At 71.6% G+C, this 57,499-nt stretch carries 52 protein-coding genes, 1 tRNA gene and 1 other RNA gene (1 of these 54 cut by a window edge); 18 read left to right on the top strand and 36 right to left on the bottom strand.

The features are described 5' to 3' along the window. The 6 genes from ACIBMZ_RS20515 to ACIBMZ_RS20490 all read right to left on the bottom strand — a co-directional run. Positions 1 to 435, bottom strand: the 5' portion of a protein-coding gene (locus tag ACIBMZ_RS20515; RefSeq protein ID WP_396696042.1) for a tyrosine-type recombinase/integrase. The gene continues 717 nt to the left of window position 1, outside the view; the window shows 435 of its 1,152 coding nt (coding positions 1–435); its start codon is at positions 433 to 435; the stop codon falls past the left edge of the window. A 33-nt stretch (positions 436 to 468) separates the two neighbouring features. Further along, complete coding sequence (locus tag ACIBMZ_RS20510) at positions 469 to 930, bottom strand: hypothetical protein (RefSeq protein ID WP_396696040.1); 462 nt, start codon at positions 928 to 930, stop codon at positions 469 to 471. Positions 931 to 1,072: 142 nt separating this feature from the next. Next, positions 1,073 to 2,653: a ParB/RepB/Spo0J family partition protein gene (locus tag ACIBMZ_RS20505; RefSeq protein ID WP_396696038.1), complete on the bottom strand. Its 1,581-nt coding sequence runs from the start codon at positions 2,651 to 2,653 to the stop codon at positions 1,073 to 1,075. Between the two features lie 243 nt (positions 2,654 to 2,896). After that, on the bottom strand, positions 2,897 to 3,259 hold the full coding sequence (locus ACIBMZ_RS20500; RefSeq protein ID WP_396696036.1) for a hypothetical protein: 363 nt from the start codon (positions 3,257 to 3,259) through the stop codon (positions 2,897 to 2,899). After that, entirely contained in the window at positions 3,256 to 3,585 is a 330-nt protein-coding gene (locus tag ACIBMZ_RS20495; RefSeq protein ID WP_396696034.1) for a hypothetical protein, read from the bottom strand. The genes ACIBMZ_RS20500 and ACIBMZ_RS20495 overlap by 4 nt, the downstream gene beginning before the upstream one ends. Positions 3,586 to 3,807: 222 nt before the next feature. Beyond that, positions 3,808 to 4,263, bottom strand: coding sequence for a hypothetical protein (locus tag ACIBMZ_RS20490; protein WP_396696032.1), 456 nt, complete (start codon positions 4,261 to 4,263; stop codon positions 3,808 to 3,810). 801 nt (positions 4,264 to 5,064) lie between these two features. Between ACIBMZ_RS20490 and ACIBMZ_RS20485 the strand changes: the two genes are divergently transcribed. Further along, positions 5,065 to 5,388: a hypothetical protein gene (locus tag ACIBMZ_RS20485; protein ID WP_396696030.1), complete on the top strand. Its 324-nt coding sequence runs from the start codon at positions 5,065 to 5,067 to the stop codon at positions 5,386 to 5,388. Positions 5,389 to 5,564: 176 nt separating this feature from the next. Beyond that, positions 5,565 to 6,836 carry a relaxase/mobilization nuclease domain-containing protein gene (locus tag ACIBMZ_RS20480; protein WP_396696028.1) on the top strand — a complete coding sequence of 424 codons (1,272 nt, stop codon included), beginning with the start codon at positions 5,565 to 5,567 and terminating at the stop codon, positions 6,834 to 6,836. Between the two features lie 87 nt (positions 6,837 to 6,923). On the opposite strand, the gene ACIBMZ_RS20475 is transcribed toward ACIBMZ_RS20480, so the two are convergent. From ACIBMZ_RS20475 to ACIBMZ_RS20465, 3 genes are all read right to left on the bottom strand, one after another. Next, positions 6,924 to 8,063, bottom strand: coding sequence for a tyrosine-type recombinase/integrase (locus ACIBMZ_RS20475; RefSeq protein ID WP_396696026.1), 1,140 nt, complete (start codon positions 8,061 to 8,063; stop codon positions 6,924 to 6,926). 645 nt (positions 8,064 to 8,708) lie between these two features. After that, positions 8,709 to 8,781, bottom strand: a tRNA-Ala gene (locus ACIBMZ_RS20470). A 102-nt stretch (positions 8,782 to 8,883) separates the two neighbouring features. Then, positions 8,884 to 9,474 (bottom strand): YqgE/AlgH family protein, encoded by a 591-nt coding sequence (locus tag ACIBMZ_RS20465; RefSeq protein ID WP_131053527.1) that lies wholly within the window; start codon positions 9,472 to 9,474, stop codon positions 8,884 to 8,886. A gap of 271 nt (positions 9,475 to 9,745) precedes the next feature. On the opposite strand from ACIBMZ_RS20465, the gene mdlC reads away from it, so the two are divergent. Continuing rightward, the gene (gene mdlC, locus ACIBMZ_RS20460) at positions 9,746 to 11,341 is read left to right on the top strand and encodes a benzoylformate decarboxylase (protein ID WP_396696023.1); all 1,596 of its coding nucleotides are present in this window, start codon (positions 9,746 to 9,748) and stop codon (positions 11,339 to 11,341) included. Between the two features lie 75 nt (positions 11,342 to 11,416). On the opposite strand, the gene ACIBMZ_RS20455 is transcribed toward mdlC, so the two are convergent. The 8 genes from ACIBMZ_RS20455 to pruA form a co-directional block, all read right to left on the bottom strand. After that, positions 11,417 to 12,385: a hypothetical protein gene (locus tag ACIBMZ_RS20455; RefSeq protein ID WP_396696022.1), complete on the bottom strand. Its 969-nt coding sequence runs from the start codon at positions 12,383 to 12,385 to the stop codon at positions 11,417 to 11,419. A 94-nt stretch (positions 12,386 to 12,479) separates the two neighbouring features. Next, positions 12,480 to 12,855, bottom strand: a transfer-messenger RNA (tmRNA) gene (gene ssrA, locus ACIBMZ_RS20450). Between the two features lie 108 nt (positions 12,856 to 12,963). Continuing rightward, complete coding sequence (smpB, locus tag ACIBMZ_RS20445; protein WP_396696020.1) at positions 12,964 to 13,443, bottom strand: SsrA-binding protein SmpB; 480 nt, start codon at positions 13,441 to 13,443, stop codon at positions 12,964 to 12,966. 131 nt (positions 13,444 to 13,574) lie between these two features. Continuing rightward, positions 13,575 to 14,450 (bottom strand): permease-like cell division protein FtsX, encoded by an 876-nt coding sequence (gene ftsX, locus ACIBMZ_RS20440; protein ID WP_396696018.1) that lies wholly within the window; start codon positions 14,448 to 14,450, stop codon positions 13,575 to 13,577. A gap of 68 nt (positions 14,451 to 14,518) precedes the next feature. Then, the gene (gene ftsE / locus ACIBMZ_RS20435) at positions 14,519 to 15,199 is read right to left on the bottom strand and encodes a cell division ATP-binding protein FtsE (protein WP_117229384.1); all 681 of its coding nucleotides are present in this window, start codon (positions 15,197 to 15,199) and stop codon (positions 14,519 to 14,521) included. Between the two features lie 118 nt (positions 15,200 to 15,317). After that, complete coding sequence (gene prfB / locus ACIBMZ_RS20430) at positions 15,318 to 16,439, bottom strand: peptide chain release factor 2 (protein ID WP_396696016.1); 1,122 nt, start codon at positions 16,437 to 16,439, stop codon at positions 15,318 to 15,320. 175 nt (positions 16,440 to 16,614) lie between these two features. Further along, a complete protein-coding gene (locus tag ACIBMZ_RS20425; RefSeq protein ID WP_396696014.1) occupies positions 16,615 to 17,130 on the bottom strand; it encodes a PadR family transcriptional regulator in 516 nt (171 codons plus the stop codon). 205 nt (positions 17,131 to 17,335) lie between these two features. Continuing rightward, positions 17,336 to 18,964 (bottom strand): L-glutamate gamma-semialdehyde dehydrogenase, encoded by a 1,629-nt coding sequence (pruA, locus tag ACIBMZ_RS20420; RefSeq protein ID WP_396696012.1) that lies wholly within the window; start codon positions 18,962 to 18,964, stop codon positions 17,336 to 17,338. Between the two features lie 331 nt (positions 18,965 to 19,295). Here pruA and ACIBMZ_RS20415 point away from each other — a divergent pair, with 331 nt between their 5' ends. Beyond that, on the top strand, positions 19,296 to 20,333 hold the full coding sequence (locus ACIBMZ_RS20415; protein WP_396696010.1) for a hypothetical protein: 1,038 nt from the start codon (positions 19,296 to 19,298) through the stop codon (positions 20,331 to 20,333). Between the two features lie 13 nt (positions 20,334 to 20,346). Here the strand turns inward: ACIBMZ_RS20415 and ACIBMZ_RS20410 are convergent, their stop codons facing one another. Further along, complete coding sequence (locus tag ACIBMZ_RS20410; protein ID WP_396696008.1) at positions 20,347 to 20,865, bottom strand: DUF6912 family protein; 519 nt, start codon at positions 20,863 to 20,865, stop codon at positions 20,347 to 20,349. Positions 20,866 to 21,064: 199 nt separating this feature from the next. Between ACIBMZ_RS20410 and ACIBMZ_RS20405 the strand changes: the two genes are divergently transcribed. Continuing rightward, positions 21,065 to 21,292: a helix-turn-helix domain-containing protein gene (locus ACIBMZ_RS20405; protein ID WP_396696006.1), complete on the top strand. Its 228-nt coding sequence runs from the start codon at positions 21,065 to 21,067 to the stop codon at positions 21,290 to 21,292. Positions 21,293 to 21,413: 121 nt separating this feature from the next. Continuing rightward, positions 21,414 to 22,049 (top strand): Rv3235 family protein, encoded by a 636-nt coding sequence (locus ACIBMZ_RS20400; protein WP_396696004.1) that lies wholly within the window; start codon positions 21,414 to 21,416, stop codon positions 22,047 to 22,049. A gap of 241 nt (positions 22,050 to 22,290) precedes the next feature. On the opposite strand, the gene secA is transcribed toward ACIBMZ_RS20400, so the two are convergent. Next, positions 22,291 to 25,218 carry a preprotein translocase subunit SecA gene (gene secA, locus ACIBMZ_RS20395; protein WP_396696002.1) on the bottom strand — a complete coding sequence of 976 codons (2,928 nt, stop codon included), beginning with the start codon at positions 25,216 to 25,218 and terminating at the stop codon, positions 22,291 to 22,293. A gap of 170 nt (positions 25,219 to 25,388) precedes the next feature. Here secA and ACIBMZ_RS20390 point away from each other — a divergent pair, with 170 nt between their 5' ends. After that, positions 25,389 to 26,537 carry a GNAT family N-acetyltransferase gene (locus tag ACIBMZ_RS20390; RefSeq protein WP_396696000.1) on the top strand — a complete coding sequence of 383 codons (1,149 nt, stop codon included), beginning with the start codon at positions 25,389 to 25,391 and terminating at the stop codon, positions 26,535 to 26,537. Further along, positions 26,534 to 27,643 carry a GNAT family N-acetyltransferase gene (locus ACIBMZ_RS20385; RefSeq protein ID WP_396695998.1) on the top strand — a complete coding sequence of 370 codons (1,110 nt, stop codon included), beginning with the start codon at positions 26,534 to 26,536 and terminating at the stop codon, positions 27,641 to 27,643. Before ACIBMZ_RS20390 ends, ACIBMZ_RS20385 begins: the two co-directional genes overlap by 4 nt. 73 nt (positions 27,644 to 27,716) lie before the next feature. On the opposite strand, the gene hpf is transcribed toward ACIBMZ_RS20385, so the two are convergent. The 5 genes from hpf to mtrA all read right to left on the bottom strand — a co-directional run bounded on the left by hpf (position 27,717) and on the right by mtrA (position 33,580). Then, positions 27,717 to 28,346, bottom strand: a complete 630-nt coding sequence (gene hpf / locus ACIBMZ_RS20380; protein WP_396695996.1) for a ribosome hibernation-promoting factor, HPF/YfiA family — start codon at positions 28,344 to 28,346, stop codon at positions 27,717 to 27,719. Between the two features lie 250 nt (positions 28,347 to 28,596). Beyond that, positions 28,597 to 29,295, bottom strand: a complete 699-nt coding sequence (locus ACIBMZ_RS20375; RefSeq protein WP_396695994.1) for a ComF family protein — start codon at positions 29,293 to 29,295, stop codon at positions 28,597 to 28,599. A gap of 8 nt (positions 29,296 to 29,303) precedes the next feature. Beyond that, on the bottom strand, positions 29,304 to 31,100 hold the full coding sequence (locus tag ACIBMZ_RS20370; protein WP_396695992.1) for an LpqB family beta-propeller domain-containing protein: 1,797 nt from the start codon (positions 31,098 to 31,100) through the stop codon (positions 29,304 to 29,306). Continuing rightward, the gene (gene mtrB, locus ACIBMZ_RS20365; protein WP_396695990.1) at positions 31,097 to 32,878 is read right to left on the bottom strand and encodes an MtrAB system histidine kinase MtrB; all 1,782 of its coding nucleotides are present in this window, start codon (positions 32,876 to 32,878) and stop codon (positions 31,097 to 31,099) included. The genes ACIBMZ_RS20370 and mtrB overlap by 4 nt, the downstream gene beginning before the upstream one ends. Before the next feature lie 12 nt (positions 32,879 to 32,890). Continuing rightward, entirely contained in the window at positions 32,891 to 33,580 is a 690-nt protein-coding gene (mtrA, locus tag ACIBMZ_RS20360) for an MtrAB system response regulator MtrA (RefSeq protein ID WP_111245291.1), read from the bottom strand. Positions 33,581 to 33,789: 209 nt separating this feature from the next. On the opposite strand from mtrA, the gene ACIBMZ_RS20355 reads away from it, so the two are divergent. From ACIBMZ_RS20355 to ACIBMZ_RS20335, 5 genes are read left to right on the top strand one after another with little or no spacing between them, the layout of a single operon-like run. Then, on the top strand, positions 33,790 to 34,635 hold the full coding sequence (locus ACIBMZ_RS20355) for a hypothetical protein (RefSeq protein ID WP_396695978.1): 846 nt from the start codon (positions 33,790 to 33,792) through the stop codon (positions 34,633 to 34,635). Beyond that, entirely contained in the window at positions 34,632 to 35,213 is a 582-nt protein-coding gene (locus ACIBMZ_RS20350) for a DUF4129 domain-containing protein (protein WP_396695976.1), read from the top strand. The genes ACIBMZ_RS20355 and ACIBMZ_RS20350 overlap by 4 nt, the downstream gene beginning before the upstream one ends. Beyond that, positions 35,210 to 36,577, top strand: a complete 1,368-nt coding sequence (locus ACIBMZ_RS20345; RefSeq protein WP_396695974.1) for a DUF4350 domain-containing protein — start codon at positions 35,210 to 35,212, stop codon at positions 36,575 to 36,577. Before ACIBMZ_RS20350 ends, ACIBMZ_RS20345 begins: the two co-directional genes overlap by 4 nt. Continuing rightward, positions 36,574 to 37,563: an AAA family ATPase gene (locus tag ACIBMZ_RS20340; RefSeq protein WP_396695972.1), complete on the top strand. Its 990-nt coding sequence runs from the start codon at positions 36,574 to 36,576 to the stop codon at positions 37,561 to 37,563. Before ACIBMZ_RS20345 ends, ACIBMZ_RS20340 begins: the two co-directional genes overlap by 4 nt. Further along, positions 37,560 to 38,870 carry a DUF58 domain-containing protein gene (locus tag ACIBMZ_RS20335; RefSeq protein ID WP_396695970.1) on the top strand — a complete coding sequence of 437 codons (1,311 nt, stop codon included), beginning with the start codon at positions 37,560 to 37,562 and terminating at the stop codon, positions 38,868 to 38,870. The genes ACIBMZ_RS20340 and ACIBMZ_RS20335 overlap by 4 nt, the downstream gene beginning before the upstream one ends. Before the next feature lie 23 nt (positions 38,871 to 38,893). On the opposite strand, the gene ACIBMZ_RS20330 is transcribed toward ACIBMZ_RS20335, so the two are convergent. Next, positions 38,894 to 39,862: a stage II sporulation protein M gene (locus ACIBMZ_RS20330; protein ID WP_396695968.1), complete on the bottom strand. Its 969-nt coding sequence runs from the start codon at positions 39,860 to 39,862 to the stop codon at positions 38,894 to 38,896. A 41-nt stretch (positions 39,863 to 39,903) separates the two neighbouring features. Between ACIBMZ_RS20330 and ACIBMZ_RS20325 the strand changes: the two genes are divergently transcribed. Next, a complete protein-coding gene (locus tag ACIBMZ_RS20325; RefSeq protein ID WP_396695966.1) occupies positions 39,904 to 40,980 on the top strand; it encodes an RDD family protein in 1,077 nt (358 codons plus the stop codon). Further along, positions 40,980 to 41,138 (top strand): hypothetical protein, encoded by a 159-nt coding sequence (locus tag ACIBMZ_RS20320; RefSeq protein ID WP_396695964.1) that lies wholly within the window; start codon positions 40,980 to 40,982, stop codon positions 41,136 to 41,138. The genes ACIBMZ_RS20325 and ACIBMZ_RS20320 overlap by 1 nt, the downstream gene beginning before the upstream one ends. A gap of 78 nt (positions 41,139 to 41,216) precedes the next feature. Here the strand turns inward: ACIBMZ_RS20320 and ahcY are convergent, their stop codons facing one another. The 7 genes from ahcY to ACIBMZ_RS20285 all read right to left on the bottom strand — a co-directional run bounded on the left by ahcY (position 41,217) and on the right by ACIBMZ_RS20285 (position 48,928). After that, positions 41,217 to 42,716 (bottom strand): adenosylhomocysteinase, encoded by a 1,500-nt coding sequence (gene ahcY, locus ACIBMZ_RS20315; RefSeq protein WP_396695962.1) that lies wholly within the window; start codon positions 42,714 to 42,716, stop codon positions 41,217 to 41,219. Between the two features lie 293 nt (positions 42,717 to 43,009). Next, entirely contained in the window at positions 43,010 to 44,173 is a 1,164-nt protein-coding gene (gene manA / locus ACIBMZ_RS20310; protein ID WP_396695960.1) for a mannose-6-phosphate isomerase, class I, read from the bottom strand. A gap of 3 nt (positions 44,174 to 44,176) precedes the next feature. Next, positions 44,177 to 45,130, bottom strand: a complete 954-nt coding sequence (locus ACIBMZ_RS20305) for a cation diffusion facilitator family transporter (protein WP_396695958.1) — start codon at positions 45,128 to 45,130, stop codon at positions 44,177 to 44,179. Between the two features lie 79 nt (positions 45,131 to 45,209). Then, a complete protein-coding gene (locus ACIBMZ_RS20300; protein WP_396695956.1) occupies positions 45,210 to 46,406 on the bottom strand; it encodes an SIS domain-containing protein in 1,197 nt (398 codons plus the stop codon). Beyond that, positions 46,403 to 46,585 (bottom strand): Trm112 family protein, encoded by a 183-nt coding sequence (locus tag ACIBMZ_RS20295; RefSeq protein ID WP_396695954.1) that lies wholly within the window; start codon positions 46,583 to 46,585, stop codon positions 46,403 to 46,405. Before ACIBMZ_RS20295 ends, ACIBMZ_RS20300 begins: the two co-directional genes overlap by 4 nt. Positions 46,586 to 46,647: 62 nt before the next feature. Continuing rightward, positions 46,648 to 48,027: a phosphomannomutase/phosphoglucomutase gene (locus ACIBMZ_RS20290; protein WP_396695952.1), complete on the bottom strand. Its 1,380-nt coding sequence runs from the start codon at positions 48,025 to 48,027 to the stop codon at positions 46,648 to 46,650. A 70-nt stretch (positions 48,028 to 48,097) separates the two neighbouring features. Continuing rightward, positions 48,098 to 48,928 carry a hypothetical protein gene (locus ACIBMZ_RS20285; protein ID WP_396695950.1) on the bottom strand — a complete coding sequence of 277 codons (831 nt, stop codon included), beginning with the start codon at positions 48,926 to 48,928 and terminating at the stop codon, positions 48,098 to 48,100. Between the two features lie 222 nt (positions 48,929 to 49,150). Between ACIBMZ_RS20285 and ACIBMZ_RS20280 the strand changes: the two genes are divergently transcribed. Further along, on the top strand, positions 49,151 to 50,380 hold the full coding sequence (locus tag ACIBMZ_RS20280) for an SUKH-3 domain-containing protein (protein ID WP_396695949.1): 1,230 nt from the start codon (positions 49,151 to 49,153) through the stop codon (positions 50,378 to 50,380). Positions 50,381 to 50,387: 7 nt separating this feature from the next. On the opposite strand, the gene ACIBMZ_RS20275 is transcribed toward ACIBMZ_RS20280, so the two are convergent. After that, positions 50,388 to 51,827, bottom strand: a complete 1,440-nt coding sequence (locus ACIBMZ_RS20275; RefSeq protein ID WP_396695948.1) for an aldehyde dehydrogenase family protein — start codon at positions 51,825 to 51,827, stop codon at positions 50,388 to 50,390. Between the two features lie 141 nt (positions 51,828 to 51,968). On the opposite strand from ACIBMZ_RS20275, the gene ACIBMZ_RS20270 reads away from it, so the two are divergent. Continuing rightward, positions 51,969 to 53,405, top strand: a complete 1,437-nt coding sequence (locus ACIBMZ_RS20270) for a gamma-aminobutyraldehyde dehydrogenase (protein WP_396695946.1) — start codon at positions 51,969 to 51,971, stop codon at positions 53,403 to 53,405. A gap of 34 nt (positions 53,406 to 53,439) precedes the next feature. Continuing rightward, a complete protein-coding gene (gene gabT / locus ACIBMZ_RS20265; protein ID WP_396696256.1) occupies positions 53,440 to 54,711 on the top strand; it encodes a 4-aminobutyrate--2-oxoglutarate transaminase in 1,272 nt (423 codons plus the stop codon). Between the two features lie 58 nt (positions 54,712 to 54,769). Here the strand turns inward: gabT and ACIBMZ_RS20260 are convergent, their stop codons facing one another. From ACIBMZ_RS20260 to ACIBMZ_RS20250, 3 genes are all read right to left on the bottom strand, one after another. Further along, a complete protein-coding gene (locus tag ACIBMZ_RS20260; protein WP_396695944.1) occupies positions 54,770 to 55,450 on the bottom strand; it encodes a hypothetical protein in 681 nt (226 codons plus the stop codon). 120 nt (positions 55,451 to 55,570) lie between these two features. Next, on the bottom strand, positions 55,571 to 56,206 hold the full coding sequence (locus tag ACIBMZ_RS20255; protein ID WP_396695942.1) for a M15 family metallopeptidase: 636 nt from the start codon (positions 56,204 to 56,206) through the stop codon (positions 55,571 to 55,573). Further along, complete coding sequence (locus tag ACIBMZ_RS20250; protein ID WP_396695939.1) at positions 56,203 to 57,330, bottom strand: D-alanine--D-alanine ligase family protein; 1,128 nt, start codon at positions 57,328 to 57,330, stop codon at positions 56,203 to 56,205. The genes ACIBMZ_RS20255 and ACIBMZ_RS20250 overlap by 4 nt, the downstream gene beginning before the upstream one ends. Positions 57,331 to 57,499: the final 169 nt, after the last annotated feature.

The raw sequence follows: 57,499 nt of genomic DNA, 5'->3' as shown, positions 1-57,499 counted from the left end.
CAACTCGTGCGTCACCCGCGCCGGCACCATCCCGAACAGCCGCTCACACACCTCGCCCCACTGGTAGCGCGCATCGGCGACGAAGGCGCAGAACGCCACGATCGCGTTCTGATACCCGCGCAACGTCGCCCGAGTCCGCCCAAGCCGCAGATGCGTAGCACTCCAGGCATCGAAATGGCTCGGCGTCCACTCCCACGGCCACGCACCCGACGACGCCCGCAACTGCCGCGCCAACCGCTCCCGACCCCGCCGGGTATCCACCGCCAGCCCCCGAGCCGCCTGCTGCCGATCAAACTCCTCCAACATCGCATCGAACACCGCCTGAGGCAGGTCCAGATGAACAACCGACCCGTCGAGGAACGCCGCGGCGCCCAACGGCGCACGCAACGCGCGCTGCGCCCGCGCGGCTGTCAACGCCGAAGGACCACGACCCATGCAACGCATCATTGTCGCATCTGATGCAACAGGTCAAGGGGGCGCGCTACCCTGACCAGCAGATATACGCTTTGGCCGGTCCAGGCTGCGAGACTGGACCGGCACAGCGAATTTGTTGCACCTGCCGCAACAGTGCGCACTTTCCGCATTGGACGGCACCTCATCGAGCAGGACGAGGCGGCTGATCTCGGCAGCCCGGCCGGGGCAGAGGGTGGGGAACGGCTTGGTCAGCACGGCGGGATGCATCGGCACGCCGAGCACGACCGCCCCGACCAGGTGGTCGCCTTCGAGCAGCCCGAAAGACATCCGGGCAGCGGGAAAGCTCCTGCTGTAGTGGTGCTCGGCGACGAACCGGCGGGCCTCAGCCTCCGGTACCGGTTCCAGCCGGTAGCGGCGCTGGTCGAAGCCACCCTCGTGCACCGGCCGCCAGGTGTGGTTCCCGCCCCGCCATCGCTGGCAGAAGGCAGGGTCGAACAGGGAGAGTTGTTCAAGCATGGTGTGTCCCTGCGGATCTGTTCGAAGGGTTGAGCGGGCGGGTCTCCGCCCTGGGCAGGTCGACATGTGCGCCGATGGCGCGCTGCTGGTCGCCGGTTCCTCCGGCCGCCGCCGTTCGGTGGCGGCCGGAGGGTCGCGTCGGCTACGCCTCGGCGGCAGCGAGGGTGATGGGGTTGGTGTCGGTGACCGGCAGCGGTGACTCACCGCAGGCCCGCAGCTCGACCGTGGACAGCTCGTACCCGTTGGCTTCGAGATAGCGCAGGTAGCGGGTGGTGCTGTCGCTGACGGTGCGCCAGGAGTTGCGGCTCGTCGCCTCCTCGTATGCGGCCAGTAGCAGGCCCAGCGCGATCATCTGGGCACGCTCGCCGCTGGCCTTGCCGACGAGTTCGACCATCGCCGGGGCTCGTCGGCCAAACGTGGGGGCCTGGTCGGACAGGCCGAGCAGGTCGTGGGCCAGCCGGTTGCCGCCGGTCAGCGCCGACGTCACGGCGTGGTCGGTACGGGCGAGGCTCCCGGCGATGAACCCGGCGGCCGTCTTCGGCGCGGCCTTGCGAGCGAGGAACGTGGCCAGCCAGGTCCGACGGACCGTCTCGGCGCTATCCCACGCCTTGTTCGACTGGATCACATCCCGGCGCTGAGCGCGGGCCTCTTCCCGTTCGGCGTCGGTCATCTCCGCGACGGTCTTGCGTCCGCTGCCGGAGTCGTGCCCCTGCCAGCGCAGCGCGTGCCCGTGGGCGGTGAAGTCGGTGCACACGTACTCGGGCAGCCAGGCGCGGTACGGCGGCGCGGGTTCCGGCTCCTGCGCGTCCTCGTCTGCCTCGGCCGGGGTGTGGTCGCCCCACGGATCGTCCTCGTCGTCGCTGTTCCCCTCGTCCTCCTGCGGGTAGACCCATTCGTCGTCGAGATAGGCAGCGTGCCCCGGGCAGGAGGTGTGGTTGTCCTCGGTGAGTTGGTCTTCGCCGTGCTTCAACTCCGACAGCCGCTTGATCTTCTCGTCGTTCCACGACGGCCGGTCAACCACGGTGATCCCGGCAGCGGCGAGGGCAGCGGCAGCTTCGGCCTTCGCCGCCGCCTCCGCGCGGGCGTCCCGCAGCTTCTGCGCCTCGTGGTCGAACCCGCCGCGCTGGGCGGCGACCACGAGTTGCTTGACTGCCTCCGCGTCGTTCTCGAACTCCGCGACCACCGCAGCCTGGTCGATGCTCAGGAACTCCCACCGTTGCGTCGCGCCGCGAGCGAGTTTGCTGCGGGCCACAGTGAGCGCCTTGTCGACCACGGGTCGGCTCGTGGACATCCGCTTGGCGATTTCCCCGGCCGGGACACCACACAGGGCGAGTTGCTCGTACGCGGTCACGCGCTCAGCGACCGTGAGGGCCTCTCGGTGATCGTTCTCGTTGACCTGGTCGGTCAGCCGATCGGCTTCGTCCGGCTTCGGAACGACCATCACCCGCACCCACGGGCGCTGGGCTTGCACGGCCGCGAGAGTCCGGCGTTGGCCGAACAGCACCACGAGGCGGCCGTCGTCGTCGCGGTAGGCGACGATCGGCTCCAGGACGCCACGCGTGCGGACGTTGTCCACGTAGGACTTCCGTAGCCGGGGGTTCAGGCGCACGTTGGCGCCGACGACCAGGGTCGCGGGGTCGACACGCAGCAGTTCATCCTCGAACTGCTCGTCTTCGACGGCAGCCGCCGTGGCTGTGGCCGTCGTGGGAGCAGAGAGCGTCACGGTGCGGTTCCTTCCTACGGATGTGCGGGCAGCAGCGTTGGCGACGGCAGCGGGCACGGCTGGCCCACCGCGTCGGCGGCGGTTGGGGCGAAAAGGGGTGGAATGGCGACGAGTGGCGCTACGGGTCGCCGCAGCGGTTACGCTGGCCGGTGCGGACCGTCTGGCGGTACGTCGGGCTCGGGTTGTAGCGGCCTGGAGCCTGGTGTCGGCCCGCGCGACGCAAGAGCGCGCGAGCCGACACCGCTACGTCCGGTGCTGTGAGGTCTCCATCTCGCACTGACTGATCAGTTGCTGTCCCAGCCAGGTACGAATCCGGTACTGGGTCCGCCCGTCAGCGGCGGGCAACTCGGTGGCCTCCACGTCAACCGGCACTAGCACGTCGGCTACGCGGATGTAGGCAGCGACCAGCGCGTCAGGGCTGCCGGGGCCACCCAGAAGTCGGATAATCTCCGCGTGGGCGACCGCCCGGACGCCTCCGACGATGAGGCCGGAGTCGGGGCGCAGCGTGGTCAGGATGATGTAGGTCACGGTCTGCCGGGTGGGTATCGCGTTCTCTGCTGGCACGATGACCGGGTTTCCGGCGTCGGCTGGCTGCTGGCCGGTCACTGTGCACCGCTTGAGCGTGCGCTACCGTTCGTGGCCTCCGCTGCCGCCTCGGTCTGCCCAGCCAGGTTGGTCGGCAGGGCGAGCAGGAACGTCTGCCCGCCGGACAGGTCCAGGACCGTGCCGACGTCGGTGACGACGTTGTACCGGGTACGCCGCCCGGAGAGGGCCTGCTTGTCGAGGACCGTCGCAGCGGTCGCGCCGGTCTTGACCCGGCTCGGGTGCCAGGTGCCCGGGTTACGGGTCGATGCCTTGGTCGCATCGTCGGTGATGAGAATCCGATCGCCCCGCGTCAAGCGGGTCGTGGTCTTCTTGCCTTCGGCAGTCACGGGACTTCCTTCTGTCTGGCGGGTTGTCGATGACGACGTGTGCCGGGTGGTAGCGACACCCGAGGGCCACGTCGAAGAGTCAGGCTCAGTGCGAGTCCGGCCGAGGTGGTTCTTCGGCAGAAGAACCACGGTCCGAGGGCTTCTCCTCGTCGCGCCGGAAGCGACGACGGGTCGTCGCCCCTCACTTAAATCTTGTATTGATGCCGCATCAACTTCGCAGAGCTAGTCCGCCACAGCCCCGCCAGAGACAGGCGGAGTCCCGCCGCGCCCCACGCCCGCCGTGCCGGACAACTGAGCGATGCGCCCCGGAAGCATTTCCAACAGCACTTCGATGTGGTTGGCCCAGCCGGGAATCGCCTCGATGCGCGAGCGACCGGCGTTGATGAGCTGGTACCAGGAGTAGCAGAGTTCGTAGACCGCCATAGCAGCCTTCGGGTCGTGAGCGCATGCGGACCGGGCATCGACCCAGGCCGCAGCCCGCCCACCGATGGCGGTGAAGAGGTTGGCGTTCAACGCGGAAGAGGCGGCAGCGAAGCCGTCAACGTCCGGCAGGACCATGTCGGGCATCGGAAGACACTCGGCGGCAGCCGGGTGCACGGCTTCGATGGCCGTCGCGATCTGGCGTTGAGCGTCGACCAGGACCAGACGGATCGCACTGAAACGCTCCTCGGGAGTCAAGACTTTACGGGGCATACGAACCTCCAGAAGGGGGCTGGGTTCTGTCCGGAAGGGATTCAACCCTCCCACTTGTAATGATACCGCATTAAACTCGAAAAGGCAGCAGCCTGACCCAGTTGAACTGGAGAACAAAGTGCGCGAGGACTGCTCCGACCACCGTCCATGGGCCGACAACCGAGCCGTCTCGGAGCGCAATCCAAGATCGAGATAAGGCTGCTCACCGCCCTATCGGTGATTCGGGTCAACACCGTCTCGCCCCGGCCCGGAACCCGTGTGCATGGAAGGGCGCCAGCAAGTTGTAGTACCGGTCACCGGATGTGCCGACCGAGCGCGGTCGGCACATCCGGCAACCGGCAAGACCACTGACCCAGCGGGGTCAGTGGACAAGCTAACGCGACGCTGCCGCTCGTACGACAGCTGCCACCCCGACGCTCCGGCAAGCTTCCGCCTTCAAGGGCAAGCGTTCTACTCCTGTCGAGCCAGCTCCGCCTGGTTCCGCTTCCGCACCCGGCGGCTCCGGCACGTTCGCTTCCGGTCGCGGGCCTTTGCTTCCGCCGTCACCGCCAACCGGAACCGGAGGCAACGTCAATCGGAGCCGCTACCCGTAGCGTCGCCGATAACCCCGCCGCCGCACGTTCGGACACAGGAACGTGCGAAGCGGAGGCGACGAGGGTGGACACCCGTACGCGAGCAGCGACCAGCGACACGCCAAGTCCACGTGGCGCCGACCGGCGTCACCAGTTTCCGGGCCGGCCAAAACGGATCAACCTCCGGCTCAACGACGCCGAGCACCGTGATGTCGTGACCGCCGCAAGCCGTGCCGGCCTGACCCCGACCGGCTTCTGCGCCGATGCCGCCTTGGCCACCGCCAGGGGCACCGCCGCTCCCGGAGGGCTGATCGCCGGGACCGGCGTCACCCGGGCGGAACTCGCTGCCGTACAACGGGAACTCTTCGCTGCTCGGACCGCCATAACGCGTACCGGCACCAACCTCAACCAAGCCACCGCCGCACTCAACGCCACCGGCGAGGCGCCGGTCTGGCTCGACCACGCCGTCAGGCGGTGCGTACAGGCGCTCGACAGGCTCGACGCCCTCGTGGCCGACATCGACCGGCGGCTGCACTGATCCCCGCCATCCATCCCCGCGGCTCGAATGTAAGCGGCCTACTCCGCTACCTGTTCGGCCCGGGAAAGGCTGAGGAACACATCAACCCCCACCTCGTCGCCGCATGGTCCGGCCCCGGCCAACTACCGTCTCTGGAACCGCCGACCCAAGCATCCGGGCGCCACGACGTCCGGGCCTTGGCCCGCCTGCTCGAACAGCCGGTCCGCGCCGGCAAGAACCCTCCGCAGAAGTTCGTCTGGCACACCTCCGTCCGCAACCACATCACCGACCGCATCCTCAGCGACAGCCAATGGGCCCACATCGCCGCCGAGATCGTCGCCGCCGTCGGCATCGCCCCGCACGGCGACCCAGATGCAGTGCGATGGGTGGCCGTCCGCCACGCCGACGACCACATCCACATCGTGGCCACACTCGTCCGACAGGACGGCGAAACCGCCTGGGCCTGGAACGAACGCCTCAAGGCCCAAACCGCCGCCCGAGACCTCGAACAACGCTACGGCCTGCACCAGGTCGGCCCGGTCGACCACACCAGCCACCGCCGACCTACGGCCGCCGAGCAGAACAAGTCCCAACGACAGGGCCGGCCAGAGGTTCCCAGGGACAGGCTCCGCCGCGAGGTGCGTGCCGCCGCAGCCGCAGCGATCGCCGAGAACGACTTCGTTGATCGCCTCCAAGCGGCGGGTGTGCTCGTGCGGCTCCGGCACAGCACAACCAACCCGGACGAGGTCACCGGCTACGCCGTCGGGCTCGCCGACCACCACACCAGCACCGGCGACACCGTCTGGTACGGCGGCGGGCGGCTCGCCCCGGATCTCACCCTCCCCCAGCTCCGACGACGCTGGGGCTCAGGCTCCGGGACGATCTCGCACGGCAGCGCCCAGCACCCGGGGCGCCCAGGGGTCCAGCACCGGACGAACGCGTTCCGTCGGGCAACAGCAGAGGCGGACAAAGGCGCCCGTCATCTCAGGGCTGACCCAATCGGCGACGAGGAAAACATCGCATCCCTCGCCGAGGCCGCAGCCGACGTCCTAGCGTCCACGGCGCGGGCGTTCGAGGGCCGCAAAGGTGGGCACCTTACCGACGCCTCGGAAACCTTCGACCGGGCGGCGCGCGAGCCACGCCGACGGCGTCCCCGTTCCCTGCATCCTGCTGCGGGTCAGCTCCGGTCCATGTCTCGACTCATCTCAGCAGCAGGCCGGCTCACCAGCGAAGATGACACCGCCGCCGCGCTGCAACTAGTACTGCGCATGTCGATGATCGCGGACAACCTAGCCGCTGTACGCGAGGCCCAGGGCAGGCTTCACCAGGCCCGCGCCGCGCAACTCGCCGCTGAACGGCTACGAATGCTGGTCACCGCCTTGGGTTCTCAGGTATCCCACCCGGCGGCCCACGCGTATACAAGCACCGCACGTCCGACAGGAGGGCGGGCGGCACGAGGAATCAGTTAATCGGTCCGCAGACCTAGGGGTATCGAAGGAAGCACGGCAGGGGCGGAGCCCCAATGAGACTCCGCCCCGTCGTCCGTACCGCCTTGATTACTGCTGGCCAAGCCTTCCCAGGATCGTCTCTTCCATGATCTCAGCGGATCGTCGCTCCGACTCCGGTAGAACGTGGGTGTAGACCTCGTCCGTCATCCTCGCCCGCGCATGACCCAGCCGCTTCTGCATTGCGTGTCGCGGCACCCCATGATCGGCACCAACGGTCGCGGATGTGTGGCGCCCGTCGTGCAACACGATCACGGGTACACCTGCGGCAATGCAGAGAGCCCGGAACCGGTCCGTAAAATACTTCGGGTGGTAAGGCGTGCCGTCTTCCTTACAAAAGACGTACCCGAGTTCCTTGTACAACAGACCAGCGTCGGCCATCTCCTTCTGCTGTCGGCGCTGGTGATCCGACAGCACTATGCCCAGCGCAGAGCCGAAGAGAACGGCCCTCTTGCTTTTGCCCTTCGGCGCCTTCTCTACGACACCGCCCTCGACTTCGCCCGACGCAACAGCGCGCTGCCAGTGGACATACACGATCTTGCGCTCCAGGTCGATTTTCGGCCACTTTAACCCGGCCAGTTCTCCACGGCGCATACCGGCCACGATGACGAGCACCCAGGCTGCGTAGAGCCGGTCACCGGCGACATACTCCAGAAATTGAGCACACTGCTTCGCCGTCCAAATCCCCTTACGGCCATACTCCTCACGTTCGCCCGGGCGAGGCTGCCGGACGCCATCGATCACGACACCAAAGTCCTTGAGCGCCTTCATCAGTGTGCGATGGACGTGTCTGACCGTCTCTGCGGATAGCCCTGCACCCTTCCTTCCCCCCTTCTTCAAGAGATAACGATAGAAGTCATTGATGACTTGCTTGTCCAGGTCATACAGTCGCCGAGCACCCAGCCGTGGGATGATGTACTTCATGATCGCGTTGCGGTAGTTGCTCAACGTCGTCACCGCAACGTCTAGCTCGCGCTCTTCCAGCCACTTGACGAGTTCTGCGGCGACCGTGCCGTCTGCCGCCAACTCGGCTTGGCCGAACTGCTTGCGAGCCAAGTCCTCGGCCTTTAGCGCCTCCTTCTCCGTCTCGAACCCACGGACGAACTTCTGGTTACGCTTGCCGTCATCTCCGCGCGGCAGGTCGATGACGTAGTACCAGGTGCTCCGCTTCGGATCTTGTCGGACGCTCATCGCACGCCCCCGTTCAGCGAGGCGTGGGCGTAGAAGCGTTCATTCGCGGTTGCTCGACGGGCGGCGACCCACCGGCCGTAGGCCGCCTCGTACGCGGCTAGACGGCTTGCCGGGACAATCGCGAATGCGACCGGCTGAGCGGTCCGCGATCGTCGGGTCCTAGGGTGGTTCATGGGTTGGACCTCCTGAGTCCAATCAAGGTCCCGGTCAGGTGGTGGAGCACGTGGCCGGGACCGCCTTCTGTGCCTAGGCGCGACGATCCGGAGCGCGGTGATCTCACCGCGCTCATCGTGAGCGGCCAGGGTTATCGGGAGCGCTACGGCTGAGAGGGCCGTCCCGCGTAAGTACCGCAGAAGCGGCGAGCGGAGGCGTTACGGGGGGACAGGTGGAAATCTGACCGCGCAGCGGCCCTTCTCATCGTCGACCCGCGTCGGGCCGCCGAGGTGCCACGCCTTGAGTACGACGGGGCGTCAGGAACTAGCCCTGCACTTGGATTGCACACCGCCACCGGTTCCTCCCATGCTCACAGCCGAGCGCCATGGGAATCAGCGTAACGGATCATTGTGAGCACAACGGTGAGCACAAGATCGGAATCCATCGAATCAAGTCGATGGATTCCTACCTCCCACCTGCTGTGAAACAAGGTGGAGCCGAGGGGACTCGAACCCCTGACCCCCACACTGCCAGTGTGGTGCGCTACCAGCTGCGCCACGGCCCCTTGCTGTCGCGCCCGGTCACCCGGGCACTGGAAGAACTATACACACGGCCGTCGGCATGGTCATCTCGCGGGGTCCCCCGCGAGACGGCGTCGCGGGCGGGCTCAGTTCAGTGCCACGTCCGGTGGGAAGTGCGCCACCGCGGCCATCATGCCGCCCTGCCGGCGCAGCACCATCGGCCACAGGTCGTCCGGGCGGTCGACGAACGCGTCACCGGGCAGCGCGTCCAGCACGAACCAGGAGCCGTCCTCGATCTCCTGCTCCAACTGCCCCGCGCCCCAGCCCGCGTACCCGGCGAAGACCCGGATGCTCTCCACGCTCTCCCGCAGCCGCTGCGGGTCGACCGAGAGGTCGAGGGTGCCGACCGCTCCGGAGACCTGGTGGAAGCCCTTGAGTCGACGGACCGGCTGCCGCATCCGGGCCAGGCAGATCGCCGAGTCGGGCTGCACCGGGCCGCCCTCGAACAACACGGCCGGGTGGCGGGCCAGGTCACCCCAGTCGCGCAGCACGTCGGCCACCGCCACCTCGGTCGCCCGGTTGAGCACCACGCCGAGCGCGCCGCCGGGTTCGTGCGCGACCAACAACACGACTGTGCGGTCGAAGTTCGGGTCCTTCAGCGCCGGCGTCGCCACCATCAGCTTGCCCGCCATCGACTCCGTCGCCCGTCCGCCGATCGCCTGCCCCTCTCCCTGCATCACCGCACCCGTCAACCGTGTACCGGACGGCGGAAGCGATCACACATCGGGACGGCGGTCCCGATCGGCACCATCCCCGCTGTCTTTGCCATGCCTGGCACCATAGCCTGCGTCCGCGGCGGTCGCGAAGGTCTGATCGTCGGGTGATCGACACCGGTGCCGGCAGGGCGGGACCAAACCGGGCCGAGCGCCGGGGCAGCGAGCGGAACGGGCCGCCGGGCAGACGCGAAAAGCCCTGGACAACCCGGTCGCCCGGATAGATTCGAAGGCGATGACAACGGTCCGGGACACCACCTACGAGCTGCTCCGCGCCCTCGGCATGACCACCGTCTTCGGCAACCCCGGTTCCACCGAGGAACCCTTCCTCCAGGACTTCCCCGACGACTTCCACTACGTGCTGGCCCTCCAGGAGGCGTCGGCGGTTGGCATGGCCGACGGGTACGCACAGGCCACCGGTGCACCGGCCCACGTCAACCTGCACACCGCGCCGGGCACCGGCAACGCCATGGGCAACATCGTCACCGCCTGGCACAACAAGACCCCGCTGATCGTCACCGCCGGCCAGCAGACCCGGGAGATGCTGCTGCTCGAACCCCGGCTCGCCGCCCGACACCCCACCGAACTGCCCCAGCCGTACGTCAAGTGGGCCCACGAACCGGTCCGCGCGCAGGACGTACCGGCGGCGCTGATGCGCGCGTACGCCACCGCCGTCCAACCGCCCACCGGGCCGGTCTTCCTCTCCCTGCCGCTGGACGACTGGGCCCAGCCCGCCGATCCGCCGCCCCAGGCCCGGACGGTGGCCACCCGGTTCGCTCCCGACCCGCACCGGCTCGCCGAGTTCGCCACGGCGCTGGCGGACAGCCGGTCACCGGTGATCGTGCTCGGCGCGGCGGTGGACCGTGCCGGGGCATGGGAGCACGCCGTCACCCTGGCGGAGCGGCTGGCCGCCCCGGTCTGGACGGCACCCGCACCGGAACGGACCGCCTTCCCCGAGGACCACCCGCACTTCCAGGGTGTGCTGCCCTTCGCGATCGCCCCGCTGGCCGAGCGCCTCCGCGGGCACGACACGGTGCTGGTGGTCGGCGCCCCGGTGTTCCGCTACTACCCGCACGTACCGGGCGAGACGCTGCCCGACGGCGTCCGTCTGCTGCACGTCACCGACGACCCGGAGGAGGCGGCCCGGGCTCCGGTCGGTGACAGCCTGCTCGGCGACGCCGGGCTCGCCCTCGCCGCGCTGGCCGACCGGGTGCCGCCCACCGACCGGCCCGCGCCGCCGGTCCGCGCCGAGTCCCCGGCGATGACGGACGGCGTCCCGCTCAGTGCCGACGCCCTCTTCGCCGCGTTGGCCGCACACTGGCCCGAGGACGGGGTGCTGGTGCAGGAGTCCCCGTCGAACCTGGCCGCGCTCCGGCGGCGGCTGCGGTTCACCCGACCCGGGTCGTACTTCACCATGGCCAGCGGCGGGCTCGGTTACGGGCTGCCGGCGGCGGTCGGCATCGCGCTGGCGCAACGTGACACCGGCCGACACCGGCCGGTGGTCGCGGTGATCGGCGACGGCTCGTTCCACTACTCCGTGCAGGCGCTGTGGACCGCCGCCCAACTGCGGCTGCCGCTGGCCGTGGTGGTGCCGGTGAACCAGCAGTACGCCATCCTGAAGGCGTTCGCCGACCTCAAGCAGACACCCGGCGTACCCGGACTGGACCTGCCCGGACTGGACATCGCCGCGATCGCGCGCGGCTACGGCTGCGCCGCCGCCGTGGTCGACACCCCGGACGCACTCGGCGCGGCCCTCGGCACCGCGCTGCGCGCCGACGGCCCGACCGTGCTGCCCGTCCCCATCCGCACCGACATCCCCCCGATCCTCTGACGTCGGTGTCGTAAGGAGGGGTCCCCTGCTATGCACAAGGCGTTAGCAGGGGACCCCTCCTTACACACACACCCGTCAGCCGGCGGCGACGCGGAGCGGGGAACCGCTGAGCACGTCCAGGACGGGGCGCGCGCCCAGCGGGGCCTTCAGCGTCACCTCGGCCGGGTGCAGGTTGAGCATCTCGTCGCAGCCGCCGGTCGGCGGCACGACCGTGCCGCCCACCACGATCACGTGGTCCCGTTCCCAGACCAGCGGGGTGATCTCGGTGTCGCAGCTACCCACCCCGAGCCGGTAGCGAAGCGTCGCCCCCTCGATCGCCTCGATGTCCTGCGCTCCCACCAGGCCCGGCTCCGGCGGCCCGGACGGCGGCACCGGTGCCGGCGGGGTGGCGACGGCCTCGGCCGCGACCGCGACCCGGGCCACCACCGCGCCGATCTCCGGCACGGTGAACAGCCACGCCGGCACCTGCGCCGCTCCCCGGGTGGTGTGCACCGGCGCGGTGCCCAGCTCGACCCTGGTCACGGTGAGCGCGACACAGTCACCCTGCGGCCGGCTGCCGACCGCGCCGTCCGGTCCCCCACCCGGCGCGGGCGCCGGTGGGATGGCGGGGTCCGTCGGACCCGGACAGGCACCGGGGTCGCCCTGGCGCAGTTCGCGGTACGCCTGTGCCGCGCTGACCAGCGGCACCCGCGTCGATCCGTCCGGGAAGCGTACGGTCCCCTCGGCCGGCTTCCGGTCGGGCAGGTCCACGGTGGCGCGGTACCACCCGGCCTGGAAGGCGGTCTTGGTCTGCGGGGTGAAGTCGGGCTCGCCGACGAGCACGGTGGGTTCCTGCAACGGCACGAAGCCGGTGGTCCACGCGTCGTCGGGCTGCCACGCCTGCGCCACGGCCGCCGCCCGTTGGGTGAACGCCCCCGGACGGTCCTGCGGGCCACCCGACCCGCCGGAGGCGGCACCGGACTCGTCCGGCTCGGTACCCACCGGGGCGCACCCGGCCACGATCATCATCAGGGGCAGGCCCAACAGGGCGAGTGATCGGCGCATACCGGGTTCGACGGGTGCACGCCCGACGGGGTTCCGCAATCGGAGCGGGAACGACTGCGCGCCCCGGTCGTGACGACCGGGGCGCGCAGTACGGGGGTGGAGGTGCCGGGAATCGAACCCGGGTCCTTCGCTGCCTTGTCAGGGCTTCTCCGAGCGCAGCTCGCTGTGCCTCTACTCGGCCCCTCCGATCACGCGAGCGAGTCGGTGTGACGGGCCCAGTCGCTGATTGATCTCGCCGCACGGACCCCGCGACCGGGTCCGGTTGGCCAGCCTTCTAGCTGATGCCGGCTATCTGGGTCGAAGGCGCTCCCAGGCCGACAGACTTGCTACTCGCCTCAGGCGGCGAGAGCGAAGTCAGCGCGATTGTTCTTGGCGCTTATTGGTTTCCGACGAACGATTCTCGAGACGACGTCGGCTTCCTCGGCTCGCTTCCCCTGCCGCAACACACGAAGTCGAAACCAGTCACCCCCTCGACGTGCCGCCGGATCTCCGGCGACTCCGACAAGCCTAACGCCTGCCGCAACCGGATTCATCCCGAGCCCGGGTCGATCGACCAGGGACCGGAGAATCCGGACAAATCAACCATCCATCCCTTTACCGCGCCGACCGACGGCCCGCGCGATCTCCCGATCTGCGTCCCGCTTGGCGAGGTCCTGGCGCTTGTCGTACGCCTTCTTGCCCTTGGCGAGGCCGATCTCCACCTTGGCCCAGCCGTCGTGGAAGTAGACCTGCAACGGCACCAGCGTCAGACCGCTCTCCCGGATCTTGCCGATCAGCCGGTCGATCTCCAGCCGCTTGAGCAGCAGCTTGCGGGTCCGCCGGGGCTCGTGGTTGGTCCAGGTGCCCTGGGTGTACTCGGGGATGTGCATGCCGTGCAGATACATCTCACCGTCGCGCTCCTGGGCGAACGCGTCGACCAGCGACGCCCGCCCGGCCCGCAGCGACTTGACCTCGGTGCCGGTCAACGCCATGCCCGCCTCGTACGTGTCGAGGATGGCGTAGTCGTGTCGGGCCTTCTTGTTGGAGGCGACGACCTTGCGCCCCTTTTCCCGTGGCATCGGCGGCCCCCTCTCTCGTCAACGCCCCGACCGGCGACGTGGCCCGCCGCAGAGCGGAGATCATGCTACCCGAACGACAAGGGCCCGCCCGCGTCGTTTATTCCGACGCCGACGGGCCCTGTCGAGGAGAGCTAGACCCGCAGGTAGAACCGGAGGGTGACCCAGGCGGTGACCGCACTGATCAGACCACCGACACCGGCCATCACCGGGAAGGTCAGCAGGATCTCGCCCCAGCTCACCGGCGCGAAGAGTCCCTGGAGCGCGCTGAGCGCGCCGTCGAACAGGAACACCTTCAACGCGACCAGCGCCCCGAGGCCGAGGACCGAGCCGATCAGACCCGCGACCACCGCCTCCAGCACGAAGGGTGCCTGGATGAACCAGTTGGAGGCACCGACCAGCTTCATGACCGCGACCTCACGCCGCTTGCTGTACGCCGCCACCTGGATCGTGTTGGCCACCAGCAGCAGCGCCGCGACAGCCATCGCGATGGCCGCGACGAGGGCGATGTTCTGCCCGGCGGTGAACAGGTTGAAGATCTTGTCGAGCACCTGACTCTGGTCGACGACCTGGTCGACCCCGGCCGTCCCGGTGTACTGGTCGGCGATGGTCCGGTACTGCTCCGGGTCCACCAGCCGGAGCCGGTACGACTCGGGAAGCTGGTCGGCCTTGACCGCGCTGAGCAGGTCCGGCGAGTCGCGGAACATCTCCTGGAAACGCTGGAACGCCTCGTCCTTGTTGACGTAGGTGACCTGCGAGATCAGCGGGTCGGCGTCCAGTTGGCCGGCGATCGCGGTCCGCTGCTCCTCGGTGACGTCGGCCTCGAGGAAGATCGAGACCTCGATGTTCTCGAAGTACAACTGCTTCATGTCGGCGACCTTGGTGTAGATCAGGCCGCTGGCGCCGAGCATGGTCAGCGAGACCCCCATCGTGATGATCATCGCGATGGTCATGGTCACGTTGCGCCACAGTCCGACCAGTACCTCGGACATGACGTATTTCATCCGCATCGGGATTTCCTCCGGCTCTCCGGCGTGAGGTGTTCGTCGTCAGATCGGGGTGCGGTGGGTTGCGCTCGTCACCCGTAGACGCCGCGGGCCTGGTCGCGAACGATGCGCCCACTCTCGATCTCGATGACGCGGCGCCGCATCTGGTTCACGATGTTGGAGTCGTGCGTGACCATCACGACGGTCGTGCCGGTGCGGTTGATCCGGTCCAGCAGGCGCATGATCTCGATGGAGGTGTCCGGGTCCAGGTTTCCGGTCGGCTCGTCCGCCAGCAGGATCAGCGGGCGGTTCACGAACGCCCGGGCCACCGCCACACGCTGCTGCTCACCACCGGAGAGCTCGTGCGGGTAACGGTGCTCCTTGCCGCCGAGGCCGACCAGCTCCAGGACCTCCGGCACGACCCGGCGGGCCACCGCCTTGGTCTTGCCGATCACCTCGAGCGCGAAGGCCACGTTCTCGTACGCGGTGCGGTTCGGCAGCAGCCGGAAGTCCTGGAAGACGCAGCCGATCGAACGGCGGAAGTGCGGGCGCTTCCAGGACCGCATCGACGTGACGTCCTTGCCGTTCACCACGACACGGCCCTTGTTGGGGGCCACCTCGTGCAGCAGCATCTTGATGATCGTGGACTTGCCGGAGCCGGATGGGCCGATGAAGAAGACGAACTCGCCCTTGTCGATCGACACGGACACGTTGTCGAGCGAAGGCCGCGACGCCTTCGGGTACGTCTTCGTCACTTGCTCAAGCTGAATCACGGGTGGTGAGTCTACGCGGTGTAACTGTCGTGCCAAGTCCCACGCCCCGCCGTTGCGGGCCATGTCATCTAATCAGCACGTCAGGTGGAGATCGATGCTGCAATCCGCCCACGATCGATCACGCACTGTCGCCGGCCAGTTGCTGCTGCTTACGCCAACGGATGCCCGCCTCGATGAAGGAGTCCAGCTCACCGTCGAAGACCGAGCTCGGGTTGCCGGTCTCCTGCTCGGTACGCAGATCCTTCACCATCTGATAAGGGTGCAGAACGTACGAGCGCATCTGGTCGCCCCAGGAGCCCGCCGCGTCGGTCTTCAGACCCTGGAGCTTGGCCTGCTCCTCCTGGCGCTTGCGCTCCAGCAGTCGGGCCTGGAGCACCCGCAACGCCGACGCCTTGTTCTGGAGCTGCGACTTCTCGTTCTGGCAGGTCACCACGATGCCGGTCGGGATGTGCGTGATCCGCACCGCGGAGTCGGTGGTGTTGACGCTCTGTCCACCCGGTCCGGACGACCGGTAGACGTCGATCCGCATCTCGTTCTCGGGGATGTCGATGTGGTCGGTCTGCTCCACCACCGGCAGCACCTCGACCCCGGCGAAGCTGGTCTGCCGTCGGCCCTGGTTGTCGAAGGGGCTGATCCGCACCAACCGGTGGGTGCCGGACTCCACGCTGAGCGTGCCGTACGCGTACGGCACCTTCACGGTGAAGGTGGCCGACTTCAGGCCCGCCTCCTCGGCGTACGAGGTCTCGTAGACCTCCGTCGGGTAGCCGTGCCGCTCCGCCCAGCGCAGGTACATCCGCAGCAGCATCTCGGCGAAGTCCGCCGCGTCCACGCCACCGGCACCGGCGCGGATGGCCACCAGCGCCTCCCGGGAGTCGTACTCGCCGGAGAGCAGGGTGCGGACCTCCATCTCCTGGATGGCCTTGCCCAGCCCGGAGATCTCCGTCTCGACCTCGGTGAGGACACCGGAGTCGGACTCGGCCTCGGCGAGTTCCAGCAGCACGTGCGCGTCGTCGAGTCGCGAGCGCAGGCTGCCGAGCCGGTCGATCTCCCCGTTGACGTAGGAGAGCTGGGAGGTCACCTGCTGCGCCCGGGCCTGGTCGTCCCACAGGTCCGGGGCGGACGCCTCCTGCTCCAGGCGGGCCTTGTCCGCGCGCAGGCGATCGAGGTCGAGCACCGCCTCGATGTTGCGCAGGGTGGCGTCGAGGTCCTTGAGCTGTTCGGCGTAGTCGGCAGCGGTCACGACAGACAAGACTACTGCTCGGGCGAGGAGTGAGCGTGCGAGCCCCGCAGTCCCGGGCCAAATACCTCCCCGCTCGGGCGAGGAGTGAGCGTGCGAGCCCCGCAGTCCCGGGCCGAAATTCGCCCCGCTCGACCGAGCAGCCGACCTGCGCACCTCGTCGGCAGGCGGCGGGCGGTCAGCCGACGGGGGCGCTCTTGAGCCAGCTCAGGGCGGCCTTGTGGTAGGCCACGGCGAACTCCAACGCGCTGGCGTCGAAGTTGTCGCCTTCCTTCTTGGCGTTCTTGACCTGCTCACGAACCCGGGCCAGGGCCTCGGTGTGGTATTCGTTGGCCGCCGCCTGGAGGTTCTTGAGCTGGCTCGACGAGTGCAACTGCCCGAAGGCGATGCGGAGGGCGATCGGGTTGCGGATGGTGTCCCGCCCGGGGTCCTCCGCGAGCCAGCGGGAGAATGTCCGCTTGCCGGCGGCCGTGATCGCGTACGGTTGACTCATCCGCGGCCCGGGTTTGCCCAGCCGGACGAAACCTCGCTCGGCCAGCACCGGCAACTCCCGGTAGACCTGGCTGCGGGTCATCGACCAGTACGGCGCCAGTCGGCGCTCGGCGGCGGCCATCAACTGGCCACCTGTCATGGGGCCCTCGTGGAGCAGCCCGAGTAGGGCCGCCGCCGTGGGGTTGACTCCGGATTCCGCCATGCCGCTTACGCTGCCACTTTGCTGAGCCGGCGTCCAGGATTTCACCGTTTCGCCACCCATTGGGGTTTCCTATGTGCACTGTCGGCGCACGACGGTCCCCCAAGCCGCCCCCACCTGCACCGTTCCGCCCTCCGGCGACCGCCCGGATGAAAGGAAGGGTCCCCTGCTATGCACGAGGCGTTAGCAGGGGACCCTTCCTTTCATCTCAGCCCATGTGGGGGTAGGTGTGGTCGGTCGGCGGGACGAAGGTCTCCTTGATCGTCCGGGGCGACGTCCAGCGGACCAGGTTGTGCCAGGAGCCGGCCTTGTCGTTGGTGCCGCTGGCCCGGGCCCCGCCGAAGGGCTGCTGCCCGACCACCGCGCCGGTGGGCTTGTCGTTGACATAGAAGTTGCCGGCCGCGTACCGCATCCGCTCCGCCACCGCCTCGACCACCCGGCGGTCGGTGGCGAAGATCGACCCGGTCAGGGCGTACGGGGCGATCGACTCGGCCTGGGTGACCACGTCGTCGAAGCGGGCGTCGTCGAAGACGTGCACGCCGAGGATCGGGCCGAAGTACTCGGTGGTGAAGGTCTCGTGGGCGGGATCGGCGCACTCGAAGATCGTCGGGCGGACGAACCAGCCGACCGAGTCGTCGGCGGTACCGCCCGCGATGACCCGGCAACTGTCGTCGCCGGAGATCAGCTCCAGCGCGGCGGTGTGCCGGGCGAACGCCCTGTCGTCGATGACCGCACCGCCGAAGTTGCGGAAGTCGGTGACGTCGCCGTAGGCCAGTCCGTCGGCGGTGGCGGCCAGCCGGTCGCGCAGGCCAGCCTCCCAGATCGACCGCGGCACGTACGCCCGGGAGGCGGCCGAGCACTTCTGGCCCTGGTACTCGAAGGCGCCCCGGATCAGCGCGGTGTGCAGGGCGTCGACGTCGGCGCTGGGGTGCGCGACCACGAAGTCCTTACCGCCGGTCTCGCCGACCAGCCGCGGGTAGCCGCGATAGCCGGCGATGTTCTCCCCGACCGTGCGCCACAGGTGCTGGAACACCTTCGTGGAGCCGGTGAAGTGGATGCCGGCCAGGTCGGGGTCGGCCAGTACGACCTCGGAGACCTCCTCGCCCCGCCCGGTGACCATGTTGATCACGCCGGGCGGCAGCCCGGCCGCCTCGAAGAGGCGCATGGTGAAGTGCGCCGCGAACTGCTGTGTCGGGCCCGGCTTCCAGACCACGGTGTTGCCCAGCAGGGCCGGCGCCGAGGGCAGGTTCCCGGCGATCGCGGTGAAGTTGAACGGGGTGACCGCGTAGACGAATCCCTCCAGCGGCCGGTGGTCGAACCTGTTCCACACCCCGGGCGAGGAGATCGGCTGCTCGGCGAGCAGCTTGCGGGCGAAGTGCACGTTGAACCGCAGGAAGTCGATGAACTCGCAGGCGGCGTCGATCTCGGCCTGCACGGCGGTCTTCGACTGGCCGAGCATGGTGGCCGCGTTGAGCGTGTCGCGCCACGGGCCGGAGAGCAGTTCGGCGGCGCGGAGGAAGACCGCCGCGCGCTCCTCGAACGGCAGGGCCCGCCAGCCGGGGGCGGCCTCCTTGGCCGCCGTGACGGCGGCCCGGGCGTCGTCCCGGGTGGCGTGCCCGGTCACCCCGAGGACGTGCGCGTGGCGGTGCGGCTGCACCACGTCGATCGGGTCGCCGCCGGCCATCCGCTGCGCGCCCGCGATGGTCATCGGCAGGTCGATACGCTCGGCGGCCAGTTCGGTGAGCCGCCGCTGGAGCCGTTCCCGGTCGGTGCTGCCCGGCTCGTAGGCGCGTACCGGCTCGTTGTGTGGCTCGGGTACGGAGAACACGGCGTCCATCAGGGCTCCTGGCGATCTCGACGGCAGTGGCGAAACCGTCCCGCGGTGGCGGGACGCGGTGACGAAACCGTCCCACGGTGGCGGGACCTCGGCCAATCCTCCCACGCCCACCGCACGTCGATCACAGCCCGGCCGCCCGATCGCCGTCGATCGCGAGGCGGACTCGCCCTCTCGGCATGGATTCGTACCCCGATGGGATGTTCGACCGAAGGAAAGAAGGCTGCCGGGGTGCTGCTCGGGGTTCGGGCCGGTATCCGGGCGGGACGCGTACGCTGGGTTGCCGGTGACGTACCCGGGCCAGGTCGTCGGGCCCGGTGGTGAAGGGGAGACGATGAGCGACCAGCCCGGCGGTGCGACCGCTGCGCAGCCCGATCGGGCCGAGACCGGCGATCCGGCGGCTACCGGCGCCCTCGCCGGTCGGCCCCTACGCGCCCCGGGTGCCCCGGTGCTGGCGCTGCTGGCGCTGGGCTGGCTGGCCGCCATGCTCTGGTCCACCCGGGAGGCGATCAGCTCGGCCACCGCCGGGGTCACCGCGGTCAGTCTGTCGGCCTTCGCGCTGCCCGGGGTGATCTCGGCCGCGCTGGTGGCCGGTGCCGCGGTCGGGCTGGCCGCCGCCGAGCCGGTGACCCGCCACCGGGACCGGGTGACCCTGCGGTTCGCGGCGGCGGTCGGGGCCGGTCTGCTGGTCGGGCTCGCCGCCGCACTCGTGATCGACCAGACCTACGTCGGCAACACCACCACCCGCACGATCGCGAGCACCACCGCCGCCGCAGCGGTCATCGGTGGCGCGCTGGCGGGTGCGCGCAACGGCGCCGTCGTCGGCGCGGTGGCCACCGCCACGCTGGGCACACTGCTGTTCGTGGTGGCCTTCAGCGCGGCCCGGGATCCGCTGTTCAACCTGTTCGGCGCGGGTGACAGCCAGCAGTCGCTGGTCGACGCCGCCGCCTGGGTCTCGCGTACCGAATCGCTGCTCGCCGGGCTGATCGCCGGTGCCCTGGCCTTCGGCTACCTCGCCTGGGCCCGGCGGCGGGCCGCCCGGGTCGACCCGGGCGCCACCGGGCCGCGCTGGCCGGCGTACCTCGTCGCCGGGGCCGGTCCGGGACTCCTGCTGCTGCTCGCCGAGGTGATCATCCGCATCGGCGGGCGCTCGTTGATCGACCTGGCCGCCGCGCTGAGCGAGGCCGACGCGGTGGCACAGACCTCGCTGGGCACCTCCCGGGTGGACAACGGGATCTGGGTGCTGTTCGTGGGCGCGCTGACCGCGCTGGTCGCGTTCGGCCGCACGCTCGGCCCCGCCTCGCACGACGACGAGCCGGAGAGCGACACCGAGGCCACCACCGCCGACGACTCGACCACCGCTGGTCGCTGAGACCCGCGTCGACTCAGCTCTCGTCGGCGGTCGCGCGCAGCAGCACCTCCAGTTCGCTCGGGTCGTACCACTCCAGTTCGTGGTCCTCGGCGCTGTCGACGGTGAACTGCGCGTCCGGGTCGCCGGCCAACGCCTCCGCCACCACCTCCGCGGCGGCGGCGACGTCCTTGGCGGCGTCCGCGCCGTCCACGTGGATGGCGGCGACCGCGGCGGCCGGCACCACGCCGCCCAACTCGACCACGCTGGACCCGAGTTCGCCGTCGCCGCGCCCGACCGCCCGCGCGGGCAGGTCCGCCGAGACCACCACCCGGCGACGCGGGGCGGCGGGGTCGTGCCGGATCAGTTGCAGGGCGTCCTGGGCGGCCCGGGTGAAGGCGACGTACTCCAACTCCTCCTCGTCGCCCTCGGCGTACCACTCGCGCAGCATCGGCGTCACCGCGTGCGCCTGCGTCATCCCGAGGCCGTCCTCGGAGAGCCTGGCCAGCATCGGCACGGTCGCCGGTACGTAGACCCGCACTAGCTCGTCGGTCACCGGTGGTCTCCCCCGCTCTCGTGGACCGGCCCCGCCGGTCTGCCGTACGACCACCGTCATACACCCCGTACCGCTCGGGTGGAAGTTCCGCGCCGGTCGGGTGTGTCCGGGTCGCCGGCCGACGGACGGCGCAGCGGCTGGGCCGGACCAGGTAGACAATGGCAAACTGAGGCAAACGACGCCAACCCGGGGAGTCTCCGTGGAGCCGAGGTTCCTGCTCCTGTCCGACGTGGCCACCGAGCTGAACGTGTCGGACTCGCAGGTCTACCACATGGTACGCAGCGGCGAGCTACCCGCGATCAAGATCGGCGGCCGGGGCCAGTGGCGGGTGGAGCGTGCGCGGCTGGAGGAGTACATCCAGCGCAAGTACGCGGAGACCGCCGACTGGATCCGGGGCAACCCGCTCACCGACCGCGACCCGGAGTAGTCACCTGATTCCGCCACGCCATTGACCGACCCTGATTCATGTCTCAAGATGGAGGCTGTCGAAGGTAAACGAAGGTAAACGCAAGCAAAAACCGCTGACATCCGAGGCGAGGCGCAGTGCGATGACCGACCTACGGCGACCCGGGCCACCCCGCCCTCCCGTACGGCTACGACCCGCCCCCGCGATCGACCCGCCGTTCCTGGACGAGGACGCCGCCGGTTGGCCCGTCGCAGTACACGGCCAGCTCGCCCTCGACCTCTTCGCCGGGGCCGCACCGTGGCCCGTCCGACGCGAGCCCGACCGGCCACCCACCCGTCGGCCGGTCGGCGAACCCGGCCCGCAGACCCACCCGGCACCGTCCGGGCCGGGGTCCGAGCGAGCCCGACGACTACCCCCCGGGGCACTCGCCACGGCCACACCGGCAGCCACCCGGGTGGCGCACCGCTTCGTGGCGACCTGCCTGGAGGTGTTCAACGGCTTCCGGCCACCGGTGCAGTTGCGGCGTCACCTCGACCCGACCCGCACCGCCCACCTGCTGCCCGAGCTGGCGCGGGCCGCCGCCCGGGGCGCTCCGACCCGCCGCCGGTCGACCCGACCCGGTCTCCGGCTGCGCCGGCTACGTGTCTGCGAGCCGCGTCCGGCCGCCATCGAGGTCGCCGCGGTGTTCGCCGGTGCCGCCGGCCGCACCTGGGCGATGGCGCTGCGCCTGGAACACCGGCGCGGCACCTGGCTCTGCACCGACCTCCGCGTCCTCTGAGCGCCCCGACCGAGCGAGGCCGTCCGGGCCGGGACGAGGCCGTCCCGGCGGAGACGAGGCCGAACGGACCATGTCGGCTCCGGACGGGATGCCTCGGGCCGGACGAGCCGGGCACGGCCACGACGGCCGCGGCCAGGAGCGAACACTTCCGGGCCGGACACGACGGAGCCGTGGCCACCAGGACCACGGCTCCGTCGAGAACCCGTCGCGGTGGGACCGTCAGGTCCCGCCGACTGCGGCGTCAGTCCGCCGAGCCGCCCCCGGGGGCACCGTGGCACCGCTTGTACTTGCGACCCGAGCCACAGGGGCACGGCGCGTTGCGGGACGGCCCGTTGCCGGCACTCGCCTGCCCGGTCGGAGCCGACTGGCGGGCCGTGCTGGCGGCCACACCGGCACCCCGGTTGGCAGCCGAACGCTGCGGTGCCGAGGGAGCCGTCCGACCGGGTGTCGCCGGAGCCGCCGGCTCCGGGCCACCGATACCGAGGGCGGGGGCACGCTGGTCGTCGCGCTGGACGGCGACCGCACCGGCCCCGGCCTCCCCGTCGATGGTCGGCGCGGAGTATTGCAGGCCCTGCTGCTGCGGTGCCCGACCCAGACCCTTGGCCCGGACCTCCACCGGCTTGTCCAGTAGCTGGACCTCCTCGGCCTCCGGCTCCGGCTCGTTGACCTGGACGTCCAGGTTGTAGAGGAAGCCGACCGTCTCCTCCTTGATGCCCTCCATCATGGTGGTGAACATCGCGAAGCCCTCGCGCTGGTATTCCACCACCGGGTCACGCTGGGCGTAGGCGCGCAGCGAGATGCCCTCCTGGAGGTAGTCCATCTCGTAGAGGTGTTCACGCCACTTGCGGTCGATGACCTGGAGCAGCACCATCCGCTCGAGCTGCCGGGCGCCCTCGGCGCCGAGCTCCTCCTCGCGCCGGTCGTACGCGGCGTTCGCGTCGTCCCGGAACTGCGCGACCAGGAAGTCGGCGTCGATGCTGGCGCGCGAGCCGCCGACCTCCTCCTCGATGTCCTCGATGGTGAGGCCGACCGGGTAGAGCTGCTTGAGGTTGGTCCAGAGCTGTTCGAGGTCCCAGTCCTCGGCGTACCCCTCGGAGGTGGCCCCCCGCACGTACGCCTCGACCACATCGTTGATCATATTGCGGACCTGGTCGGAGAGATCCTCACCGTTGAGTACGCGCAGCCGCTCGGCGTAGATCACCTGGCGCTGCTTGTTCATGACCTCGTCGTACTTGAGGACGTTCTTCCGGATCTCGGCGTTCTGGCCCTCGATCTGGGCCTGCGCGCCCTTGATCTGCCGGGTGACCATCTTCGACTCGATGGGCACGTCCTCCGGGATGTTGAAGCGCTCCATCACCGCCTCGACCGCGCCGGAGCGGAACCGCTTCATCAGGTCGTCCTGGAGGGACAGGTAGAACCGCGACTCACCCGGGTCGCCCTGTCGGCCGGAACGACCGCGAAGCTGGTTGTCGATCCGGCGGGACTCGTGCCGCTCGGTGCCCAGCACATAGAGTCCGCCGGCACCGGCGACCTCCTCGGCCTCGGCGTCGCAGGCCTGCTTCCACTTCGGCATGACCTCTTCGAGCGCCTTGTCGTACTCCTCGGCGTTCTCCTGCGGGTCGAGGCCGCGCTGGCGCAGCTCGCTCGCGGCGAGGAACTCGGGGTTGCCGCCGAGCAGGATGTCGGTGCCTCGACCGGCCATGTTGGTGGCGACCGTGACCGCGCCCTTGCGACCGGCCTGGGCGACGATCTCCGCCTCGCGGGCGTGGAACTTCGCGTTCAGCACCGAGTGCGGGATGCCCCGGCGGCGCAGGAGCTGCGACAGGATCTCGGAGTTCTCCACCGAGACCGTGCCGACCAGCACCGGCTGACCGGCCTGGTGCCGCTCGGCGATGTCCTCGATGACCGCGTTGAACTTGGCCTTCTCGGTCTTGTAGATGACGTCGGCGCGGTCCTCGCGGACCATCGGCCGGTGGGTCGGGATGGTCACCACGCCGACCTTGTAGACCTTGTTGAACTCGCCCGCCTCGGTCTGGGCCGTACCGGTCATGCCGGAGAGCTTGTCGTAGAGGCGGAAGTAGTTCTGGAGGGTGATGGTGGCCAGGGTCTGGTTCTCCTGCTTGATCTCCACCCCCTCCTTGGCCTCGATCGCCTGGTGCATGCCCTCGTTGTAACGCCGACCGTGCAGGATGCGGCCGGTGAACTCGTCGACGATCAGGACCTCGCCGTCGCTGACGATGTAGTCCTTGTCGCGCTTGTAGAGCTCCTTGGCCTTGATGGCGTTGTTCAGGTAGCCGACCAGCGGGGTGTTCACCGACTCGTAGAGGTTGTCGATGCCGAGCCGGTCCTCGACCTTGGCCACCCCGCGCTCGGTGACGGCGATGGTGCGCTTGGAGAAGTCGACCTCGTAGTCGCCCTCGCCGTCCTTGCCCGCCTGGAGGCGGGCCACCACGGCGGCGAACTCGCCGTACCAGCGGGCGGAGTGCTCGGCCGGGCCGGAGATGATCAGCGGGGTCCGGGCCTCGTCGATCAGGATCGAGTCGACCTCGTCGACCACGGCGAAGTTGTGGCCGCGCTGGACCAGCTCGTCCTTCGACCACGCCATGTTGTCGCGCAGGTAGTCGAAGCCGAACTCGTTGTTCGTGCCGTAGGTGATGTCGCACTCGTAGGCCGCGCGGTGCTCGGCGGCCGGACGGTTCGGCAGCACCACACCGACGCTCAGGCCGAGGAACTCGTGCACCCGGCCCATCCAGGCGGCGTCACGCTGGGCCAGGTAGTCGTTCACCGTGACCACGTGCACGCCCTCGCCGGACAACGCGTTGAGATAGACCGGCATCACCGAGGTCAGGGTCTTGCCCTCACCGGTCTTCATCTCGGCGATGTTGCCGAAGTGCAGCGCCGCGCCGCCCATCACCTGCACGTCGTACGGCCGTTGGCCGAGCACGCGCGCCGCCGCCTCCCGACAGACCGCGAAGGCCTCGGGCAACAGGTCGTCCAGGGTCTCGCCCTCGGCGAGCCGTTCCCTGAACTGCTCGGTCATGCCGCTCAGCTCTTCGTCGGTGAGGTTGACGTAGTCGTCCTCGATCGAGTTGACGGCGGCGGCGATCGCCTTGAGCCGGCGCACCATGCGCCCCTCGCCCGCGCGGAGGACCTTTTCCAGAATCGACACGGATCAACGCTCCCCTAGACAGTCTCGAACCATCGTAGGCGTTCCGTCGGGCCGATGGTCACTGGTGGCGGTGGTCGGCCGCCGCGAAACCGACATAACGCTCCGACGGGCCGCCCACCGCTCGGTCTTCCGGTTACGCCGTGGGCGAACGATCCGGCACGATGTCTCGGATGGAGCCCGTGGAGATCGCCGAGGACGGCGTACTGCTGCGTCCGTGGCAACCCGAGGACGCCGCCGACGTGTACCGCGCCTGCCAGGATCCGGACATCCAGCGCTGGACCACCGTACCCCGCCCGTACCGGGCGGTGGACGCCCGACGGTTCGTCGCCGAACTCGCCCCGGCGGCCTGGGCGGCCGGCACCGGGGCGCCCTTCGCGGTCTGCGACGCCACCACCGGCACCCTGCTCGGCTCCTGCGGCCTCGTCTCGATCCACCAGGGCACCGGCGAGGTCGGTTACTGGACCGCCCCGTGGGCCCGGCGACGCGGTGTGGCGGTACGCGCCACCCGGGCGGTCGCCCGCTGGGCGTTCGACGCGGTGCCGCTACGCCGCCTGATCTGGCAGGCGGAACTGGGCAACCACGCCTCCCGGCTGGTCGCGCTGCGGGCGGGTTTCCGGGTCGAGGGCCGACTCCGGCTGGCCGATCCGGCACCGGAGGGTCGACCGGAGGGCTGGATCGGGTCGCTGTCGCCCGAGGAGGTGCCGGCACCGGGCGAGACGGGTCCGGCCGGGCCGGGCACCCTGCCGGCCCGGCGGGCGGCGGTCTTCGGTCGGCCGCAGCCCGTCCTGTTCGCCACCTCCGACGACCAGGAGTTGCGGCTGCGGGCCATGGAGGAGGACGACCTCGACGCGATCGAGGCCACCTGCCGTGATCCGGAGACACGGCGCTGGACCAGCCTCCCGACGGACTACCGGCGACGGGACGCCGAGTCGTTCCTGGAGTACTGCCGCCAGGCGTGGGCCGGGGGCACCGCCGCCTGTTACGCGCTCGCCGACCGGCAGGACCGCTACGTCGGCACGATCGACCTGCGGCTGTCCGCCACCGACCCGCTGCTGGCCGACGTCGGCTTCATGACCGCGCCGTACGCCCGTGGCCGGGGGCACCAGACCGCGGCGCTGGCCGCGCTCTGCACCTGGGGCTTCGCCGTGCTCGGCCTGGCCCGCGTCGAGTGGCGGGCCGGCGTCGGCAACGTCGCCTCCCGGCGGGTCGCCGAGAAGGTCGGCTTCACCGTCGAGGGCACCGCCCGGCGGACACTCACCCACCGCGGCACCCGGGTCGACGCCTGGGTCGGCGGCCTCCTCGCGGAGGATCTGGCATGACCCCGGAGACCATCGAGACGGCGGACGTCCGGCTGCGCCCGTTCCGCCCCGACGACGTCCCCGACGTCGTCGCCGGCTGCGCCGACCCGCTGGTCCGGCGCTACCTGGACGGGCTGCCCAGCCCGTACACCGAGGCCGATGGTCGCTGGTGGGTGACCGAGGGGGCTCCGGCGGCCTTCGCCACCGGCGGCGCCGCCTACGCCGTCGCCGACCTCGACGACGACCGGTTGCTCGGCACGGTCGGGCTGAGCCATCCGGTACCGCAGCGCGCCCAGGCCGAGATCGGTTACTGGGTGGCGCCGTGGGCGCGCGGCCGGGGCGTCGCCACCGCCGCCACCCGAGCCCTGGCGCAGCGGGCCTTCGCCACCGGCACCGCCCGGCTGGAACTGCTCACCCACGTCGAGAACACGGCCAGCCAGCGGGTCGCGCTGGCCGCCGGCTTCCGACCGGAGGGGGTACGCCGCAGCGGCGGGCCGGTGCGCGGTGGCGGCCGGCGGGACCTGACGGTCTGGGTACGCCTCGCCGACGATCCGCCCGGACCGTCCCCGCGTCCGCTGCCGGACCTGCCCGACGGTCGGCTCACCGACGGGGTGGTCGTGCTGCGCCCGCTCGGCCCCGACGACGCGGACGACATGTACCGCCTGCACAGCACGCCGGAGGTGGTGGCCAGCATGGTGCCACCCGAGCCGTACGCGCGCGACGCGGTGGACCGCAGGTGCGCCGCCGCGCAGAGCCAGTGGCTGGTCGGCCGGACCGCCGCCCTGGTCCTCCGGGACGCGGCCAGCGATGCGTTCGTCGGCGGGTGCTCGCTGGTCCACGAGCCACCCGCGAGCCAGGCCATGATCGGCTACAGCCTGCTGCCGCCCTGGTACGGGCGCGGGTACGCCACCCGCGCCGTCCGGCTGCTGACCAGGTGGGGGTTCGACCACGTCGGGCTGGCGCGGCTCTGGGCGGGCACCCTGCCGGAGAACCTCGCCTCGCAGCGGGTCCTGGAGAAGGCCGGCTTCCGCCGGGAGGGCCTGCTGCGCGGGCGGCTGCCCGGCGCGGAGGGCACCCGGGCCGACTCCACGGTGTACGGGCTGCTCCGCACCGACCCGGTGGACTGAGACGCTGGGCCGGTGACCGGTCGCGCCGCCTCCGGCTCGGGCGCTCCCCGACCCGGAGGCGGCGGCGGGCCGCTCAGATGTCCAGCGAGATGATGCCGTAGTCGTAGGCGTGCCGTCGGTAGACCACGCTCGGCCGTCCGGACTCCTTGTCGTGGAACAGGTAGAAGTCGTGGCCGACCAGTTCCATCTGGAAGAGGGCGTCGTCGACGGTCATCGGCTCGGCCGGGTGGACCTTCTCCCGGGCGATGTGCCAGGGCTGGTCCTGCTCGTGCTCGTCCTCGGGCCGCTCGGCCACGGCGGTGGCGGTGCCGGACTCCGCGGGCGCGGCGAGCGCGGGCAGGTCGGTCACCGGCAGGCCGGCGGTGGCGGCGGCGACCGAGATCGGCGTGTGCCGGCCACGGTGTACGCGGCGTCGGTCGGCGGCGCGGCGCAGCCGGGCGTCGAGCTTGGCGATGGCCGCGTCGAGCGCACTGTAGAAGTCGTCGGTGCAGGCTTCCGCCCGGATCACCGGGCCCCGGGAGTAGCAGGTGATCTCCACCCGCTGGCAGTGATCGGCCTGGCGCGGATTGCGCTCGTGGAACAGCTCCACATCGACACGAATAAGTTTGTGGTCGTAGCGTTCGATCTTCGCGAGCTTGTCTGCGACGTGTACCCGGTAGTGATCCGGCACTTCGACGTTACGGCCCTTGACCACGATGTCCACGTGACCTCCCTCGATCGGATGGTCTTCGATCCGAGCAACCCGGTCGCGCGTGGTGGGGACGGCCCCGTTCGGCGTCGACCGGTCAATACGGCTACGCCTCCTCTCACCGCCGGGGGTGGGTGGAGTTGCCTTCCTACCCTCGACAGCCAAACGCTAACTCCTGTTCGCCCGGCAGTCACCCCCCGTCGCCAAGACCACCGGGTGATTTCCACAGCTCATACACGAAGGGGTGAAACGGAAACACAATCGGTTACGGTTGGCGCCTTCGCTCGGTCGCCGCGAGCACCGTCGCCACCGACGGCGACCAGCCGTGGACGGTCAGCACGCGACTGACCGCCGCCAGGGTGGCCCCGGTGGTGACGATGTCGTCCAGCAGCACCACACGCGCCCCGTCCGGCACCGATCCGAGGCCGGGTCGCACCCGGAACGCCTCCACGGCGGCAGCCGCACGGCCGACGCTGTCCAGCGTCACCGAGTCCGGCCGTGGCGTGGCGCGTAGCGGCCGGTGGACCCGCACCGGCCAGCCCGCCGCGCGGAGCCGGTGGGCACAGTGGCGGGTCAACCGGGCGAGGTGGTCGCCGTACCGGGCCCGGGCCGCCGCCGGGGTGTCCGGCACCGGCACCAGCAGCACCGGGCGCACCGGGCCGACCGCCGCCGCGACGACCTCGGCGAGCAGGGCACCGAGCGGTCGGGCCAGCCCGTGCCGGCCATGGTCCTTGTACGCCAGCAGGGTCTCCCGCAACGGCCCGCCGTACGGGCCCAGGGCGTGACAGGGCGGCAGCCCGGGTGGCGCGGGCACCGGCCGCACCGGCCCGGGACGCAGTGCCCCGAGCGTGGCGACGCACTCCGGACACACCCCGTGCCGCAGCCCCGACCGGCGTTCCCGGCAACCGGCACAGTCGGCGGGCAGCACCAGGTCGGTCAGGTCCGCCCAGAGCCCGCCCAGCACGGCGACGCCTAGTAGAGGAAGAAGGGCGCGGTGGGGTTGCCCGGGCGCACTCCGGCCGGCGGCGGGGTGACGTCCTGGACCTGGTCCCGGACGATCCGCTCGAACGGGTTGCTGCGGTACGCGACACCGTTCGCCTCGTACATGAACGAGCCCGCGTACGGGGACAGCGGCATCGTCGGGTACGCGGCCAGGTGGCTCACCTCGGCTCCGGCGTCCTCCCGCAGCGGGGTCTCCAGGGCACCGTCCACGCTGACGTCGTAGATCGCCGGTCGACCCGCCGAGCCGGCCACCAGCAGCCGGTTCTCCGCGCCCCAGTCGACGGCCGTCGTCCGGGTCAACGAGGTGACCAGTCGCCGCGCCGGGCCGACCGTGGGCACGCCGCCCTCCCAACTGATCGCCGCCACGTACAGCGCACCGTCGACGATCAGGGCGACCCGGTGCCCGTCCAGTGCCGCAGCGACGGCGCTGACCCGGCCCGGCAGGCCCAACTGCACCGGCCGCAGTGCCGCCTGGTCGTCGAAGCGGTACAGCCGGCTGTCGGCGACCACCAGCCCGTACGGGCGACCGTGGTCGCTGCGCAGCCAGACCGGCCGGCTGATCGCGGTGTGGCCACGGGCCGGTTCGGTCACGAGGTCCTCCACCACGTCCCGGCCCCGCCCCACGCTCAGCCGCTGCTTCCCGTCCTCGCCGGTCACCACCAGCGCGGCCAGCACGTCGGGGCCGGCCCGGCGCAGCCCGGCGGAGACGATTCCGCGGTTGGCCTCGGCGGCGACCGGGACCGGCCGATTCGGCTCGCTGGTCACGGCCAGCCCGTGGATCGCTCCGTCGTAGACGCAGTACCGGGCGGTGCCGTCGAGTGTGTACAGCGGGTTGGACGACCGCTGCCCGCCCAGGTCGACCACCTTGCGGGACTGGTTCAGAATCTTGATCTCGACGGTGCCCTCCAGCTCCGGCAGAGACCAGGCGAGCTGGGTGGCAAGCTGCTCCAGACGCCCGTCGTCGGCGCCGGGCATGTCCAGGTTGACCTCCCACCGGCCGTCCGCGCCGGTGGCATTGTTGATCATCTCGGTGCGGTCGGGCAGGCCGGAGGCGCCGGCCCGCAGCCATTCCGAGGGGCCTGCGGTCAACCAGCGGACCACCTCGCTGACCCGGCGTTCGGGCGGCACGGCAGAGGAGAGGTAGCGCTGGTCGGGCACCAGCCGGGTGCGGTCGGAGTTCCAGAAGTAGATCGACTGGGCCTGGTAGTAGCGGCGCAGTGCCTCGTCGCTGAGCAGCAGCACGTTGGGCGGGTCGCTGACATAGAAGCCGGCGTCGTCCTGGCCCGCCGGGCCGGCACTGATCAGCCGGAACTCGTAGGTCGACTCGGTGGCGAGCGGGGGCACCAGCATGCCGTTGGCCCGCAGCAGGCCGACCTGCTGCACGGTGATGGTGACCTTCATGCTGTCCACGTCCGGCTCGATCACCGGGTCGTCGGTCAGACGTACCACCGACAGCGCCACCTCGCTGCCCTGCCGCTCCTGCAGGCTGGGTTTGTCGGCCGCCGCGATGAACTGCTTGACCCGCTCGTACGCCCGGTCCGGCTCGCCCGCGGCGGCGGCCAGGAAGTTGCGGACGAACGCCTCGGCGTCGCTACCGCTGGCCGTGCGGGTCGGCGGCTCGCTGCCCCGTCCCAGCGACCAACTCGCCTCGGCGGCCGGCCCACGCTGCTCGACCTGCACCTCGGACTGATCCGGGATGCCGCATCCTGCGGTGAGAGTCAGCGCCAGGGCGGTGCCGAACACGGCGCCGGCCACCCGGCGCCTCACGAGCCCACCTCCGCGCGCTGCTCGGGCACCGGCGGCGTGGTCCCGCTGGTCCCGCTGCCCGTCCGAACGACGGTGAGCCCGCCGGCCGGTGCGGGGCCGATGGCCAGCAGGCTCCCGGCCGGGGCACCGCCGAACGGCAGCGTCGCGTCGGCCGGCACCAGACGCAACGGCGAGGTGGTCAGCCGGTCCCCGGCCCGCGCCGGCAGAGTGAGCCGGAACTGGGCACCCTGTCCGGGCGCGCCCCACGCCTCCAGCCAGCCGCCGTGCAGCCGGGCGTCCTCCAGGCTGATCGACAGCCCCAGCCCGGTGCCGCCGGTCTGCCGCGCCCGCGACGGGTCGGCCCGCCAGAACCGGTTGAACACCAACTTCTCCTCGCCGGGCTTGAGCCCGACGCCGTGGTCGCGGACGGTGAGCGCCACCGCGGTCTCGTCCATCCCGAGCGTGATCCGCACCGGTCGGCCCTCGCCGTGCTCCACGGCGTTGCCGACCAGGTTGCGCAGCACCCGCTCGACCCGGCGCGGATCGATCTCGGCGATCACCGGGGCGGACGGCACGTCCAGCTCGATCGTCACCCCGACCCGCTCGGCCAGACCGGAGAGCCGGTCCACCACCCGGTGCACCACCGGTACCAGGTCGGTCGGCTCGGAGTCGAGCACCGCGAAGCCGGCGTCGAACCGGCTGATCTCCAGCAGGTCGGTCAGCAACTCCTCGAACCGGTCCAGCTCGGCCTGGAGCAGCTCGGCGCTTCGGGCCACCGCCGGGTCGAACTCGTCCCGCTCGGCGAAGATCAGGTCGGCGGCCATCCGGACCGTGGTCAGCGGGGTACGCAACTCGTGCGAGACGTCCGAGGTGAACCGACGTTGCAGCCGGGACATCTCCTCCAGCCGCAGGATCTGTCGTTGCAGGTTGGTGGCCATCTGGTTGAACGAGGCGGCGAGCAGGGCCAGGTCGTCCTCGCCGTTGACCGCCATCCGCTGGTCGAGCAGACCGGCGGAGAGCCGCTGGGCGGTCCGGGCGGCGACCCGCACCGGCAGCACCACGAGCCGGGTCACCAGCGCGGCCAGCACGCCGAGCAGCAGCACCAGCGCCACGCCGGTGCCGATCACGGTGGCCCGGGCCTGGCCGGACGTCACGTCCTGCACCGTCAGCGGCACGAAGTAGTAGAGCTCCACCTGGCCGAACTGGGTCGGCACCGGCGTGCCGTAGACCAGGTACTTCGTGTCGTCGTCGCTGGTCAGGCGACCGGTGACGATCTGGTTGGCCACGTTGCCGTCGGTGACCGCGGCTCGCAGCTCGGGGCTGATCAGCGGCCGGACGTTCACCGACGGCGAGGTGCGGGGCTCGATCACCCCGGGGTAGCTGTCCGCGGTGAGGGCCACCACGACACCGCTGTTCTGCTGGGGGTCCCCGCCGGCCAGGTAGTTGACCGTGCCGTCGATGGTCTCCTGGAGCTGGGCCTCCTGGGGCTGGCCGTAGAGGCTGAACTGCTTGGCCGCGTACTCGGCGCCGTTCGTCAGCCGGAGCTGGACGTCGGTCTTGGCGTTGTCCAGCAGGATGCTGGTGATCTTGTCGGCGATGAGGAAGGCGAACCCGCCCACCAGCAGACTGGAGACGACCAGGGTGATGGTCACCACCCGGACCTGCAACGAGCGCCGCCAGGTCTGGTGCAGTCCGGCGAACAGCCGCGCGGCCCGGCCACTGAGCCCACGCCACAGCTCCCACCCGGCACCTCGCCGGTGGGACGTCGTGTCAAGATCCGGTAGCGGGGAGTTGGTCACAGTGCGACCAGGCTATCCGGTACCCGCCTTGTAGCCCACGCCGCGCACGGTGAGGATGATTTCCGGGCGCTCCGGATCTGGTTCGATCTTGGCACGCAGCCGCTGGACGTGCACGTTGACCAACCGGGTGTCCGCCGCGTGCCGGTATCCCCAGACCTGCTCCAGCAGCACCTCGCGGGTGAAGACCTGCCGCGGCTTGCGGGCGAGCGCCACCAGCAGGTCGAACTCCAGCGGCGTCAGCTTCACCTCCTCGCCGTTGCGGCTGACGGTGTGCGCCGGCACGTCGATGGAGATCTGGTTGCCGGGCGGGCCGATGGTGAGCATCTCCGGTGCCGCGTCCTCGCCCCGCCGCAGCCGGGCCCGCATCCGGGCGACCAGCTCCTTGGGCTTGAACGGCTTCACCACGTAGTCGTCCGCCCCGGACTCCAGGCCGAGCACCACGTCGACGGTGTCGCTCTTGGCGGTGAGCATGACGATCGGCACGCCCGATTCGGCCCGGATCGCCCGCGCCACGTCGATTCCGCTCATTCCAGGCAACATGAGGTCTAGCAAGACGATATCGGGTCGGTTGTCGCGGAACGCGGCCAATGCCCGTTCCCCGTCCGCCACGAAGGACGGCATGAAGCCTTCACTGCGCAGCACGATGCCGAGCATCTCGGCGAGCGCAGGGTCGTCGTCGACCACCAGTACCCGGGCTCTCATGGGGTTAATGTTTCCATCCCGTCAGTTCGGTTGGGCTCGGCGTCCTACGGCACGCTACTGCCGAAGGACGCGCGGTGCCCAACACCGGCCGGTTGCACCGCTCGCGCGCGCCACCCCGGGCCGGGGCTGCACCCGGGCGGACCGCGCGTGTCAACATGATCCCCGGGTGCGCCGCCGCGCGCCACCATCCACGCCTCCCAGGAGTACGCGTGCCCGAAGCAGGCCCCACCGCCGTGCTCCCCGGCCGCCCACTCACCGTCGGTGAACTCCTCGACTCCGCCGTACTCCTGCTGCGTCACCACGCCTCGACGCTGCTCCCTCTCGCCGCCGTCCTCGCCGTCGGCGAGCAACTCCTCCTGCTGCCGCTGCGCGCCACCCTCGGCGTCGGTCCACCACTGTGGTGGCTGCCGAACCTCAACAACCTCGGCGGGTTCTGGCTGCTGCTCGCGCTCGGCGCGGCGACCGAGGCGACGATCGTCGTCCTGCTCGGCAACCCGGCCGCCCGAGCCGCCGGGGGCGCGCTGCTCGGTCACCGCCGCACCGCCCGGCACCTGGTACGCCCCACCGGCGGCCGGTGGGGCGCGACCCTGCTGCTCGCCCTGCTGGTGGGTGCCGTGATGCTGTTCCTGTCGCTGTTCGGCCCGGCGTGGTTCGTCGGATGGGCCCTGCTCGGCGCGGTGGCTCCCGCCCTCGTGCTGGACCGGGTCGTCCCGCTGCGGGCGCTCACCCGTTCGGCCTCGCTCGCCCTGCGGGTCGAGGGTCGGGCCGCCGCCCTGCGGACACTCGGGTACCTGGTCTGGTGGATCATCCGGGTCGGTCTCGGCTGGGGCATGTTCATCGGGTTGTCCACCCTCGGCCTGATCGAGGGCGAGGGTGCCCTGGTCGTGACCGCCGCCCTGCTCTGGGCCGCGGTCAACACCGTCGCGTACGCCGCGCTGGCCTGTCTGGACGCGGTCCTGCACCTGGAGACCCGCATCCGCACCGAAGGGCTGGACATCCACCTGTCCCGACAACCGGCCGACGCGACACCGACCGCCCTGGCGGTGCGCGGATGAACCCGAGCCGGTGGTGGACCGAGACCACGGCGGCACTCGGCGACCACGTGCCGCTGCCGCTGGTCACGCTGGTGCTGGCGCTGGTCACGGCCATGGTGGCGGTCGGCTGGTACACCTTCCCGAGCTGGGTGCCCCGACGGATCCCCCGACTGCGTCGCCGCACCCGGAGCCGACCGGAACGCACCGAGACGGTCCGGGCGGTGCCCACGTCCACCGTCGTCGGTGTACCGGCCCCGGCCCTGCCGCCGGTCGCCGCGCCCGACCTGGCCGACCGGCTCTCCGCCGACGGCCGCTACGCCGAGGCCGTCCGGGAACGGCTCCGCGCCATGCTGCACGAACTCACCGACCGGCGGGTGGTCTGGATCCGGCCGGGCATGACCGTCGCCGAGGTCGTCAGCGACGCCCGGGCCACGCACCCACCCGTCGGTCCGCCGCTGTCCGCCGCGGCGGACATCTTCTCCGAGCTCTGGTACGCCCAACGCGGCGCCACCGCCGACCACGACCACCGGATGCGGGAACACGCCGACCGGCTGCGGCAGATCCTCGCCGCCGACGCGTCGGTGGGGTCCACGTGGTGACGCCCCGGACCACCCGCCGCCGACACCGGGTGGTGATCCCGGTCGTCCTCGCCGCCCTGCTCCTCACCGTCACCCTGGTCAGTCGCGAGTTCGACCAGCCCGACCAGACCGACCCGGGCTTCCTCTCCCCGGTGTCCACCGGGGACGACGGCGGCAGCCGGCTCGCGGCCAGCCTGACCCGCGACGGTGTCGTGGTGCAGCGGGAGACCGAGACGATGCAGGCGCTGCGGGCCGTCCGGGGAGCACCGGCCACCCTGTTCGTCCCGGCGCCCGAACTGCTGCACCCGCGTACCGTCGACGATCTCGGTCTGCTGCCCACCGGCACCCGGCTGGTGCTGGTCGATCCGCCCCGGCGGGTGCTGGACGCCGCCGGGCTGCCGATCCGACCCGTCGCGCGACGCTGGGCGGCGCGGGCGGTCGCACCGCACCACGACGGCCGGGCCTGCCCGCTGCCCGAGATGGCCGGCGTCGACACCGCCGCCGTCACCCGGACGCGGTACACGCCCACCGGTCGCGTGGAACCGGTCGAACTCTGCTTCGCCGCCGGTCTGGCCCGGTTGCCGGGGCCCAGCGAGAGCCTGGTGGTGGGAGCCAGCGACCCGTTCCGCAACAGCCGCATCGACGAGCGGGACAACCGCGCCTTCGCCACCGGCCTGCTCGCCGGCACCGGCCGGGTGGTCTGGCTCGACCTGGACGGCCCCGCGCCACCGCCGCCCGCGCCACCCCCGGGTCCGGTCGCCCCACCACCGGACCGGACCGACTCCGGGTACGGCGAGCCCGGGGACGACACCGACGTGAGCACCGGCGACGGCGAGGGCAGCACCCCCGGCGACCGGTCGGGGCGGGACGCCTCCGGACCCGGCCGGTCCGGGCCGGACGACTCGACCAACCCGCTCTGGTCCGCCTTCCCGCCCTGGTTCTGGGCACTGCTGCTGCAACTGCTCCTGGCCGCCCTGCTGGTCGGTGTGTGGCGGGCCCGTCGGCTCGGTCCGCCGACGCCGGAGCCGTTGCCGGTGACCGTCCCCGCCGCCGAGACCGTGCACGGACGGGCCCGCCTCTATCAGCGGGCGCAGGCTCACGAGAGCACCGCCGAGACACTGCGGGCCGCCGCCCGGACCCGGTTGGCCCGCCGACTGCACCTGCCCGCGCAGACCGGGCACGAAGGCGTGGCCGCCGCCGTGGCGGCCCGTACCGGCACCTCCCGGGAGGCCGTCGACCGCCTGCTGCACGGCCCGCCGCCGGACACCGACCAGGATCTGCTGGACCTGGCGACCGGTCTGGACCGGGCAACCTGCGCCGATCCTGTCGTGGCACGACCGTCACCCCCCGTACCGCAGCCCCGAACCGAAGGAGACCCCCGGTGACCCGACCCGCCACCACCACCGCCGACCCGCTCGCCGCCGACCCCGCCCGGGCCGCGCTGCACCGGTTGCGCGCCGAGGTGGCCAAGGCGGTCGTCGGGCAGGACGCCGTCGTCGCCGGCCTCGTCGTCGCGCTGCTCTGCCGGGGCCACGTACTGCTGGAGGGCGTACCGGGGGTGGCCAAGACGCTGCTGGTGCGGACGCTCGCCGCCGCGCTGGACCTGACGGCCCGGCGGGTGCAGTTCACCCCGGACCTGATGCCCGGCGACGTCACCGGCTCGATGGTCTTCGACTCGCGGACCGCCGCGTTCACCTTCCGCGAAGGGCCGGTCTTCACCAACCTGCTGCTCGCCGACGAGATCAATCGGACGCCGCCGAAGACCCAGTCCGCGCTGCTCGAAGTGATGGAGGAGCGGCAGGTCACCGTCGAGGGCGAGCGGCGTGCACTGCCCGACCCGTTCATCGTGGTGGCCACCCAGAACCCGGTGGAGTACGAGGGCACCTATCCGCTGCCGGAAGCCCAACTGGACCGTTTCCTGCTCAAGCTGACCGTGCCGCTGCCCAACCGGGACGAGGAACTGGGGGTGCTGCGCGCCCATCACGCCGGCTTCGACCCGGGCGACCTGGCCGGTGCCGGGGTGGGCCCGGTGGCCGGTGCCGCCGACCTCGCCACGGCGCGCGCGGCGGTGAGCCGGGTACACGTCGCGGAACCGCTGCTCGGCTACGTCGTCGACCTGTGCCGGGCCACCCGGGTCGTACCCGCGCTGGAACTGGGCGCCTCGCCCCGTGGCGCCACCGGTCTGCTCGGCACCGCCAAGGCGTGGGCCTGGCTCAGCGGTCGCGACCACGTGCTGCCCGACGACGTCAAGGCGATGGCCCGGCCGACCCTGCGGCACCGGCTCCGGCTGCGCCCCGAGGCCGAGCTGGAGGGTGTCGCGGTCGACGCCGTGCTGGACACGGTGCTGGCCACCGTGCCGACCCCGCGATGACCTGGCGGGCGGCGGCGCTGCTCGCGGTGGGCGCGCTGACCCTGCCGCTGTGGCCGGCCCCGTTCGTCGGGGTGGCGGTGATGGTCGGCGCGGTCCTGCTGCTGCTCGTCGTGGACCTCGCGCTCGCCGCGCCGCTGCGGTCGCTCACCGCCTCGCGGGACGGCGAACGGGCCGTCCGGCTCGGCGGGACCGCCACCGTCGTGCTGCACCTGGGCAACCTCTCCGGTCGGCCACTGCGGGCCCAGGTCCGCGACGCCTGGGTGCCCTCGGCCGGAGCCCGGCCCGACGTGTCGCCGAGCCGCGCGGTGCACGTCGCCCCCGGGACGGTGGTGGCGCTACCCAGCCGGTTGACCCCGACCCGCCGGGGCGACCGGCCCGCCGTGACGCTGACGGTCCGTTCGCTCGGGCCGCTCGGGCTGGCGTTCCGGCAGTGGAACGGGCGACCCGCGACGCCGCCGTGGACCCTGCGGGTGCTGCCCCGCTTCGACTCGCGGCGGCACCTGCCCGAGAAGCTGTCCCGGCTGCGGGTCATCGACGGCCGCCAGGTCGGCCGGGGACGCGGCGCGGGCACCGAGTTCGACACCCTGCGCGAGTACGTACCCGGCGACGACGTGCGGTCCGTCGACTGGCGGGCCACCGCCCGGCGGGCCGAGGTGCTGGTCCGCACCTGGCGCCCCGAACGGGACCGCCGGGTGGTCTGCGTGCTGGACACCGGACGGACCTCGGCGGTGCGCCTCGGGGACGAGCCGCGACTGGACACCTCGATCGAGGCGGCACTGCTGCTCACCGCGCTGGCCACCCGGGCGGGTGACCGGGTCGACGTGTTCGCCGCCGACGCGGTCACCCGGGCGTCGGTCAGTGGCGCGGAGCGGCCGGCGCAGTGGAGCCGACTGGCGCACGCCCTCGCGCCACTGCAACCCGCCCTGGTGGAGACCGACTTCCGCCTGATCGCCGGCGAACTGCTGCGCCGGCACCGCCCACGCAGCCTGGTCGTCCTGCTCACCGCGCTGGAGCCCGGCGCCCTCGGTGAGGGTCTGCTGCCGGTGCTGCCCCGGCTGGCCGCCCGGCACCGGGTGGTGGTGGCGGCGGCCCAGGACCCGGTGCTCGCCACGCTCGCCACCGCAGCGCCCCACCGGGTCGAGGACGCCTACGCGGCTGCTGCGGCCTGGCGGACGCTCGCCGAACGTGACCGGCTCACGGCAGCCCTGGTCGGCCACGACGTCACCGTCATCGACGCTCCGGCGCCTGACCTCGCCCCCGCGCTGACCGACGCCTACCTGCGGCTCAAGTTCACCGGTCGACTCTGATCCGATCGGCTGCCGCCCGACGGTCAGTTCGGCACGGCCGGGGCATCGCCGCCCTCGCCACGGGCCCGATAGCCGAGCACGAAGACGTACGTCAGGAAGGCGAGCCAGGCCGCGGCGCCGACGGTGATGCGCAGGGCCGTCGGCACCGGGGCGGGGGTGACGAAGGCTTCGATCACCGCCGAGATCGCGAAGACCACCACCAGGCCGAGGGCGACCACCACGCCGTCGCGACCGGCCCGGGCCACCGCCTGTCCCCGGGTGAGTTGCTCGGGCGGCGCGATCCACGCCCACCCGAGGCGCAGCCCGACTCCGGCGGCCACGAACACCCCGGTCAGTTCAAGCAGCCCGTGCGGGGTGATCAGGCCGAAGAACACGTCCCCCCGGCCGTACCCGACCATCACGCCACCGACCACGCCGATGTTCACCACGTTCTGCCACAGCAGGTACACCACCGGGACGATCAGCACGCCCGCCGCCAGGCACTTCGCGGCCAGCCAGGCGTTGTGCGTCCACAGGTGGAAGGCGAACGTCGGTGCGGAGAACTCGGTGTAGTAGCCGGCGAAGCCGGACTCCACCAGGTGGGCGGCCTCCGCCTCGCCGACGAACGCCGCCGCCGTCTCCGGGTTGTCCGCCACGAACCCGATCAGGGTGAAGGTGAGCAGCGTGAAGGCGGTCGCCACCGCGCACCACCAGGGGGCCGCGCGCCAGACCGCCCCGGGGAAGTCGACCAGCACGAACCGTCCGACGACCGCCCACGAGGGACGCGGTCGACCGGTGAGACGCGCCCGGGCCCGGAGCACCACCTGGGAGAGCTGGCCGACCAGGGCCGGGTCGGGCGAGCGACTGCGCAGCATGGAGAGCTGGGTGGTGGCGCGCTGGTAGAGCGCGACCAACTCGTCGACCTCGTCCACGGTCAACCGTCGGCGGCCGGAGAGCTGGTCCAGCCGGCGCCACTCCCCGCCGTGCTCGGCGACGTACGCGTCGAGATCCACCGTCCACCCCCGTCCGCGCGATCATAGTGTTCACTGTGCGGGTGAGCACAGCAGCATCGCGACCGTGGAACGCCCCGGCCTGGGGCGATGCCGAGCTGGTCAGCGGTGAGGCGGTGGAGCTGGACGTACGCGCCGCCCGGATCGGCTCCCGGGTGCTCGCGCTGCTGCTCGACGTGCTGATCCAACTCCTGTTCGGTCTGCTGCTGGCCGCGCTGGTCGGGTTGGGACTGGCCGCGCTGCCGGACGGCGCGATCGACGCCGCCACCGAGCGGGCACTGCTCACCATCGGGGTGGTGCTGCTGCTGGTGGGCTACCCGGTGCTGTGCGAGCGACTCAACCACGGCCGCACCCCCGGCAAGGCGGCGGTGGGCCTGCGGGTGGTCAGTGTCGACGGTGCCCCGGTCGGGCTGCGCCAGTCGCTGGCCCGGGCGCTGGTCGGGGTGGCCGTCGAGTGGCCCGGTCTGGTGCTGCCGCTGCTGTCCTGGGTGGCCGGGGTGACGGTGATGCTCACCGACTCCCGGGGGCGGCGTCTCGGTGACCTGGTGGCGGGCACCCTGGTGGTGCACACCCGCACCGCGACGTCCTGGCGTCCGGTCCCGGCCACCGTGCCGGCGTTGCGGAACTGGGCGTACACGCTGGATCTGAGCCGACTCGATCCGAAGCTGGCGCTGGCCACCCGGCAGTACCTAGCCCGGGCACATCTGTTCACCGGTCCGGCCTCCGACGACCTGGCCCGGCGGTTGTGGCGGGAGGTCGGCGCGGCCGTCACCCCGCCCGCACCGGACGGATATCCGGCGGCGGTCTACCTGGCCGCCGTGCTCGGTGAACGGCATCGGCGGGCCCGGCACCGGCTCGCCGAGGAGCGCGTGCTCACCGCCGCGCTCTGGCCCCGGCTCGGTCTGCTGCCCGAGACCGACCGGACGGACGGCCCGGCGAGCGCGCCACTCGGCGTACCGTGGCCACGGCCCGCCGCTCCCGGGCAGCCGGGCACCGTGGCGCCGGAACCGCCCCGCGCACCGGTGCCGGCCCAGGGCCGACCGGCGGTACGACCGTCCCCGGTCGCCGAGTCCGACCAGGCTCCGGTGCCCGAGGTCGATCGCACACCGGGGAGGCCGTGATGAGAGGTCTGTTGCCGTGGTTGGCCGTGCTCGGGCTGGTGCTGCTGCTCAGTGCGCTGCGGCTGCGCACCCTGGCGGCGGTGGTCTCGCTCACCTGGCTGGTCTGGTGCGTCTGGACCTGGGTCCGGCCCGCCCGCCGCCAGGACCGGCCCCGCTGAACCGTCCGCCCCGCCGACAGCGGAGACGCACGAACGGGCCGGGCCGACCTGAGGTCGACCCGGCCCGGTACGCGTCGATCAGTAGCGGTAGTGCTCCGGCTTGAACGGCCCCTCCTGGCTGACGCCGAGGTACTCGGCCTGCACCTTGGTGAGCGTGGTCAGCTTGGCGCCGAGCGCGCCCAGGTGCAGCCGGGCGACCTTCTCGTCCAGGTGCTTGGGCAGCACGTACACGCCGATCGGGTACTCGTCGGTCTTGGTGAACAGCTCGATCTGGGCGATCGTCTGGTTGGCGAACGAGTTCGACATCACGAAGCTCGGGTGGCCGGTGGCGTTGCCCAGGTTCAGCAGACGGCCCTCGGAGAGCACGATGATCGAGTGGCCGTCGTCGAACGTCCAGAGGTCGACCTGCGGCTTGATGTTCTCCCGGGTGACGTCCGAGCGCTTGGCCAGACCGGCCATGTCGATCTCGTTGTCGAAGTGGCCGATGTTGCCGACGATGGCCTGGTGCTTCATCCGGGCCATGTGCTCGTTGGTGATGACGTCGAAGCAGCCGGTGGCGGTGATGAAGAGGTCCGCCTGCTCGACCACGTCCTCCAGGGTGGCGACCTGGTAGCCGTCCATCGCCGCCTGGAGCGCGCAGATCGGGTCGACCTCGGTCACCACGACCCGGGCGCCCTGGCCGCGCAGCGACTCGGCGCAGCCCTTGCCGACGTCGCCGTAGCCGAGCACGACCGCCATCTTGCCGCCGATCAGCACGTCGGTGGCGCGGTTGATGCCGTCGATGAGCGAGTGGCGGCAGCCGTACTTGTTGTCGAACTTGCTCTTGGTCACCGAGTCGTTGACGTTGATGGCCGGGAAGAGCAGCGTGCCGTTGCGGTGCATCTCGTAGAGCCGGTGCACGCCGGTGGTGGTCTCCTCGGTCACGCCCTTGATGTCGGCCGCGATCCGGGTCCAGCGTCCGCCGTCCTCGGCGATCGTGCGGTGCAGCAGGCCGAGGATGACCGCGTACTCCTCGGAGTCGGCGGACTCGACCGGCGGCACGGTGCCGGCCTTCTCGAACTCCGCACCCTTGTGCACCAGCAGGGTGGCGTCACCGCCGTCGTCGAGGATCATGTTGGGGCCGTGCCCGTCCGGCCAGGCCAGCACCTGCTCGGTGCACCACCAGTACTCCTCCAGCGTCTCGCCCTTCCAGGCGTAGACCGGGACACCGGCAGGGGCCTCGGGGGTGCCGTCCGCGCCGACCACGATCGCGGCGGCGGCGTGGTCCTGGGTGGAGAAGATGTTGCAGGACGCCCAGCGGACCTCCGCGCCGAGCGCGACCAGGGTCTCGATCAGGACGGCGGTCTGGATCGTCATGTGCAGCGAACCGGTGATCCGTGCGCCCGCGAGTGGCTGTGCCTCGGCGAACTCACGACGGATCGCCATCAGGCCGGGCATCTCGTGCTCGGCGAGACGGATCTCCTTGCGCCCGAACTCGGCGAGCGACAGGTCCGCCACCTTGTAGTCACCCTCGGCGAGGGTACGCGGGCGGGCCTCGGACGACGTTCCGTTGCCGGACGCCGGGAGGGTGCTGGTCATGAAAGCTCCTGTCGGACGATGGTGCTGCGCAACCACCCACCTTACGCGCGCCGCCCGATGCGGGACGGCCTGGTTGCGGACAGCACACGGGGCGGCCGGTCGTGGACGTGTGCCGTCCAGTCCCGCCCGCCCCGTGCATCCCCCCGGTTTGGTTCCCCCGCGCGTTCTCGGACTATGTCGCGATAACGCTGCGCACCCATAGAGTCACACTGAGTCAGACGCGAGTCAAGCGATTTCGGGAAAGTCGGACTTGCCGGTTCAGGCGAAGGCGGCAGGATCCTGGTCTGTCGGAATCAGAGGGAGCCGGTCGAGGCGACGTAGATCTCGCCGGCACCGCGCACCGTCAACGCACCACCGTCGGCCGGTCCCACCGCAGCCCGGCCGCGCTCCAGCGTCAACGGCGCGACACCGTCGGCGACGGTGACCTCCCCGACGGTGCAGAGCAGCACGCGCGGCCCCGGCACGGTGAGCGTCACCTCGGGCCGGTCGTCCTGCACGGTCACCCGGTGCAACGCGAAGTCCGGCACCGGTACCGGCCAGGTCACCACCCCGTCGGCGACCGGCCGGGACGACACCACCGGCTGGTCGAGCACCTCGAACCGGAGCACCCGCAGCAGCTCGGCCACGTCGACGTGCTTGGGGGTCAGGCCGCCACGCAGCACGTTGTCGCTGGCCGCCATCACCTCCACACCGGTACCGCGCAGGTAGGCGTGCAGGTTTCCGGCCGGCATCCAGATCGCCTCGCCCTCGGCCAGCCGTACCCGGTTGAGCAACAGCGCCACCAGCACCCCCGGGTCGGCCGGATACGTCTGCGCCAGCATCGCCACCAGGTCGGCGTCCGGGCCGGTCACCGCCGCCGTCCGGGCCGCCGTGACCAGCCCCTCCCGCTCCGACTCCGGCCAGGTCAGCAGCGCGCGGACCGCATCGGCCAGGCCCGCCGGCCCGGCACCCAACGCGTCCAGCACCGGCCTCAGCTCCGGTACGCCCAACCCGGCCAACACCTTCGCCGAGACCGACGGGTCCCGGAACCCGCACAGCGCCTCCATCGGCCCGAGCGCCACCAGCAACTCCGGCTTGTGGAACGGGTCGACGTAGTTGCGCACGCCGTCGGCCCGGGCGTACTCGGCGGCGTAACCGGCCCGAGCCTGCTCCGCGTCCGGGTGCGCCTGGAGACTGAGCGGAGCCTCGGCCGCCAGCACCTTGAGCAGGAACGGCAGCCGTACCCCGAAGCGCTCGATCGCCGGCTCGCCCAGCCACCGGGCCGGGTCGGTGGTGAGCACGTCGGTCAGCGTGGCCGGACCGTCCGCACGCGACACGGTGGCCGGCGCGCCCGGATGCGCGCCCAGCCACAGCTCGGCCTCCGGACCGTCGCTGGGCACCGGCCGCCCCTGGAGCGCGGCGATCGCCGAGCGGGAGCCCCAGGCGTAGTCCTTGATCGGTCCGTTCAGCAGTTCCACCGGTCAGCTCTCCCGTCGACCGGACGCCTCCGCCGGCCCCGCATCCGCGTGATACACGTCCGGCTCCAGATAGATCACCCGGGCCACCGGCACCGCCGCCCGGATCCGCGCCTCCACGGCGTCGATGTTCCGGGCCACCTCCTCGGCGGTCTCGCAGCGCGACACCGCGATCTTCGCGGCCACCAACAACTCCTCGGGGCCCAGGTAGAGGGTCTTCATGTGGATGATCCGCTCCACCTCCGGGCCGGCGGTGACCGCCTGCTCGATGGCGGCCACGTCGGCCGGTTCCGCACCCTCACCGAGCAGCAGGCTCTTGGTCTCGATCGCCAGCACCACCGCGATGGCCACCAGCAGCACGCCGATCATCGCGGTGCCCGCCGCGTCCCACCGGCCGTCCCCGGTCGCCAGCGTCATGCCCACGCCGAACAGGGCGAAGACCAGACCGACGAGCGCGCCGAAGTCCTCCAGCAGCACCACCGGCAGCTCGGGTGCCTTGGATCGCCGGATGAACCTGGTCCACGACTCGCGCCCCCGGATCAGGTTCGACTCGACGATGGCGGTGCGGAAGGAGAAGGACTCCAGCACGATGGCCACCAGCAGCACGGTCACCGGCACCCACTGCCAACTGGTGATGCCGTGCGGGTCGGACCACTTGTGCCAGGCCTCGTAGAGCGCGAAGAGACCACCGAGGCTGAACAGCACGATCGAGACCAGGAAGGCGTAGACGTAACGCTCCCGGCCGTAGCCGAAGGGGTGCTGCGGGGTGGCCGCCCGGCGGGCCCGCTTGCCGCCGAGCAGCAGCAGCGCCTGGTTACCGGTGTCGGCGACCGAGTGGATCGACTCGGCCAGCATCGACGACGAGCTGGTCAGCAGGTACGCGACGAACTTCGTCACCGCGATGCCGAGATTGGCAAGCAGCGCCGCGACGATCGCCCGTGTGCCACCCTGGCTGCTCACGCCGCGGATCTCCCGCGACGTGAGCAACCGGTGCGAGCGGCCGGACCACCGGGCCGGCCGGCTCGCACGCTGCGCCCGCTCACTGGTTGGACAGCTCCTTCATCTCCGTGATCGCCGGCACCGCCATCGGGTCCAGGCCGTGCGCCAGCGCGAGGTAGATCGACGCGAAGTCGGGCACCGCCACCAGGGAGGCCAGCCGTTCCAGCGCCGAGCCGCCCTCGGCGGTGACCACGTCGCACCGTACGCCACGTCGCTCGGCGAGGGTCTGCACCGCCTCCGCGCGTCGCTCCTCGACCGCGAGCGGCTCGTCGGTGTCGTCCTCGGCGTTCAGGCCACCGTCACGCAGCAGGACCAGCCGCAGGCGGGTGTCGCCGCCCTCGGCGTCGTCCGGGTCGGCGAAGATGTCCCGATCCCCCTCGGCGAGGCCGCCGAACACGCCGTCGAGCAGACCGACGCGTCCCCGGCCCGCCTCACCGAGCGCCCCGGTGACCACCGGGTACCGGGCGTTCGCGGAGAGCGTGTCACCGAAGCGACGGGCGGCGACCGACGCCAGCGGCGACGAACCCCAGACGATCGGGATCGAGCCGGCCAGGCCGAGCGCCAGCGACTTCGCCGGGTTGACGAAGGACTCGGCGGTCGGACGGCACCGGTCGGCGTCGGCGTCCAGCCGCGCCGCCGTCTCGGCCAGGTCGGCCTCGTTCACCTTGACCAGGCCGAGGGCCCGCGCGGCCATCAGGACCGGCACGGTGAGCCCCCACAGGCTGGCCCGGGCCGGGGCCCGCCGGGGCACCGGGATGAACGGGGCCCGGGCCCGCTCGGCCACCGAGTGCAGCGGCGAGTCCGGCGGGGCCACCGCGACCAGCCGGGCCCCGCGCCGGTGGGCGGCCTCGGCCGCGCCGAGCGCCTCGGGGCTGCGACCGGAGGCGCTCACCGCGATCACCACGTCGGCCGCGCCGACCCAGCCGGGCACGCCCGCGCTGCGGTGCGCGATGACCGGCACCGGGCAGCGTGGTCCGGCGACGGTGGCCAGCACGTCACCGGTACGACCGGCCGTGCCGATGCCGGCGATGACGACCGCCCGGGGACGCCCGTCGTCGCCGAGCACACCGAGGTTGGCCTCGGCGGCCAGGGCCGCCGACTCACGGACCTGCGCGCCGGCCGAGGCGGTGTGCCGCAGCATCCCGCCCGGGTCCCGTTCGGCCAGCGCCTGCGGGTCGTCGAGGAGTCGGTCGTCGGCGTGGCGGTGGCCGCTGACCCCGGCCGTCCCGTCGATCACGACTGCCCCGCGGGGCCGCGCGCCTCGTCCAGCAGCAGCACCGGCACGTCGTCGCGGACCTCGAAGATCCGGCCGCACTCCGTGCAGGTCAGCGTCTGGGCCTGCGCGTCGTAGTCCAGCGGGGCATGGTGTGTGTCCGGGCAGGCGAGGATTTCCAGCAACTGCGGGTCGAGGGCCACTGCGCGGCTCCTTCCACGTGTGCGGCTTCACCGATCGACGGTGCCGACCGGCGCGAGCGATCCTATCGGCGAACCACGGCCAGCACGTCGTCGCGCAGGGCGGTCATCCGCTCGGCGGTCGGTGCCTCCACGTTGAGCCGCAGCAACGGCTCGGTGTTGGAGGCACGCAGGTTGAGCCACGCCCCGTCCGGGAAGCGCAGGGTGAGCCCGTCCAACTCGTCCACCTCGGCGTCGGGGTACGCGGCCCGCACCTCGGCCACCTTCGCCGCCTGGTCCCGTACGGTGGAGTTGATCTCCCCCGAGGCGACGTACCGCTCGTACTCGGCGGCCAGCGTGGACAACGGCAGCGGCTGCTCGCCGAGCGCCGCCAGGGTGTGCATGGCGGCCAGCATCCCGGTGTCGGCGAACCAGAAGTCCCGGAAGTAGTAGTGCGCCGAGTGCTCGCCGCCGAAGACGGCGTTGGTCCGGGCCATCTCGGCCTTGATGAACGAGTGCCCGACCCGGGCCACCACCGGTTCACCGCCGTGCTCCCGGATGATCTCCGGCACGGCGCGCGAGGTGATCAGGTTGTGGATCACCGTGGAGCCGGGGTGGCGGGCCAGTTCCCGGGCCGCGACCAGCGCGGTGATCGCCGAGGGCGAGACCGGCTCGCCGCGCTCGTCGACCACGAAGCAGCGGTCCGCGTCGCCGTCGAACGCCAGCCCGAGGTCGGCGCCGTGCGCCACCACGGCGCGTTGCAGGTCGACCAGGTTGGCCGGGTCGAGCGGGTTGGCCTCGTGGTTGGGGAAGGTGCCGTCCAGCTCGAAGTAGAGCGGCACGATCCGCAGCGGCAGCGCCGACAACGCGGCGTCGCCCAGCACGCTCGGCACGGTGTGCCCGCCCATGCCGTTGCCCGCGTCGACCACCACGGTCAGCGGCCGGATGTCGGCCAGGTCCACCAGCGTGCGCAGGTGTGCGGCGTACGCGGCGAGCAGGTCCCGACGCTCGGTCGGCGCGGTCGGCTCGCCGAGCGGCTCGTCCTTGTCGAGCAGGGCCTGCGCCCGGTCCCGGACCTCGGCCAGCCCACTGTCCTGCCCCACCGGGCGGGCACCGGCGTGGCACATCTTGATGCCGTTGTACTGCGCCGGGTTGTGACTCGCGGTGAACATCGCGCCGGGCAACCCGAGCGCGCCGGAGGCGTAGTAGACCATGTCCGTCGAGGCGAGCCCGATCTCGATGACCGGGCGGCCCTCGGCGCGTACGCCGGTGGCGAACGCCTCGGCCAACCCGGGCCCGGAGGCACGCATGTCGTGGCCGATCAGGACGGCCTCGCCGGGTGCGCCGGCACCGTCGAGCATCTGCGCGAACGCGGTGCCCAGGGCACCGGCCACCCGCTCGTCCCATTGGTCCGGCACCGTCCCACGGACGTCGTAGGCCTTCACGATCTGGGACAGATCAGACACCGGTTCCACTCCTCGGCCGCAGGTCGGTCAACGCACCTGAGCGTAACGGAGCGCCGGGCCGCGTCCCGGCTCAGCCGGAGAGCCCGCGCCCCGGTTCGTCCCCGTCCTCGTCCGCCGGCCGTCCCGGCACCGCTGCGGACCCGGTCGGACCCGGTGTCGGCGGCGTCGGCGGAGCCGACACCGGCGGGACCGCCGCAGGTGCCGAGACCGGGGGAATCACGGGCGGAGCCGACACCGGCGGGACCATCGGCGGCGCGGAGACCGGCGGGACCATCGGCGGCGCCGACACCGGTGGCACGGCGGACCCGGTGGCGACCGGTGGTGACGTGCGGGGCTGGCCATCGGGCTCCGGCCGGGCGCCGTACAGACCACCGGACGGGCGCGGCGACGCCGGGGCACCGTAGACCCGGGGCGCGGCGGGCCGGGCGCTGCCGTACACCTGTCCGGGAGCCGCGGGCGGCACCGGGCCGGACGGCACCGGCGGGACGCCCCAGCCGGACGGCGACGGTGGTGGGGCGACCACACCCGGCGGCATCGGCGGCGCGACGACCGGGCCCGACGGCACGGCACCCGGACCCGGCGGCACCGACGCGGCACCGTGGCTCGCGCCGGAGCGGTAGGTGGTGCCACCCGGGTTGCGCGGCTGCGGGATCTCGACCCGGTCCCGACGCTGCCGCCGGTCCCTCCGGGACCGGACGATCAGGAACACGATGAGCAGTGCGCCGAGGGCGACCATGCCGATGCCGAAGAACATCACCGGCGATCCGCCGGAGGACTGGTTGACGGCCTGGACGGAGTGCGCCCCGTCTCCGGCGTGAGCCGGCGCGCCACCGAGCGCCACCAGGCCGCCCAGGAACACGCAGAGCGTCGCGAGGCGCGCCGCGTGACGACGTACCGACATGATCACCCACCGTTCTTCCCCCTGACGAGGGACCGCGGTCAGGCTACTACCGGGGCACGACCTCGGCTGGTCGGCGAGCACCCCACAGGTGTGCCGCATCACGCCCACGCCGGTCCGCCGAGGCCCGTCAGGCGCCACCGAGCGCCGCACATCCCGCTCACCCTCGGTGAAAACCGTCGTACGCAGCGCCACGAAAGAGTGCTTCTCCGGTAAGTTCCCGGTGTGATCGACCGCGAACAGGCCGAGCAGATCGCCGCGGTGTGGGCCCGTCGCGACTCGATACGCCTCGGGCACGAGTGTCGACCATCGGTCACCGAGTTCGACCTCGGCTACGTCATCACCTCCACGGTCGCCACACCGACCAGGGCGCTCCCCGGCGACCTGCCGAGCACGGTGGTCGACAGACGCACCGGCGAGGTGAGCACCTGGCCCCGGGTGGCAGCCGAGGTGGTCGAGCGGCTCTATCGACGCAGTCGCCCGAGCGGGCCACCGGTGCCACGCACCGTGGACCCGGCCGGTCAGCTCATACGGGAGATCCACCGACTGCCCACCCCGACGGTCACCGCCCACCTCACCGTCGACGGGCGGATCTTCACCGCCCAGGGCGCAAAGGGCGACCTGCCGTTGCGCCCCCATCCACTGCTCGACGCGTACCTGGACGGGCTGCCGGCCGGGCATCTGGTCCGGGGGGCCGAGCGGCACGCGGAGGCCGTGGTCGTCTCCGACGTGCTCCACGACCACGACCACCGACGCGCCGCCGAGGGCATCGCCCCGATGAGCCTGGGCGACGCCAAGGGCCTGCTGTCGTCCGCCCGCATCGAGATGTTCCGGGTTCGCGAGCCGAGCGACCCGCACGCCGGCCCGGCCGAGCGGCCCTGTGACTCGTGCCTGACCCTGCTGGCGGACTTCGCCGTCCTGCCGGACACCCGGGAGCAGGTCACGCCCACCTCGCCCGATCCGCCGACCGACCCGTCCCAGGGCCGGTTCCCGCCGCAGGTCGCGCACGCTCTCGTCGCCGCCGGTTGGCGTCCACAGCACCGCGACGAGGCGGTGGCGACCGCGACCCTCCGGGACGTCCGCGCGATCCGCGGCCGGGCGTACGCGCACCCGGGCTTCCCCGCCGCCGTCGCCGCCCTCGCCGCGTTCCCGAACCTGGCCAGCCGACTGCGCGGACCGGGGCGACAGGTCCGGATCTCCCCGTTCGACCTGCTGGCACGGCAGGTGGCGCACACCGCCGACTCGCTCGCCGACTTCGGGGCGGTGCTCGGGGCGCGGCTGTTCCCGATCGGCAGCGAGGAACAGCACAGCGTCCTCGCGGTGGACGAGCAGGGCCGGGTCTTCGCGCTGGACCAGGCGGGCGAGTGGTTCCTCGGCCCGGACCTGGACGCCGCCCTGGTGACTCTGCTGTCCGGCCACGCCCCGGCCCGGGTACGCGACGACGGATCGTGGTGAGCGGAGCCTAGAGCCGGAGGCCGGTGAGGACGGTGACCCGTGGGTCGGTGTAGTCGTCCATGGCGCTACGCAGCCCCTCCCGTCCCACCCCGCTCCCCTTCACCCCGCCGTACGGCATCTGGTCGGCCCGGTACGACGGCACGTCACCGACGATCACCCCACCCACCTCCAGCGTCCGCGCCGCCGCGAAGGCGACGTCCAGCCGTCGGGTGAAGACACCGGCCTGGAGCCCGTACGCCGAGTCGTTGATCGCCGCGAAGCCGGCCTCGTCGTCGGTGACCCGGTCCACCACGAGCACCGGCCCGAACACCTCCTCGGCGCGGACCCTAGCCCGAGCGGGCACCCCGCTGAGCACCGTCGGCGGGTACGTCGCCCCGGACCGTCGGCCACCGGTCTCGACAGCGGCCCCGGCCGTCACCGCCTCGTCCACCCACGCCTCCACCCGTCGCGCCGCCTCCTCGGAGACCAGCGGCCCCACGTCGGTGGACTCCTCGGACGGATCACCGGTGCGCAGTTCCCGCACGGCCGCGACCAGGCGGGGCAGGAAGCCGTCGTAGAGCCACTCGTGCACGAAGACCCGCTGCACCGCGATGCAGGACTGCCCGGCCTGGTAGTTGGAGAAGGTGGCGATCCGCTGTGCGGCGAAGGTCAGGTCGGCGTCCTCGGCCCAGTCCGCGCAGATCAGCGCCGCCGCGTTGCCACCCAGTTCCAGCGTGACGTGCTTGTCCGGCGCGGCCCGGCGCACCGCCGCGCCGACCGGTCCGGAGCCGGTGAACGAGACGACCGGTAGTCGGGGATCGGTGACCAGTTCGGCGGCCCGGTCGTTGGGCAGCGGCAGCACCGAGAACATCCCGGTCGGCAGGTCGGTCTCGGCCAGGATCTCGCCGAGCAGCAGGGCGGTGAGCGGGGTGGCCGGGGCCGGTTTGACCACCACCGGTGCGCCGACCGCGACGGCCGGGGCGACCTTGTGTGCCACCAGGTTCAGCGGGAAGTTGAACGGGGTGATGCCCAGCACCGGCCCCTTCGGCACCCGCCGCACCAGGGCGATGCGGCCGGTGGCGGCCGGGTCGGTGTCGAGCCGTTGCAGTTCGCCGGAGAAGCGCCGGGCCTCCTCGGCCGCCCACCGGAAGGTGGAGACCGCGCGGCCCACCTCGGCCCGGGCCCACTTGACCGGCTTGCCGTTCTCGGCGGTGATCAGCCCGGCCACCTCGTCGGCCCGCTCGGCGAGCCGACGCGAGACGTGGTCCAGCGCGGCGGCGCGCGCGTGCGCGGGCAGTTCGGCGGCGGTCGCAGCCACCTCGGCCGCCGCCGACAGTGCGGCCTCGACCTGCTCGGCGGTGGCCAGGGTGGTACGACCCACCGCCCGGCCGTCGTACGGGTGATGCACGGTCAGCTCGCCGGCACCGTGGGTGGGACGGCCGGCCACGAAGAACGGGGTGGGTTCCACGTATCGCAGCGTAACCCCGGCAGTCGCCCACGGAAACGGTCGCGTCAGACCTTGTCTGCCGCGAATTCAGTAGCGAAGATGGCACGAAGATTGCGATAACCGCCGCAGCGCGGCCCCCGGACCCCTCGGAGTGATCCAGTCATGAGTGACCAGCAGAAGCTGCGCAACTTCGTCAACGGCGAGTACGTCGAGCCGGCCGACGGCGGCTACGCCGACCTGATCGATCCGTGTACCGGGGAGGCGTTCGCCCAGGCCCCGGTCTCCGGTGCCGCCGACGTCGACGCCGCCATGAAGGCCGCCGCGACCGCCTTCGAGAGCTGGCGGGACAGCACTCCGGCCGAGCGGCAGAAGGCGCTGCTGAAACTCGCCGACGCCGTGGAGGCGCGGGCCGCCGACCTGGTCGACGCCGAGGTACGCAACACCGGCAAGCCCCGGCAGCTCACCGCCGACGAGGAGCTGCCGCCGGCCGTGGACGAGTTCCGCTTCTTCGCCGGGGCCGCCCGGCTGCTGGAGGGCCGCTCGGCCGGTGAGTACATGGCCGGGCACACCTCGTACGTGCGGCGTGAGCCGATCGGGGTCTGCGCCCAGGTCACGCCCTGGAACTACCCGCTGATGATGGCGGTCTGGAAGATCGCCCCGGCGCTCGCGGCCGGCAACACGGTGGTGCTCAAGCCGTCGGACACCACGCCGGTGTCGACGCTGCTGCTGGCGGAGATCGCCGCCGAGTACCTGCCGCCGGGCGTGTTCAACGTGGTCTGCGGCGACCGGGACACCGGCCGGGCGCTCGTCGCGCACCCCACTCCGCAACTGGTGTCGATCACCGGCTCCACCCGGGCCGGCATGGAGGTGGCCGCCGCCGCCGCGCCCGACCTCAAGCGCACCCACCTGGAACTGGGCGGCAAGGCGCCGGTGGTGGTCTTCGACGACGCGGACGTCGCGGCGGCGGCCGAGGCCATCGCGACCGGCGGCTACTTCAACGCCGGGCAGGACTGCACCGCCGCCACGCGCGTGCTCACCGGCCCCGGCGTGCACGACGACTTCGTCGCCGCTCTGACCGAGCAGGCCCGCAACACCCGCACCGGCGCGCCGGACGACGAGGACGTGCTCTACGGCCCGCTGAACAACGCCAACCAGCTCGCCCGGGTACGCGGCTTCGTCGACCGTCTGCCGGACCACGCCGCGGTGCAGACCGGCGGTACGCAGGTCGGCGAGCGGGGCTACTTCTACGCGCCCACCGTCGTCTCCGGCCTGCGCCAGCAGGACGAGATCATCCAGGACGAGGTGTTCGGGCCGGTCATCACCGTGCAGCGCTTCTCCGACGAGGACGAGGCGGTGCGTTGGGCCAACGGCGTCGACTACGGCCTGTCCGCCTCGGTATGGACCCGCGACCACGGGCGGGCGATGCGGATGACCCGGCGGCTCGACTTCGGCTGCGTCTGGGTGAACACGCACATCCCGTTCGTCTCCGAGATGCCACACGGCGGGTTCAAGCACTCCGGGCACGGCAAGGACCTCTCGGTCTACAGCCTGGAGGACTACACCCGGCTCAAGCACGTCATGCACAACATCGAGGGCTGAGCCGGTGAGCGTCGGAAGCGGGCCGGTGCCGCCGGTGCCGTCCTCGCACGTACTGCACGAGCGGCGGGGTGCCGCCGTGGCCCGGGGTGTGGGCAGCGTGATCTCGTCCTACGTGCACAGTGCCTCGGGCGGCACGGTCACCGACGTCGACGGTCGGGAGTGGATCGACTTCGCCGCCGGAATCGCCGTCACCAACGTCGGCAACTCCGCTCCCCGGGTGGTCGAGGCGGTACGCGCCCAGGTCGAACGTTTCACGCACACCTGCTTCATGGTCGCACCGTACGAGTCGTACGTGGCGGTCTGCGAGCAGCTCAACGCACTCACCCCGGGTGCCTTCGAGAAGCGGTCGGCGCTGTTCAACTCCGGTGCCGAGGCGGTGGAGAACGCGGTGAAGATCGCCCGACACGCCACCGGACGGCCGGCGGTGATCGTGTTCGACCACGCGTACCACGGCCGGACCAACCTGACCATGGCGTTGACCGCGAAGAACATGCCGTACAAGCACCGGTTCGGGCCGTTCGCCGGTGAGGTCTACCGGGTGCCCATGTCGTACCCGCTGCGCGACGGTGGGCTCGACGGCGCCACCGCCGCCGCCCGGGCCATCGAGATGGTGGAGAAGCAGGTCGGCGCGGAGAACGTGGCCGCGCTGCTGATCGAGCCGATCCAGGGCGAGGGCGGCTTCGTCGTACCCGCCGAGGGTTTCCTGCCCGCGCTGCGCACCTGGGCGACGGCGGCCGGGGTGGTCTTCGTGGCCGACGAGATCCAGACCGGCTTCTGCCGCACCGGCGACTGGTTCGCCTGCCGGCACGAGGAGGTCGAGCCGGACCTGATCACGCTGGCCAAGGGCATCGCCGGTGGGCTGCCACTGGCCGCGGTGACCGGGCGGGCGGAGCTGATGGACGCGGTGCACGTCGGCGGCCTCGGCGGCACGTACGGCGGCAACCCGATCGCCTGCGCCGCCGCGCTGGCCACCATCGAGACCCTGCACGAGCTGGACCTGGCCACCGCCGCCCGGCGGATCGGCGCGACCATGACGGACCGGCTGCGGAGCATCGCCGCACGCGATCCCCGGATCGCCGAGGTACGCGGCCGGGGCGCGATGCTCGCCGTGGAGCTGGTGCAGCCGGGCACCCTGACCCCGGACCCGGCCGCCGCGTCGGCGATCTCGGCCGCCTGCCACACCGCCGGTCTGCTCACCCTCACCTGCGGCACCTACGGCAACGTGCTGCGTTTCCTGCCCCCGCTGGTGATCTCCGACGCCGACCTCACCCGCGGCCTGGACATCCTCGACGCCGCCTTTGTGTAAGGAAGGGTCCCCTGCTAACGCCTCGCGTATAGCAGGGGACCCTTCCTTACATCTCAGCTCAGCGCAGCACCTCGACCACGTTGTTGCGGACGAGGTTCTTGCCCGGCTCGCGGATCTGCTCCATCGCGGCGGAGTTGAGCAGCACGCAGCTCGCCGACGGGCCGGTCACGGTCACCGTGGTCGCCCGGTCGTTGTCCAGGTTGGTCACCCGCAACCGGGTGCCGACCGGGAACCGGTCGCTGGTCGCGCCCGGCCCGGCCGCCTCCTCGAAGAAGGTGATCGGGCCCGGGCAGGCCGACGCCGTGCCGGGGCGGGCGGCCGGCGGCGAGAACGAGCCGGGCCGGTCGGCGGGCCCGCTCGGCGCCGCGCCGTCCGGCGGCGCCGCCGGGCCGTCCAGCCGCTCGACGAGGTGGCGTCGGATGACGTTCCGACCCGGCTCGCGCACCAACTCCATGGCCGCGGAGTTGAGCAGCACGCAACTGCCGGACGGGCCGACCACCGTCACCTCCGTCGACCTGTCGTTGTCCAGGTTGGTCACCCGCAACCGGGTGCCGACCGGGAACCGGTCGCTGGTGGCGCCGGGCGCGCCGCCCTCCGCCGAGAATGTGATGGAGCCGGGGCAGGCGCTCTGCCCACTTGGGCCGCTGTCGGCGAACCCGAGTCCGGTGCCCACCGCCACGGTCGCCGCGGCGACCACCGCCACCCCCGCCGCCAACACGTGCTTGCGTTGCAGCCTCACCTGTCGCCTCCCGTACTCCCACCTGCGTTCGGGTGTCGGTACGGACTGGGAGCGCTACCCAGTTCACCGGCGTGACGCGTATCGAAAACAAAGTTTCGGATGAACCTCGCGTCGGCCCGGTCAGACCGGCCCGTAACAGGTGTGCGGCGCCCTGGTCAGCAGTGCCCAGTACCGGTCGCCGTACGACCAGTGCCACCACTCGGTCGGGTAGTTGACCATGCCCGCGCCGGTCATCGCGTCGACCAGGACACGACGGTTACGGCGGGCCGCGTCCCCGATCGTCGGCGCGGCCGTGAAGCAGGCGTTCCCGCTCGCCTCCGGGGTGGCGTCGACCGCCGTGCCCATGTCCACCTCCACCCCGTCAGCGGTGCAGAGCGTCAGGTCCACCGCACCACCGGTGCTGTGCGGCGCCACCTCGACCGGCGAGACGAACTTCGTGGTCTCCTCGTACACCCGCTCCGGCGACCAGTCGGGATGCGCCCGCCGCAGCTCGTCGTGGTAGCCGGTGAAGATCTCCAACTGCGCCCGGTACGGCCGGTACCCCTCGATCACCAGCAGGCGCAGCCCGTCGGGCAGTGCGTCCTGCGCGGCGAGCAACCGCTCCACCACCCCCTTGCGCAGTCGCGCGTACGCGCCCTCGGGGTCGGCCGCCCGCCCGTCCAACCGCAGTTCCGGGATCCCCCGCAGGTCGACCAGCGGCTCGCCGTCGTCGGCACCGGGCACCGCCGCGACCCGCGGATCGCAGAGCAGGATCACGGCACGTCCCCCGTGCCACCGGGACGCTCCGCGTGCCGGCTGATCGCCAACGCGACCAGACGGTCCACGATCTCCCGGTAGCCGACGCCGCTCTCCGCCCACACCTTCGGGTACATCGAGTGCGCGGTGAAGCCGGGCATCGTGTTCAGTTCGTTGACGTACAGTTCGCCGGCCTCCTCGTCATAGAGGAAGTCGACCCGGGCCAACCCCCAGCCGCCGATCGCGGCGAACGCGCGCAGCGACAACTCCCGGATCCGCTCGGCCACCTCGTCCGGAAGCGACGCGGGGACCACCATCGGGTCGCTGTCGCCGAAGTACTTCTGCCGGTAGTCGAACCAACCGCCGGTGACCGTGACCTCACCGACCGCCGACGCCTCCGGGCGGCTGCCACCGAGTACGCCGCACTCCAGTTCCCGTGCGGTGACCCCCTGCTCCACGATGACCAGGTTGTCGTGTCGCAGCGCCTCCTCGATCGCCGCCGCCAGGTCGTCGCCCTCACCGACCCGGGAGATCCCGATCGAGGAACCCATCCGGGCCGGCTTGACGAACAGCGGCCGACGCAGCTCGACCACCAGCTTCTCCGGGTCCTCGGTGGCCCGGTAGGTCGGCGCGTCGAAGGAGACGTACGGCGTGACCGGCACCCCTTCGGCGCGCAGCGCCCGCTTCATGGCCACCTTGTCCATGCCGACCGCAGAGGCGAGGATGCCGCAGCCCGCGTACGGCACACCGAGCGATTCGAGCAGCCCCTGCACCACGCCGTCCTCGCCGAACGGGCCGTGCAGCACCGGGAAGACCACGTCCAGCTCGGCCTGCACCGCGCCGGGCGGGTCCGCCGCGGTGACCAGCGCGGTGCCGCGCCGCCACCCGGCCCGCAGCTCCACCGCCGGACCGGTCACTGTGAACCGGTCGTCGATGGCCCGCTCTCCACCGGTACCTTCCAGGAACTGGCGTAACACGTCGTCGGGCATCAGCCGGAACCGGCCGCTGCGGGTCACCCCGATGGCGACGACCCGGTACCCGCCGCCGGACAGCGCCCGCGCCACCCCGAGCGCCGAGGCGCAGGAGACGTCATGCTCCGCCGACGGCCCACCGAACAGGATCCCGATCCGAACCTCTGCACTCATGCCGCCACTCCGCTCCGCTGCGTGCCGCCACGAGGCACCACCACACCGCATCGATGATTCGCTCGCTCACGCTCACTCATGCCGCCACTCCGCTCCGCTGCGTGCCGCCACGAGGCACCACCACACCGCATCGATGATTCGCTCGCTCACGCTCACTCATGCCGCCACT

Origin of the sequence: Micromonospora sp. NPDC049900 (genome assembly GCF_044461025.1) — a bacterium.
Classification (GTDB): Bacteria; Actinomycetota; Actinomycetes; order Mycobacteriales; family Micromonosporaceae; genus Micromonospora.
This window is presented reverse-complemented; position numbering and strand designations above follow the sequence as displayed.

What these genes read in the sequence shown, in the direction of transcription:
- ACIBMZ_RS20510 (WP_396696040.1), bottom strand. Translation starts at nt 930, where the DNA reads ATGCTTGAACAACTCTCCCTGTTCGACCCTGCCTTCTGCCAGCGATGG.
- ACIBMZ_RS20475 (WP_396696026.1), bottom strand. Translation starts at nt 8,063, where the DNA reads ATGAGCGTCCGACAAGATCCGAAGCGGAGCACCTGGTACTACGTCATC.
- ACIBMZ_RS20465 (WP_131053527.1), bottom strand. Translation starts at nt 9,474, where the DNA reads ATGCAGGGAGAGGGGCAGGCGATCGGCGGACGGGCGACGGAGTCGATG.
- mdlC (WP_396696023.1), top strand. Translation starts at nt 9,746, where the DNA reads ATGACAACGGTCCGGGACACCACCTACGAGCTGCTCCGCGCCCTCGGC.
- ACIBMZ_RS20455 (WP_396696022.1), bottom strand. Translation starts at nt 12,385, where the DNA reads ATGCGCCGATCACTCGCCCTGTTGGGCCTGCCCCTGATGATGATCGTG.
- smpB (WP_396696020.1), bottom strand. Translation starts at nt 13,443, where the DNA reads ATGCCACGGGAAAAGGGGCGCAAGGTCGTCGCCTCCAACAAGAAGGCC.
- ftsX (WP_396696018.1), bottom strand. Translation starts at nt 14,450, where the DNA reads ATGCGGATGAAATACGTCATGTCCGAGGTACTGGTCGGACTGTGGCGC.
- ACIBMZ_RS20425 (WP_396696014.1), bottom strand. Translation starts at nt 17,130, where the DNA reads ATGGCGGAATCCGGAGTCAACCCCACGGCGGCGGCCCTACTCGGGCTG.
- pruA (WP_396696012.1), bottom strand. Translation starts at nt 18,964, where the DNA reads ATGGACGCCGTGTTCTCCGTACCCGAGCCACACAACGAGCCGGTACGC.
- ACIBMZ_RS20415 (WP_396696010.1), top strand. Translation starts at nt 19,296, where the DNA reads ATGAGCGACCAGCCCGGCGGTGCGACCGCTGCGCAGCCCGATCGGGCC.
- ACIBMZ_RS20400 (WP_396696004.1), top strand. Translation starts at nt 21,414, where the DNA reads ATGACCGACCTACGGCGACCCGGGCCACCCCGCCCTCCCGTACGGCTA.
- ACIBMZ_RS20390 (WP_396696000.1), top strand. Translation starts at nt 25,389, where the DNA reads ATGGAGCCCGTGGAGATCGCCGAGGACGGCGTACTGCTGCGTCCGTGG.
- ACIBMZ_RS20385 (WP_396695998.1), top strand. Translation starts at nt 26,534, where the DNA reads ATGACCCCGGAGACCATCGAGACGGCGGACGTCCGGCTGCGCCCGTTC.
- mtrA (WP_111245291.1), bottom strand. Translation starts at nt 33,580, where the DNA reads ATGAGAGCCCGGGTACTGGTGGTCGACGACGACCCTGCGCTCGCCGAG.
- ACIBMZ_RS20350 (WP_396695976.1), top strand. Translation starts at nt 34,632, where the DNA reads ATGAACCCGAGCCGGTGGTGGACCGAGACCACGGCGGCACTCGGCGAC.
- ACIBMZ_RS20335 (WP_396695970.1), top strand. Translation starts at nt 37,560, where the DNA reads ATGACCTGGCGGGCGGCGGCGCTGCTCGCGGTGGGCGCGCTGACCCTG.
- ACIBMZ_RS20320 (WP_396695964.1), top strand. Translation starts at nt 40,980, where the DNA reads ATGAGAGGTCTGTTGCCGTGGTTGGCCGTGCTCGGGCTGGTGCTGCTG.
- ahcY (WP_396695962.1), bottom strand. Translation starts at nt 42,716, where the DNA reads ATGACCAGCACCCTCCCGGCGTCCGGCAACGGAACGTCGTCCGAGGCC.
- ACIBMZ_RS20285 (WP_396695950.1), bottom strand. Translation starts at nt 48,928, where the DNA reads ATGTCGGTACGTCGTCACGCGGCGCGCCTCGCGACGCTCTGCGTGTTC.
- ACIBMZ_RS20270 (WP_396695946.1), top strand. Translation starts at nt 51,969, where the DNA reads ATGAGTGACCAGCAGAAGCTGCGCAACTTCGTCAACGGCGAGTACGTC.
- ACIBMZ_RS20250 (WP_396695939.1), bottom strand. Translation starts at nt 57,330, where the DNA reads ATGAGTGCAGAGGTTCGGATCGGGATCCTGTTCGGTGGGCCGTCGGCG.